The organism is Nannocystis exedens (genome assembly GCF_002343915.1).
GTDB lineage: Bacteria > Myxococcota_A > Polyangia > Nannocystales > Nannocystaceae > Nannocystis > Nannocystis exedens.
The window spans coordinates 8779633-8837303 of the sequence record NZ_NETK01000001.1 but is presented as its reverse complement, the minus strand read 5'-3'; the positions used below and the strand labels follow the sequence as shown (position 1 = coordinate 8837303).

Here is a 57671-nt window from a genome sequence, read left to right as displayed (position 1 = left end):
GCCAGATCACGAACACGAGGTCCGCCGCCGGTTCCGTGGGCAGCCGCGTCACCCTCGCCAGCATCGCCTCGTCGACCGGCCTGTCGTCGATGTACGCCGCGATATCCTCGTTGAATCGATGACCGTACGCCGCCGACGCGTCGTAGGGCTCGCCGCGCACCGCCGGGTACGCCGCCTCGGCGGAGATCGTCGAGGCCGTCGCGCTCGCCGTGCAGCGTGTGCGGCTTGCTCGCGGCGATCGGCGTACGCCGAGCCGTGACGCGGCCCCGCGACACGGCGTGTCCTGGCGAGCGCATGCAGTCGTGCCCGATCCTTCACGTTCGAGCGGCCCGGCGGGCGCTTGCGCGCCGCGACGGCATCCGCGAAGGAGGCGGGCATGCCGCAGCCGATGACGCTCTCCCAGGTGATGAAGCAGCTCGAAGCGCAGGGCGACGCCAAGGTGCGGCAGCGGTACGTGCGCGACGGCGCCGGGGACAACGTGTTCGGCGTGCTGCTGGGGAAGATCCGGGCCCTCGCCCAGGCGCTGGGCACCAACCACGCGCTGGGCCTGGAGCTGTGGGCCACCGGCAACCACGAGGCCCGTATTTTGGCCTGCATGCTGCTCGATCCGAGGGTGCTCACCGAGAAGGAGGCGCGGGCGCTCCTCGAGCCGCTCGCCAACCCCACCCTGGTGGACGAGTTGGTCGGCCGCGTGCTGGTGAGTGCGCCCGTCGCCGAGGCGCTGCAGACCCGCTGGATCGACGGGAACGAGGAGCTCCCGCGCCGGGCCGGGTGGAAGCTCCTGGCCGGTCGCATCGCCCGCGGCCTGGCCAAGGACCTCGACGTCGCGGCGACGCTCGCCCGCATCGAGCGAGAGCTGCCGGCCGCGCCGTACCGGGTGAAGGAAGGCATCAACTACTGCCTCGTGTGGATCGGCCTGCACCTGCCGGCGTACACCGGAGAGGCGATCGCCATCGGTGAGCGGCTGGGCCGGTGGGACCCGCGGCCCATTCCGAAGGGCTGCACGTCGAGCTATGCGCCGGAGTGGATCGCAGCAGCGCTCGCGCTGCGAAGTGGCGAGAAGACCGAGGCCCGCCAGGCGATGGAGGCCGCGACCGCGAAGAAGAAGGCCGCTCCGGCCAAGAAGAAGAGCGCCGCGACGAAGACCCCCGCCCCGAAGCACGCGCGCTGAGGAATGGTGACGAGGGGGCGGATCGAGCGATTCGGGACTGATCGCGTCGTACGCCGCTTCGCCGTCGAACCTCCCCCCCGGCCGCGTGCGGCCGTGACCAGACCGTGACATGTCCACAACGACATGTCCTTGAAGCCATGGCGACAACGAGCGGTGCTGCGACAGCCTGTCGCACGCCTGCTCCGCCCGCGAGCATGCGACCGACTGTCGCGGCGCCGGCAGTGGTCGCTCGAGCGGATAGGGTCACGGGTGATGGATACCACCAAGTCGCCCTACACCCTGATCTTGATCGCCGCGCTCGCGGGCGCGTGCAGCGACGACGGCAACGGCGGGACCGAAGCCAGCGGAGGCTCCACCGCCGCCACCGGGACCGCGAGCGACACCTCGACCACCGGCGCCGCGACGACGAGCGAACCGACCTCGACCGGAACGACGCACGACCACGGGACGACGCACGATCACGGCACGACGGGCACGACCCACGATCACGAGACCGACACGACGCACGACCACGAGACGACCGATCACGCGACGGACACGTCCGTCTCCACCGAGTCGGCGTCGACGACCGAGGAACCTGCGTCGGTCGCGGATTACTGCGCCTGCATGCTGATCAATTGCCACGACCTCTATCACGAGACCTGGGGCGAGGATCACCACGAGGCCGAGGAGATGTGCGCCGCCGCAGCCGGTGCCTTTTCGGCCGAGGTGCTCACCTGCCGCCTCACGCAGTGCGAAGCCGCCGCCGGCGACGAAGCGCTGTGCGAGGGCACGCTGCAAGGACCCCCGTGCGAGTGACGATCCGGCGCACGCGAGTTTGAATGGCGCTCGTCTCCATGCCGCAGAACACCCGCGACATCGCGTCGCAGAGACAGCGCCCGCGATCTTCCGTATGGTCGGAGGCCACTGTCCAAGGATCTCGAACGATGCAACCGACCCGCCGCGTCGCCCTCCTCCCGCTGCTCCTCCCCGCGTGTGAATCATCCGAGCCAGGCTTCACCGACGAGCCCGTCGAGATCGTGTTCGAGGGTCGCGTCGGCGGCGAGCCGTTCGCCTGCGGCCGCAGCTACAGCGGGCTGGGCACCGACGATGCCACCGCGACGCCGCAGGACTTCCGCTTCTACGTCCACGACGTCCGGCTCGTCACCGCCGAGGGCGAGGAGCACCCCGTCACGATCGAGGACGACGGCGTCTTCCAGGGCGGCGGCGTCGCCCTCATCGACTTCGAGGACGGCACGGGCTCCTGCGCCAACGGCACCCCGGAGCTGAACACCACGATCAAGGGCGTCGTCGCGGCGCAGCCGCGCCACGGCGGCGGCGCGCACGACTTCGTGGCGCTCCGCTTCAAGATCGGCGTGCCCGAGGAGCTGAACCACACCGACCTCACCCAGGCCCCGGCGCCGCTCAACGACACCACCATGTCGTGGAGCTGGAACTACGGCCACATCTTCTTCACCGCCTGGGGCGTCGTCGAGGGCGATGCGCCGTCCACGGTCGGCCTGCACGTCGGCAGCATCGGCTGCGAGGGCGACGCGATGGCCGGCGAGATCGTGTCCTGCGCCAACTCGAACCGGCCCGAGATCGTGCTCGACGGCTTCGTCGCCGGGACCGGCAAGGTCTCGGTCGACTGGGGCGCGGTGTTCGGCGACCTCACGCTGGCGACGCCGTCGACCGAGTGCGAGGAGATGGACGGCAAGACGGTCTGCGCCTGTCACTCGTTCGGGCCCGAGGCGCTGTGCTCGTCGATGTTCGGCCCGCTGGGCCTCGACTGGACCAACGGCGACAGCACCGCCAGCCAGGCGATCTTCCGCGTGCAGTGATGCGTGTCGCCCTCGCGCTGACGGCCTGCCTCGGGCTCGTCGCCTGTGACGACGGCGAGCCCGACCGCGGCTATGCCTGGCCGCTCGGCGTCGGTCTCCCGGTGCCGCTCGTCCCCGAAAACAACCCGATGACCGCGGAGAAGGTCGAGCTCGGGCGCCACCTGTTCTACGACCCGCGGCTGTCCGGCAACGAGACGCAGTCGTGCGCGAGCTGTCACCGCCAGGAGCTCGCCTTCACCGACGGCGAGGTGCTCTCGACCGGTTCGACCGGCGAGCGCACCCTCCGCAATTCGATGAGCCTGGCCAACGTCGCGTACTCGACGACCTACACCTGGGCCAACCCGCTGCTCCTCGACCTCGAGAAGCAGATGATGACGCCCCTGTTCGGCTTCGACCCGGTCGAGCTCGGGCTCCGCGGCATGGAAGACGTGCTCATCGAGCGGCTGCGCGAAGAGCCGCGCTACGAAGCGCTGTTCGCCGAGGCGTTCCCCGACGACGACGATCCCTTCACGCTGCCCAACGTGACCCGCGCGCTGGCCTGCTTCGAGCGCAGCCTGCTGTCGGGCAATTCGCCGTACGATCGCTACCTCGGCGGCGACCGGGACGCCATCTCCGAGTCGGCGAAGCGCGGCGCGAAGCTGTTCAATTCGGAGAAGCTCGAGTGCTTTCATTGCCACGCCGGCTTCAACTTCCAGGACAGCATCGCCTACGAGGGCAGGCCGCCGCGGAACGGCATCTTCCACAACACCGGCCTCTACAACATCGACGGCAAGGGCGGCTACCCCGCCGGCAACACCGGCCTGCACGAGTTCACCGGCGTGCCGTCCGACATGGGCCGCTTTCGCGTGCCGACGCTGCGCAACATCGCCGTGACGGCGCCGTACATGCACGACGGCAGCGTCGCGACGCTGTCCGAGGTCCTCGACCACTACGCCGCCGGCGGGCGCACGATCACGGGCGGCCCGAACGCCGGGGTCGGCAGCGCCAACCCGTTCAAGAGCAGCTTCATCCGCGGCTTCGAGCTGACCGACGAGGAGCGCGCCGACGTGCTCGCCTTCCTCGACAGCCTCACCGACGACACGTTCTTGACCGATCCGCGGCTCGCCGATCCGTGGCTGTGAGAAATTGCGTCCGAGCGGCCAGGACACGGGCCGTGGCCGAGATGACGGGCGTCTCGGCCGCGGTGCGCGGGTCTACCTCACCGGCGCTCCCACGCCCACCCCGGTCTCGCTGCTCTTCCGGACCTCGAAGATGGAGCCCTGGGCCCCGTGGCAGGCGCACCGCGTCCCCCTCAACGGCCTGGAGTTCGGGCGGCTCGGAGACGAGGGCGACCGGAGGGCCCGAGCGAGGAGCACATCCTGAGCGTGCGCAGCGAGGACGTGCGCGCCCTCTTGCAAGCGGGCCAGCCGCTCACGCGCGAGCCCGGGATGACCGACGACTTCCTACTCGCGGAGATCGCCAGCGCGGGGGCGATCTTCTTGCTCGGCTGGTGATGCTCGCCGCTCGGCGCTCGAGCCGGCGAAGTCGACCGCCGAACGCGTGCATGCGACGGAGACCGAGCCGACGTCCACCCCCGAGGGGATCCGCAAGTCGAGCTCGATCTGACCCCCATCGAGTTCGTCTGGGAGCCAGGCGACGCGCCGAGCGATCCGTTCTATCGCGCCTGCACGTCGTTCTTTCGGCCCGCGTGCGGCGATTGTCGTGCTCGACGATCTTGATGCGCGCGACACCGATCCGCAATTGACGCGTGGTCGGGCGCCGTTCGATGATGTGCCGGGATCGACAATCCCGACCTCGGCGAATTGACGGCGGATCCGGTGAATGTCGAGGTGCAGGTGGTTCGCCTTGAAGTCGAGCTGCTGGAGGAGCAGGTGTTGTTGGACCCAGCCCTGTTGTGCCGGTGGGAGCTCATGGTCGGCGAGCCGGGCCCGCGCGAGGGTCAAGAGCAGGAGGTGGTGCGCCCGGGCGTCGCCTTGATCGCGGCTGCCTGCTTGTGTTGGGCGCTCGACAACAACCTGACCCAGCGCCTGTCGCTCAAGGATCCCTTTCAGGTCGTACGCTTAAAAAAGCGGGGCGCCGGCGTGTTCAACACCGCGCTGGCGCTCGTCCTCGGGGCGAAGATCCCAGGTGCCCGCGTCGCCGCACTGGCCCTCGGTCTCGGCGTCTTGAGTTACGGCGTCAGCGTTGTCCTCGACACCCATGCTCTGCGCCTGCACGGCGCCGCGCGCGAGGCTGCATACTTCGCCACCGCGCCGTTCGTCGGGGCGCTCGCCGCGGTCCCCCTGCTCGGTGAGTCCCTGGGGGCGGCCGAGCTCGCCGCGATGGGCCTGATGGTCCTCGGCGTCGTCCTGCTGGCGAGCGAGCGCCATGCTCACGTCCACGTCCACGAGCCCATGGAGCACGAACACCTGCATTTCCACGACGAGCACCACCAACACGAGCACGGTGCGGACGACCCCCCCGGCGAACCACACTCGCACATGCATCGGCATGAGCGGTTGGTCCACGACCATCCTCACGTTCCCGACCTGCATCACCGTCACGAGCATTGACCGATCGCCGGTCCGAGCTCAAGGTGATGTCCCCGCTCGCGACCAAGACCTGCTCGCAAACCTTTTTTGTGGAGTAACCCGACCATGACCGCAGGAATTCATCACGTGGCGTTTGCATGCCGCGATGCCGAGGCGACGCATCGCTTCTACTCGAAGGTGCTCGGCTTCCCCCTCGTGCACACCGAACTCAGTCGATTCGGCAAGGGTTGGTTCCGCCACTTCTTCTACGATCTCGGCAACGGCTCCTCGATCGCGTTCTTCGAGCTCCACGACGTCGGCGAACCCACGCCACCCAAGACCGCGATCTCCACCGACCTCGGGTACCCGATCTGGGTAAACCACGTTGCAGTCCGCGTCGACCGCGAGACTCAGCAACGACTTGCGGCGAGGGTCCGGGATGCGCAGCTCAATGTCGTCTTGGAGCATGACCACGGCTGGTGTCATTCCGTCTACCTCCGGGATCCGAACGGCATCCTCGTCGAGCTCTGCGCCGACCACGAAGGCGGCATGCCCGTCGATCTCGCCGAGGCGGAGAGGCTCCGCACCGTGATCCCCGCGTGGCTCGCTTCGAGCCCATGAGGGTCCTCGCCTGTCACGACGCGAGCGGAGGCGACCTCCCGGCCGAGGGCTCCTCGGGGCGCTCCTGCTCGACGGGGGGGCTGGGTGTGCAGCGCGCGGACGATGCCGACGTGCATGATGACCGCACCAGGCTGTCCTGTCCGTCAGGGCCGCCGCCCTCCACACCGCCTACGAGGCTCATCCCGAACGCTTGGCCCGCGGCGGCGGGCCCACAGCTCTCGCGATCGTCTCGCGGCCCAAGGCCGGCGGTCTGTGGCAACATGCCGCGCCGTGACCCGACGCCCCCGACGCGCGACGCCGACGTGGCTTCGCCGGCGCGCCGGGGCCGGAAGCCACACCGGACGTGGCGGGCCCGCAGACGCTGCACGGACGCTACACGCTGGTGCGGCAGATCGGCCAGGGCGGCATGGGCGTCGTGTACACCGCGTTCGACGAGCTGCTCGGGCGCGCCGTGGCGATCAAGACCATCCGCGCCGATCGGGCCGGGCCATCGGCGACCGCCCGGATCCTGCACGAGGCGCTGGCGCTGGCCCGGCTGTCGCATCCCAACGTGGTGCAGATCCACGACGCGAGCGTCCGCGACGGGCAGATCTTCCTGGCGATGGAGTACGTCAAGGGCTGCTCGCTGCGGGCGTGGCTGACGGCGGCGCCGAGGCCCGAGCCGGCGGCGCTGCTCGACCTGTTCATCCAGGCCGGCCGCGGGCTGGCGGCCACCCACGCCGAGGGCCTGGTGCACCGCGACTTCAAGCCCGACAACGTGCTCGTCGGCGACGACGGCCGCGTTCGGGTGGTCGACTTCGGGCTGGTCGCCTCCACGCGAGGCGACGCCAGGGCGAGCGCCCTGGACGAGCCGGCGCCGTCCGATTCCGCCGACCGAGCGCTGACGCGACGACCGCGAACCCGAGCAACACCGCGGCCGCGACCACCAGCGCCGACAGCCCGGCGACCCGCAACCATCGGCGACGGGCCGTCTGCGGGTCGTGCAGCAGCGCGGCCAGCAGCGCCGGCATGTCGGGAAAGCGCCGGGCCGGGTCGACGTGCAGGCCGCGGCCGAGCACGTCACGCAACCAGCGAGGCAGCGCGCGGAGCTCGTCCAGCGCGCGCAGGCCGGCGGCGCGCAGCAGATCGGTGCGCGTCGGGGGCTCGGCGAGCCCGAGCTCGTCCGCGGGCCGATCCGCGCGCGCCTGCAGCACCTCTTCAAGATCCTCGTCGAGGCGGGTAACCGGGCGCACTTCCTGCTCGTCGCCGCCGAGCTGTTCGATGATCCCGAGCTGACGCGCGCCACGGAAGAGGTCGACGCCCGCGTCGCCCCGCTGCTCGACGAGGCGATCCGCGAGGGCGTCATCCGCAGCGACGTCCCGGGCGAGTTCCTCGGGGACGTCCTCGAAGCGATGGTGTACGGCGCCTGGACCTCCGTCGCCCGGCAGCGCATCACCGCCGCGGACGCACAGACGTGGCTGCTCGAGACGTTCCTGCACGGCTTCGGGTCGAAGGGACGTACCGAGGCGCCGCGGCCCGCTGCGCGCGCGCGCAAGGCCGCGGCTCGCGGACCTGAGCGCGGCGCCGGGCCGCGAGACAGAACTCGGCGGTCGCGCCTTCGACCGGGAGCGAGCCGTGGAGCGCTTTCCAGGGGCACCTCGTCCTGGAGAGGCGGCGCCGCGGGCCACACGACCGCCACCGGCGGGTGCGGACGGCCGTGGTGCCCCTGCGGGAAGACGGACGCGCTCGACGTGCCGGGCGGCGCGATCAGGCGGGGTTGGGCTTGCCCGAAATCAGGTCGTTCGTCAGCGCCGATGCGATCGCGCTCTGGAGGGTCCCCTTGGTGATGACGCTGCCGAGGTCGAGCCCGAGACCGACGAGCGTCTGCGCCAGAGAGGGTCGGATTCCGGTCAGGATCGTCTTCGCACCGAGCAGCTGCAGCGCCTTGGCCGTGTCGAGCAGCGCGCGCGCGACGCGGGTGTCGAGGTCGCGCAGCCCCGTCACATCGAGGATGACCACCTGAACGTGGGTCGACTGGACGCCTTCGAGCGCGACGGTCATCACCTGGTGGATCCGGTCCGTGTCCATCTGGCCCACGAGCGGCATGACCACGATCCGCTCGGTGATCGGGATGAACGGCGTCGACATCGCCTCCATCGTGTCGCGGAGCCGGGCGAGCGTCCGCTCGAACTCGCCCAGCAGCTCCTTGTACGACGTGACGTCATGGGCCGTGCCGTACACGAGCCGGGTCGACTCGTCCTCGCTCGGGTCCATGTACGCGGTCCAGGCGAGCCACTTGTAGGTGCCGTCCTTGCACTGATAGCGGTTGTCGAACCGGATCGTCATCTTGCCCTCGAACAGGGCCGCGGCCTCGGCGGCCGTCGCCGGGCGGTCGTCGGGGTGGACGAACTCGATGAACGGCCTCGCCGTCATCTCCTCGGGGCTCCAGCCGAGGAGCCGCCCCCACGCCGGGTTGGCGTGGCGGAAATACCCGTTCGAGTCCAGGGTGACGAGGAGGCCCACCGAGACCCGGAACAACTTCTCGTAGACCTTGGCGTCCTGCAGCGTGGGCTCGAGCTGCGACTGCCGCTCCCGGTCGCTCGTCACGTCGATCGCCGTCGCATAGATGATCTGCTCCGACGGCTCGTCCCCCGTGTCCACCCGCGCGGCCCAGCCGAGCCACCTGTACGAGCCGTCCTTGCACAGGTAGCGGTTGTCGAACCGGTCGACCGTGTTGCCCTGAAGGAGGTTGGCCACCTCGACGAGCGTGACCTCGCGGTCGCTCGGGTGGACGAATTCGATGAACGGCTTGCTCCTCAGCTCGTCGAGGGACCAGCCGAGGATCCGCTCCCATGTCGGGTTCAGGGCGCGGAAGTGGCCGTTCGCGTCCACGGTGGCCAGAAGTCCTGCCGAGGCCTGAAACATCTTCTCGTAACTCAGCACCTAGTCCTCCCTTGCGCGACCGCGACTGCGAACTCTCGCTGCGGGGGGGTCGCCTGGCGACGAATCCCCGTACTCCGATGCGGAAGACCCTCCCACGCCACGGCGCAGGAGCGAACAGCGCCCCCCTCATAGCAAGGTCGGCCTCCGATCATCGGAGGCACTTGTCTACGAGACACGCTTGTATGTCAAGATCATCCGACGCGGCGCTGCCGCCGCCCCGTGTACGTGTTCGCCGCCGATCGGAACCACCGTCGGCCCACTGTTGCCAGTCCGCGATGATGCGAGCAGGTTCGCGCCCGAGCGCGGCCCCCGTCGTCGTCGAGCGGCATCGACATTCACGAGCCGGACGCCGTCGATTGGATCGTCGCACCGCTCGGCGGCGCCACGCATGAGCGCCGAGGTGACCTCGCAGGTGCCCCGCGCAATCGGCCTGCTTCGCTCAGATCACCCACAATCACGAACCTCCGTACAATGCGTATCAGGCCTCGCACCGCGGTACAGCTCCAAGATCGACGGCTCGTGCGCCCTGACCCGGGTCGCGCCACCGGTCCCGATCGCTCGCCACGGACACCTCGCCGCGCTCAAAGCGTTACGCGTATCATGGCCGCCGGAGACCGGCGTGCCCTCTGCGATCATCGACATCGGCGTCAACCTCACCCACCGCTCGTTCGCCTCGGACCTGCCAGCCGTGCTCAGCCGCGCGCGTGCGGCGGGGGTGGCCCACATGGTGGTCACGGGCACGAGCCTGTCCGGGAGCACCCGCGCCGTGGAGCTCGCGACGGCGCACCCGGGGCTCCTGTCGGCCACGGCGGGGGTGCATCCGCACGACGCCAAACACTGGGAGGGCGATGCGCCCGCGCGGCTGGCGAAGCTCGCGGAACGGCCGCAGGTCTTGGCGATCGGCGAGTGCGGCCTCGACTTCGACCGCGACTTCTCGCCGCGCCCCGTGCAGGAGCGGTGCTTCGCCGCGCAGCTCGAGCTCGCAGCCATGACCGGCCTGCCGGTGTTCCTGCACGAGCGCTCGGCGCACGCGCGCTTCGTGGAGATCCTGGCCGAGCACCGCTCGCGGCTGTGCGACGCGGTGGTGCACTGCTTCACCGGCACCAAGGCCGAGCTGCATCGCTACCTCGACATGGACTGTCACATCGGCATCACCGGGTGGATCTGCGACGAGCGCCGCGGGCTGCACCTGCGCGAGCTCGTGCGATCGATCCCCGCGAGCCGCCTGATGATCGAGACCGACGCGCCGTTCCTCGCCCCGCGCGACATCAAGCCCACCCCCAAACGCAACGAGCCGGCCTTGCTGGCGCACGTGGCCGCCGCCGTGGCCAAGGCCCGCGGCGAGACGGTCGAGGCGCTGGCGGCCAGCAGCACCGCCACGGCGTGCGCGTTCTTCGGGCTGAAGCTCGCGGCGGGCTAGTCACCGGGCCCCTCCCGCGCATTCCCCGTCGCGTCCCGCCACCCGGCCGCTCACCGTCCGCCACGCAATCACCGTGGCGCGGGAACCCTCATTCGCGACGAGGGCCAGCGCGGCCGATACCTGCCCCGAAGGACATGTCCAAACCTCCGGCCCTCAATCCCCGCCGACGAGCTCGGGTCCCTGCGCTGCCAGCTCGGCCCTCAGCGCGGCCGACACGCCCGTCCCGCGCAGCTCGAGCCGCCGCAGCCGCCGCAGCCACGACGCCGACAGCAGGCGCGCGACCCCGTCGTCCTCCAGCCCCGGCGAGTGCGTGATCGTCAGCGACTCCAGCCCGAGCTCGTGCGCGACCAGCCCGTCGAGCAGCGTCGGCGACTCGAGCCCGCGCAGGCCGAGCTCGCGCAGGCCGGGGAACCGCCCGCTCGCCAGCGCCGCCCCGAACGCCTCCTCCTCGTGCTCCTCCGCGACCTCCGGCCCGAGCCACACGTCGAGCCGCGCCAGCGCCGGGAACGGCGCCGCGACCAGGGCCGCCAGCGGGTCGTCCGCGGCCTCGGCCACGTGCATCACCAGCGTGCGCAGCCGCGGGTGCCCGGCCGTTGGCACCAGCTCCCATCCCTGCGCGCCGTGCAGGTCGAGGCGCTGCAGCGCCGGCAGCTTCGCCAGCGCCGGCCCGATGCCCTGGCACACCCCGCGTGCCGGCGGCAGCTCGGCCGGGCACGGGCCGATGTGCAGCCGCTCGAGCCGCGCCAGCCGGTGCGCGTGGCGCTTCATCAGCGGCAGCGGGTCGCCGTCCTCGTAGGCCACGTCGCACGGGTCGAGCGCGTGCTCGGTCCAGTCGTCGAGGATCAGCGTACGCAGCCGCGCCGCCCCCGGGTCGCGCAGCAGCGCGGTGAGCAGCCGCAGCCACGCCGCGCCCGCGTCCTCGTCGTCGTCGCCGCCGTCGTCGGGCCGCCGCACCACCGACACTGCCCACGCGATCTGCTCGGGCAGCGTCAGGGCGAGCGCGGGGTCGTAGCAATCGACGACCTGGTCGTCGAGCACGCGCAGCGCCGCGAGCGGGGGACGGGCCATCCTCCCGAGGATACCGCGCGCCGCCGCCGCGCCGCAACGCCCCGCCGCGCGCACGAGCGCGGCGCTGTCCCACGCGTCCCGAGGCCCGGCGCCCCGCCGCCAGCTCACGCCGGGCCCTCGGCGAGCGTTCCCGCGATCGCGACCGACTCCATCGATTCGGCCGCCGCGGCGACTGCCATGAATGGCGCGGGCGCTGCCGCCGATCGATCCGTCGTCCCCGCGCCTCCCGCCCCGGCGCTCGCCCGGCCTCCTCGAATCGCGCATGCACCCCGCGTCACGCGCGCTCGCGCCGTGCACATGGGGCCGCGGCCGATGGTCCCCGCGCCCCCGCTTCGCTACGTTTCGCCGCCCGACGATACGACCATGAAGCGCGCTTTACCCACGATCTCCATCCTCGCCCTGCTCGCAGCGTGCAACGGCGGCGACCCCGGCGAATCATCGGCCACCACGAGCGGCACCGGTGACCCCGGCACCGGCGACGGATCGACGAGCAGCACGAGCGCCGAACCTGGCACCACCGTCGTCCCGACGTCGACCGACGGCACCACGACCGCCGCGACCACCACCACCGGCGACGACACGACCACCACCACCGCGCCCACCACGGACGACGCCACCACCGCCCCCGCCGATCCGTGCGAGCCCGACCCCTGCGTCGCCCCGCAGAACTGCGTCGAGGGCGCCTGCGTCGACCCGGCGCACCCGGGCGTCGGCGAGGTCGTGCTCGTCGAATTGATGATCGTCCCGCGCGAGCTCTCCGACTTCGAGGCCGAGTGGTTCGAGCTCAAGAACGTCGGCGAGCGCCACCTCGACCTCGACGGCTGCACGCTCGCGCGCAACAACGGCAACCCGGTCCCGATCGACGCCGGCGGCCCCCTTTTGCTCGCCCCGGGCGAGCTGCTGCTGTTCGGCCGGACCACCGACAAGGCGCTCAACGGCGGCCTCGAGCTCGACTACGTCTACGGCACCGACGCCCTCACGCTCAACAACACCAACGGCGTCCTCACCCTCGCCTGCGACGACCTCGTCATCGACAGCGTCGAGTACGCCGCCGGCCTGTGGCCCTACGGCACCGGCGACGCCCTCGCGCTCGACCCCGGCCACGAGGACGCGGTCGCCAACGACAGCCCCGACGTCTGGTGCCGGGCCCTCGTCGAGTACGCCCCGCCGATGAACTACGGCTCGCCCGGCCAGCAGAACCCGCCCTGCCGTTGACATTCCCTCGAAGACATGTCCTCTCGGACATCTACGATCATTGCCGCGAATGACGGCATTCAGGGCTTCCGCTCGAGCGCGCGCAGCCCGACCCCGACCCCGAGCACCGGCGCCAGCAGCACGCCCTGCGCCACGCGCCGCGGCAGCGGGCCGAGCTCCTCGGTGCGCTGCAGGGCGTCGAGCCAGCCCTGCGCCAGCCCGCGCAGCGGCCCCCGGCTCGCGCGCATGAACACCTCGAGGAACAGGTCCGACGCCCAGCGCGCCGTCGGCGACGCCTCCGCGTGCGGCAGCGCCTCGAGCCAGGCGCAGTACTCGGGGCACAGCGCGCTGAGGCGGGCGCCCTCGCGGATCAGCTCGAGGTACCGCCGCGACGGCGTCCCCTCGCGCTGGAGCCGTCGCCCGGGGGCCGCGACGAACACCTCGGCGATCACCCCGCGGCCGTCATAGGCGATCACCTCGACCTGCTCGCGCACGTAGAAGCGATCGCCGCCCTCGCTGCCGACCAGCGCCGCGAACTCCTGCGCTCGCAGGCGCAGGAGCAGCCCGTGGACCTCGCCCGTCGCGTCGCGGCGGATGCTCGCCATCGCCGGCTCCGCGGGCGGCACGCCGGGCATGTCGAACACCAAACGCCAGCCGCACAACGTCCCGGGCGCGCTGTCCACCGGCGACAACCCGGCCCTCGTCGCGCGCCTCTGCGGGTGCAGGTTGGAGCCGTAGGCGAAGTACCAGACATCTCCCGAGGATCGCGAGGTCGTGTCGACCACTACCGGCTTCACCACCGCCCCGATGCTATCAGCTTTGGCTGCAGCCCGGCCCGCGCGCGTCAGCGCGATAGTGCCCCCGCCGCGCGCTGCTCCGCGATCGCGGCGCGTGTATCATGTTTCAGGTGTCGCTCCACGGCTACATCACCGTCGAGGTCCTCCACGAGGGGATGAAGTCGGAGGTGCGCCGGGCGTCGCGGGCCAGTGACGGTCGCCTCGTGATCCTCAAGGTCCCGCGGGCCGAAGCGGTGACGCACCAGCGGCTCGCCGAGCTGCGCCACGAGTACGACATCGCCGCGCGGCTCAAGCTGAGCGGCGTCGTCCAGGCGCTCGCGCTCGAGGAGCGCGGCCTGCCGTTCCTCGTGTTCGAGGACTTCGGCGGGCTGTCGCTGACGCAGTGCTTCCCGTCGAAGGTCGGCGTCGGCAGCTTCCTCAACATCGCCCTCCAGCTGACCGAGACGCTGGCGGCGATCCACGAGCGCGGCGTCATCCACAAGGACATCAAGCCGGCCAACATCATCATCAACCCGCGCACCGGCGAGGTGAAGCTGACCGACTTCGCCATCGCCTCCGCGCTCGCCACCGAGTCGGTCGCGCTCGCGGCCCCCGACCGCCTGGTCGGCACGCTCGCCTACATGGCGCCCGAGCAGACCGGCCGGGTCGGCCGCGGCATCGACCAGCGCGCCGACCTCTACGCCCTCGGCGTCACCTTCTTCGAGCTGCTCACCGGCCGGCGCCCGTTCGCCCAGAGCGACGCGATGGAGCTGGTCCACGCCCACCTCGCCCGCAGCCCGCCCGACCCCGCCGTCCTCGAGCCGAGCATCGGCCGCGAGCTGTCCGCCATCGTGCTCAAGCTGATGGCCAAGAACGTCGACGAGCGCTACCGCAGCGCCCACGCCCTGCGGGCCGACCTCGAGTACCTGCGCCAGAGCCTCGGCGGCGACGCCCCCAGCGCCCCGCGCCCGCGTCGCAGCGCCGAGTTCCGCCTGCCGCAGCGGCTCTACGGCCGCGCCGGCGAGCGCACCCGCCTGCTCGCCGCCTTCGAGCACGCCGCCGCGGGCGAGCGCGCGCTGGCCCTCATCTCCGGCTTCTCGGGCACCGGCAAGTCGGCGCTGGTCCACGAGCTCCACCAGCCGATCGTCGCCCGCCGCGGCAACTTCATCGCCGGCAAGTTCGACCAGTACAACCGCCACGTCCCGTTCGCCTCGCTGCTGCAGACCCTGCGCCAGCTCGTCGAGCTGGTCCTCGCCAGCCCGCTCGGCGAGGTCGAGCGCTGGCGCCGGCGGCTCGCCGACGCCCTCGGCGCGCAGACGGCCGTGCTCGTCGACACCCTCCCCGACCTCGCGCACGTCGTCGGCGAGCAGCCCCCGCCGCCGCCGGTGTCCGCCGCCGAGGCGCAGAACCGCCTGCACCTGGCCGTCCTCCGCTTCATCGGCGTGTTCGCCGACAAGGACCACCCCCTCGTCGTCTTCCTCGACGACCTGCAGTGGGCCGACGGCGCCACCTTGCGCCTGCTCGGCGCCCTGCTCGGCGACCACGACCTCCGCCACGTCCTCGTCATCGGCGCCTATCGCGACCACGAGGTCGACGCCTATCACCCGCTGCGCAAGACGGTCGCCGAGCTCGAGCAGGCCGGCGCCACCATCGAGCGCATCGAACTGACCCCGCTCGGCCGCGCCGACGTCGCCGCCATCGTCGCCGACGCCCTCGCCGAGACCCCCGCCGCGGTCGCCGACCTGGCCGCCGAGGTCCACCAGCGCACCGAGGGCAACCCGCTGTTCGTGCGCGAGTTCCTGCGGGTGATCCACGGCGAGGAGCTGATCCGCTTCTCGCCCGAGCTCGGCCGCTGGACCTGGGACCTCGCGGCCCTGCGCGCCGCCAGCATCCCCGACGACGTCGCCGACCTGCTGCTCGAGCGGATCCGCCGGCTCGGCCCCCAAGTCCGCGCGCTGCTCACCTGCGCCGCCTGCATCGGCGCGCAGTTCGACCTCGACACCCTCGGCGCCGCCGCGGGCCGGTCGGGCAGCGAGATCGGCCCCGCGCTGTGGGAGGCGATCGGCCGCGGCCTCGTCGTCCCGATCGACCCCGAGTATCGCCTCCTGCCGTACGGCCACGGCGGCCAGCTGCCCAACGTCCGCCTGCGCTTCCTCCACGACCGCGTGCGCCAGGCCGCCTACACCCTCGTCGCCGCCGACGAGCGGCCGCGGATCCACCTGGCGATCGGCCGCCACCTGCTGGCCACCCTGGCCTCGCGCGACCGCTCCGAGCTGCTCGAGGCCGTCTCGCACCTCAACCTCGGGCGCGGCGGCCTCGGCACCGCCGCCGAGCGGACCGAGCTCGCCGCCCTCGACCTCGAGGCCGGCCGGCGGGCCAAGGCCGCCACCGCCTATGACGCCGCCGTCGGCTTCCTCCGCGTCGGCGCCGAGCTGCTCGGCCCCGACCACTGGCACAGCCACTACCGCCTGATCCACGCCCTCTACCTCGAGCTCGCCGAGTGCGAGTATTTGAGCGGCGACTTCGACCGCGCCGAGCAGGCCTTCGACGTCCTGCTCGCCCACGCCGCCTCGGGGCGCGACGCCCTCGCCGCGCGCTCGCTGCGGGTCGTCCTCTACGTCACGATCGGCCGCTCGAGCCACGCCCTCGTCACCGGCGTCGACGCCCTGCGCCTCGCCGGCCTCGACGTCCCCGAAGGCGACGACGCGCTGCGCGAGGCCGCCGCCCGCGAGCGCGCCGACCTGCAGCGCCGCCTCGCCGGCGCCTCGATCGCCGCCCTCGCCGATCGCCCGCGCGCCACCGATCCCGAGTTCTGCTCGACGATCAAGCTGATCACCGACCTGCTCGCTCCGGCCCAGCTCACCCGCCAGCCGCTGTTCGAGTACCTCTGCCTCAAGCAGATCAACCTCAGCCTCGAGCACGGCCACGCCGACGCCTCGCCGTACGGCTACCTCGTCTACGCCTTCTACCTCACCACCTCGCGCGGGGCCGTGCGCGAGGCTTACGAATTCGGCGAGGCCGCCCTCGTCGTCAACGAGCGGCTCGGCAACCTCGATCAGGTCCCGCGCCTGAACTTCGTGTTCGGCTCGATCCTGCATTATTACCGCCCGCTGCCCGAGGTGCTCGAGTACCTCGAGCGCGCGCGCTACCACGGGCTCGAGACCGGCGACTACATCTTCGTCTCCTACGCCTGCTCGCACTCGGCGATCGTGCAGTTCGGCGCCGGCACCCCGCTGCGCTCGGTCGCCGCCCAGACCGACGAGTACCTGCACCTCATGCAGCGGACCCGCGTCGCCTCCTCGACCGCCGCGCTGCGGGTGGTCCGGCGCCTCGTCACCTGCCTGCAGGGCGAGACCGCCGGGCCGACCAGCCTGGGCGGCGACGGCTTCGACGAGGACGCCTTCTTCGCCGCCGCCGAGCGCGACCGCCTGACCTTCGCCACCCTCTGGTACTGCATCGCCAAGCTCTACCTGTGCCTCTTGCACGGCGAGCTCGACGCGGCCCAGCGGTGGATGCGGGCCGCCGAGCAGCGCCTGCTCAACTCCTCGTGGTTCCTCACCACCGAGCTCGCCTTCTACGCCGCGCTCGTCCACGCCGCCCTGCTGCGCCGCGGCGCCGGCGACCGCGACGGCTCGCGCGCTCGTCTCGAGGAATTGCGCGAGCGCTACGCCCTGTGGGCCGCCTCGTGCCCCGAGAACTTCGCCCACAAGCTCGCGCTCATCGACGCCGAGCGGGCCGCGCTCGCCGGCGACGGTCTGGCGGCGATCACCGCCTACGACGCCGCCATCGCCGGCTCGCACCGCGGCGGCGCCATCGCCACCGAGGCCCTGGCCGCCGAGCTGGCCGGCGCGTACCACCTGCAGGCCGGGCGCGACAGCATGGCCGCCGCCGCGCTCGCCGACGCCGAGGCCGTCTACCGCCGCTGGGGCGCCGCCCCGCGGGCCGACGCGCTGCTGGCCGTCCACGGCAACTTGTTCCGCACCTGCTTGCCGCGGGCCGTCGCCCGCCCGCCGCTCGCCGGCGAGTCGCTCGAGGCCTCGATCGTCACCGCCACCTCGGTCGACCCGCGCCTCGACCTCTCGAGCGCGATCAAGGCCGCCGAGACCTTCGCCGTCGAGGTCGACCGCAACGCCCTCCTGCGCAAGTTCATGGCGATCCTCGTCGAGAACGCCGGCGCCGACCGGGGCGCCCTCGCCCTGGCGAGCAGCGGCGGCCTCGTCGTCGTCGCCAGCTACGCCGCCGACCAGGGCGTCGTCCTCCACGACGACCTGCCGATCAGCGAGGCCGACGTCCCGGCGGGCCTTCTGCGCGTGTGCCAGCGCAGCGGCCGGGTCCTCCTGCCCGACGACGTCGACAACAACCCCAGCCTGCTCGGCGCCTACCTGCTGCGCGTGCGCCCGCTGTCGCTGGCCTGTTTCCCGCTGCTCAGCCGCGGCCAGCGGATCGGCGCGCTCTACCTCGAGAACCGCGCGATCTGGGGCGCCTTCACCCCGCACCGCCTCGAGATCCTGCGCCTCTTGACCACGCAGCTCGCGATCGCCATCGAGAACGCGCGCATGTTCACCGCGCTCGACGAGGCCCGGCGCTCGGCCGAGGAGGCCAGCGTCGCCAAGAGCCGCTTCATGCTCAACATGAGCCACGAGCTGCGGACCCCGCTCAACTGGATCATCGGCGCCGCCGAGATGCTCCACGAGGAGGCCGCCGACGACGGCCTCGACGCCATCGCCCGCGACCTCGACAAGATCTCGCGGGCCGGCCGCGGCCTGCTCGGCATCATCTCCGACGTCCTCGACATCACCCAGCTCGAGTCCGGCCGCCTCGTCCTCGCCGCCGCCAGCTTCCCGATCGCCGACGTCGTCCGCGAGGTCGTCGAGGCGCACCTGCCCGAGGTCGAGCGCAACCACTCGACCCTGCGCGTCCACGTCGACCCGCCGCCGTTCGAGGTCGTCAACGACCGGGGCAAGCTCGTCCAGGTGATCGGCAGCGTCGTGCGCAACGCCGCCCGCTTCACCGAGCGCGGCACCATCGACCTCCGCGTCGTCCGCCGCGGCGACCGCCTCGTCGTCGAGGTCGCCGACACCGGCATCGGCATGAGCAAGCAGCAGCGCACCAAGATCTTCGACGCCTTCAGCCAGGTCGACGACTCGCCGACCCGCAAGGTCGGCGGCATGGGCCTCGGCCTCGCCATCTGTCGCAAGCTGTGCGAGCGCATGGGCGGCACGATCTCGGTCGTCAGCGAGCTCGGCACCGGCTCGACCTTCACCATCGACCTGCCCCTCGTCGTCGGTCCGACCCGCTGACGCGGCGCGCCCGATCGAGCGTCGCGCGACGGTCGTCAGCGCCTCGGCTTGCGCCGCCGACTACGAGCGCGTGATCTTCACCGCCGATGGACCCCCCGATGGGCCGTGATCGCCACGCGGCCCGCTGCGCTTCCCGAACCGCCCCGACGCCTGTCCTCAAGACCAGGTTGATTCGCGAACCGACCTGCCCGACGTCGTCGTCGCCCGCGAGGCCGTCGAGGCCCACCTGCCCGAGGTCGAGCGCAACCACTCGACCTCGCGCGTCCACGTCGACCCGCCCCCGTTCGACGTCGTGGGCCACCGGACCTGGCTCGCCCAGGTGCTCGCGCCGACCCGCCAGGGCGCCTCGCGGCCCGCAGGTGCGGGCGCGCGGCCTCTCGACCCCTGCGTCGTCGTTCGCGGCTACGGACGCGCCGGATGGTCTCCTCCTCACCCGCTCGCTAGCCTCGTCGCGTTCGCGTAGGAGGTTGTGCATGACCGCTGTCTCGCCCAAGGCCACCGGGATCCACCACGTCTCGATCACCGTCAATGACTACGAGCGCTCGCGGGCGTTCTACACCCGGCTGTTCGAGCTGCTCGGCGGCCAGGTCGTCATGGACGTCGTCGGCGCCCCGCACAAGCACGAGGGTTGCCGCATGATGTTGCTCGCGGCCGGCCAGTTCATGCTCGGCGTGTGGGAGGCCGCCCCGGAGCACCGCGGCCGCGCCTTCGATCGCTACAGCGTCGGCCTGCACCACTTCGCCATCGCCCTCGACTCGCGGGCCGCGATCGACGAGGTCCACCGGCGGCTCGTCGAGGCCGGCGTCGAGATCCTCGACGCTCCCGCCGAGTACCCCTACGCGCCCGGCTACTACGCCGTCTTCTTCACCGACCCCGACGGCATCAAGCTCGAGCTCGTGCACATGTAGCGAGCCCGAACCTCCGCCCGAGCTCGTCCAACCACTCGGCCTCGCTGCGGCTGGCGTCGATCACCAGCGCCGGGCTCGGCGGGGCCGCCCCGGCGAGCTCGCGCACCCCGCCGGTCAGCATCAGCAGCGCCCGCTCGCCCGCCGTCACCCGGCCCTCGTCGATCGCCTTGAGCACGCCGATGCCGGTCAGCAGACCTGTCTTTTCGACCACCTCGTCCGTGCCCGGCAGGCGCGAGAATTCGAACCCCGCCGCCTGCATCCGCGCCAGCAGCGGCGCCTGGTGGCGCGCCTGGTCGGCCTCGGTCAGCGCCAGCATCTCCCCGCCGACCTCGCGCAGCAGCGCGGCCAGGCGCGCGTACTCGCGGGCGGGATCGGTGTTGTAAAGCCCCGGCTCGAGGTAGCGGTCGGGTTCGGGTCGCACGTGCTCGCGCGCCAGCGCCGGCTCGCCCGCCTGCCACGCGCGCACGATCGGCGCGTTGGCCTCCTGCTGGAACCCGAGGAACCGCGGCACGTCGCTGCGGCGCAACAGCCCGTGGCGGCGCAGCGCCGCGAAGCACTGGTAGATCCCCGCCGGCCCGAAGCCCGCGCACACCGTCTGCGCCAGGCAGTCGACGCGCCCCAGCTCGGCCGCGCTCTCGAGCACGAACATCGCCCGCACCGCCGACGCCGCCAGCCGCCAGCGGACGTCGGGCACGTGCGCCAGCCCGAACCGCTCGGCGAAGCCGCGCGCCAACCGCTTGACCTCGGGCTCCGGCAGGTCGACCGCGATCAGGTGGACGGTTGCGCCGAAGTGATCGCCGCGCTGCTTGTACAGCGTGCGACGCGGCTGAAACAAGAACGCCTCGAGCCCCGCGCGCCCCGCATAAGTCGCCAGCGCCGCGCTCAGGTTGCCGCCCGACGACGCCACCACCTGCCGCACGTTCGCGCGTCGCAGCAGCGCCACCGTCACGCACGCGTCGAGCGCCTTGTACGTGCCCGTGCACATCCGGCTCGACTCGTCGCAGACGATCACCTCGCGGTCGCCGGACCCCGCCAGCGCGAACGTCGTCGCGCCTTCGCCGTGCGAGCACGGCTCGAGGTCTTCGAGCGCCAGATCGACCGCCAGGCCCGGGACCGCCAGCACCTTGTGATAGCGCAGCAGCAGGCTCTGCGACGCCGGAAATCGCCGATCGATCAAGGATCGCCAGTCCTCTGCCATCCCGCACCCACCGCCACCTCGATCCTCCGCGTCGCCGGACGTGCTGTCAAACACGGTCCTCGCGCGAGCGACTCCGCGACGGCGACCTCGGGCGCGAGGAGTCCTCTCAGGTCGCGGAGGATGACGCGAGCGACCGCTCGCGCATGGCGAAGCGTCGCGCGCTCGGATAGGATGCGAGCGTCGGTGGTGGGATGGTCGCGCTGCTCAAGGTCGAATACCGCGATCCGATCGAGCCGGTGACCGGCGTCCTGGTGATCGATCGCCTCGTCGACGGCGTGTGCGCCGGCGGCCTGCGGATCGCCCCCGACGTCGACGCCGACGAGATCGCGGCGCTCGCCCGCAACATGACGCGCAAGCAGGCCGCGTACGCGCTGCCGGTCGGCGGCGCCAAGGCGGGCCTGCGCATCGCCCCCGATCACCCCGCGCGCGGCGACGTCCTGCGCCGCTTCCTCGCCGCCCTCGCGCCGCTGATCGAGCGCAGCTGGTCGGTCGGCCCCGACCTCAACACCACCATGGCCGAGCTGCAGCGGGCCGCGGGCGACGTCGGCCTGCCCTGCCTCAAGCTCGCCGTCGGCCGCAGCCGCGGCCTCGCAGACGCCGAGTTCTTGCGCCGCTACGCCCTCCTCGACGCCGCGGTCGACGGCTGGTCCGTGCACGCCCTGCGCGCGCCGGCGGCCGTGCGGGCCGCGACCCTCGCGCTCGGCCGCGCCCTGGCCCGCCCGTCCGGCCTGCGCGTCGCCATCCAGGGCGCGGGCGCCATGGGAGGCGGCGCCGCCTGGCTCCTCGATCGCGTCGGCTGCCGCGTCGTCGCCTGGGCCGACGACCTCCGCTGCCTCGTCGCCGACGACGGCCTCGACGTCGCCGCCTTGCTGGCCGGCCGACGCGACGGGCGCCTCCCCGAGCTCGCCGCCGAAGTCCGCCCCTCCGCCGCCGTCCTGCAGGCAGACTGCGACGTCCTGATCCTCGCCGCCGTCTCGCGCGCCTTCGCCGAGGGCCTCGTCCCGCGGCTGCGCTGCGCCGGCGTCGTCGAGGCCGCCAACCTCGCGCTCGCCCCCGAGGTCGAGGACGCCCTCCACGCCGCCGGCGTCCTCGTGATCCCCGACCTGCTCGCCAGCGCCGGCGGCTCTCTGGCCGTCGAGGCGCTCTACGCCGGCGCCCCCGAGCGCCCCGCCGACGTCCTCGCCCACGTCGAGCGCCGCGTCGCCGCCCGCGTCGAACATGTCCTCACGGACAGCCGCGCCGTCGGCCGCTCGCCGCGGGCGCTCCTCACGGAGGCGATCGATGCGCGCTGAGGCCGCCTGTCCCGAGGGACACATCCCGTGTCCCTTGAAGCACCCCGCGCGCGGCCCCTCGGCGCGCTGCTCGATCTGCCGCTCGGGACATCTCGCCTGTCCCATGCGCCACATCGACCGCCCCGCCTCGACCTGTCCCTCCGGACACCTCACCCACCCCGCGGCCCCCGCGTCTTCACCTGTCCTCGAGGCCATCCTCGATCCGAACGGAGCCCGGCCGTGACGGACCTCGTCTGGCTCGACGGACAGCTCGTCCCCGCCGAGGCCGCGCGCTTCGGCCTCCTCACCCACTCCCTGCACTACGGCACCGCCGTGTTCGACGGCGGTCGGCACTACCGGCTCGCCGACGGCGGCGTCGGCGTGTTCCGCCTCGGCGATCACGTGCGCCGCTTCCTCGCCAGCGCCGAGACCCTGTGGATGTCGCTGCCCTACGGCGCCGAGCAGCTGTGCGCGGCCACCCTCGCGGTCGTGCGCGCCAGCGGCCGCGGCGACGGCTACGTCCGCCAGCTCGCCTTCTACGGCGACGAGCGGATCGGCCTCGGCGCGCGCAACCCCGTCCGCGTCGCCGTCGTCGCCTGGGAGCCCGGCGGCCCGCCCGGCGCCCACGTCAAGCTGCGGATCGCCTCGCTCGGCCACGGCGGCGGGTGGGTCCCCACCGCCAAGCACGCCGGCCACTACGGCCGCGCCTTTTTGGCCCTGCGCGAGGCCCAGGCGTCCGGCCACGACGACGCCCTGTTCCTCGGCGACGACGGCACCGTCGTCGAGGCCACCGGCGCCAACCTCTTCATCGTCCGCGACGGTCGCCTCGTCACCCCGCCCGACCACGAGCCGCTGCTGCCCGGCATCACCCGCGCCACCGTGCTCGCGCTCGCGGCCGACCTCGGGATCCCCACGCTCGAGGCCCCGATCCCGCGCCACCACCTCGTCGGCGCCGACGAGGTGTTCCTCGCCAACAGCGCCGCCGAGCTGCGGCCCGTCGTCCTCGTCGAGGGCCGGCGCCTGCCCGCCCCCGGCCCCGTCACCGCCCGGCTCGTCGCCCGCTACCGGGCCGTCGTGCGCGGCGAGGACCCGCGTCACCGCGCCTGGATCGCCCGCGTGGAGGACCCCGCGTGATCGCCATCCTCGAGGCCAACGTCCGCGCCGCCCTGCGCGACCGCTCGCCGGCCGTCGCCGCCGACGCCGCCCAGGCCCTCGCGCGCCTCGCCGGCCGCGCCTTCGCCGGCGACGACTACGCCGCCGCCGTCTACCACGGCCTCGTCTGGGATCTGCACGCGGGCCCCGACCCGCGCACCTACGCCGTCCGCCGCTTCGTCGTCGAGGCCGGCTACGCCGTCGAGGAGGCCCACGTCCCGCCCGTCGCCGTCGAACCGCTGCTCGCCCCCGAGGACCTGCTCGCGCGCCTGCAGGCCGAGCAGGATCAGCGCACCGGCCTGCGCCACCCGCTGTCGGCGCACCTGTTCCACGGCGACCCCAGCCTCGCCGACCTCAAGATCTACCTGCGCCACCACTGGCACCGCTCGCGCCTGTTCTACCGCGAGCTGACCGAGCTCGCGTTGAGCTGTCCCTTGGGCCATGCGAGCATCCTCCACCGCAACCTCTACGACGAGACCGGCGGCGAGGACCCGGCCCGGGCCCACCCGGTCCTGCTGCAGCGCCTCTTGCAACACTTCGACCTCCCGCACGGCTTCGACGATCGCCCCGAGCTGCCCGAGGCGCAGGCCTACCTCAACAACCGGATCCGCTGCGCCCGCCACCCCAACCTCGCGTGGGGCCTCGCCGTGCTGTTCTCGCTCGAGGCCGGCACCCCCGCCACGCACGGCCACATCCACGCGCTGCTGCAGCGGTTCGGCGTCCCCGAGCACGCGCGCGAGTTCCACCGGATCCACATGAGCGCCGACGTCGAGCACGCGCGCGAGACCGCCGAGCTGATCGGCGCCGTCATCCGGAGCCCCGCGGATCAGGCGATCCTGTTCGCCTCGCTCCGCTACCACCGCGCCCTGGGGCAGCGCTACTTCGACGCCATCTGGCGCGAGATGCAGGCGACGCATGACCACCGCGACCGGTGAGAAGCTCCTCCTCGAACTGCTCGACGGCTTCCTCGGCAGCAAGCTGCTGATGACCGCCTACAAGCTCGACCTCTTCACCGCCGCCCGCGAGCCGATCGCCCGCGACGCCCTGCGGGCCGCCCTCGACCTGCCCGAGCGCTCGTTCAAGATCGTCGTCGACGCCTGCGTCGCCCTCGGCCTGCTGCACGAGGACGAGCGCGGCGTCGCCACCCCGGCCGCGCTCGCGCCGTTCCTCGTGCGCGCCCCCGGCAAGCCGTTCTCGACCACCACCTACTTGCTCGAGTACTACGACGAGGTCTACCGCGCCCTCGCCGACATGGACGCGCTCGTGCGCAGCGACGGCGCCGCCTCGCCGTTCAAGCTGCGCGACTACTTCAAGGACGACGTCGACGCCATCGACCCGCAGGTCGCCGCCGAGTACTCGCGCTACATGGACGCCACGATCGCCAGGATCGTCGAGGTCGTGCTCGCCACCTATCCTTTCGGACAGCACCGGCGCCTCCTCGACCTGTGCGGCAACACCGGCAGCTTCTGCGCCGCGATCGTCGCCGCCACCCCCGGCCTCCACGGCGCGTTCCTCGACGTCCCCGCCTGCGTCGCCATCGGCCGCCGCCAGCTCGAGGCGCGCCCCGAGCTTCAGGGCCGCGTCGAGGCGATCGCCGGCGACGTGTTCCGCACCCCGCTGCCGCCCGGCTACGACGTCATCACCATGTGCCGCTCGGCCATGGACTGGGGCGACGACAAGATCGGCGCCGTCTACCGCCGCGTCCACGAGGCCCTGCCGCCCGGCGGCCGCCTCCTCGTCATCGAGCGCATGCTGCCCGAGCGCGTCCTCCCCGAGGCCCTGCCGATGTACCTGCGCGGCGTCTACTTCCTCGCCAAGTCGGAGAGCACCCGCTACCGCTCGCCGCGCGAGCACTTCGCCCTGCTGCAGGCCGCCGGCTTCGCCGCCACCGAGGCGCTCGAGCCCCCGCGCGCCCCCTACGAGTTCTTCCAGTCGATGCGGATCCTCGTCGCCACCAAGTGATGCCGTCCGCCTTGCCCAGCCTCGCCGCGATCGCCCGGGTCCCCGACGACCTGGTCGCCGCCGCCGTCGCCCTGTGCCTCGACGCCGCCGCGCTGCCGGTCCTGCTCCGCGCCCTCGACCTCGACCTGCCGGCTCGCCTCGCCCGCGGCCCCGCGACCCTCGACGGGCTCGCCGCCGAAGAGGCCGATCGCGCCACCTCGGTCGCGCTCGAGATGGTCCTCGAGCTCGGCTGCGGCTTCGGCCTGTTCGCACGCCGCGACCGCCGCTACGAGCTCACCGTCCTCGCCCGCACCTGCTTCCTCGCCGACTCGCCGCTGCGCCTGCTCGGCCTGGTCGAGCGACACCGCCGTTACGTCGCCGCGATCGCGGCCCTGCCCGCCGCCCTGCGCGAGACGAAGCGGGCCGACCGGCGCGTGTGGTCGAGCGAGGCCGACGCCGGCGCCCAGGCCGACTACTTCCGCGCCCGCGCCGCCTTCAACGAGGCCAGCCGCGACTACTTCCGCGACACCGCATCCCTGCTGGCGCGCGCCCACTGCCGGCGCGACCTCGCGGCGCATCGCGTCGTCTGCGACGTCGGGGCCGGGCCCGCCGCCTTCGCCGCGATCCTCAAGGCAGCAGCGCCCCACCTGCAGGTCCACGCCGTCGAGATCACCTACGAGGATCCCGCCTACCTCGCGACCACCGCCGAGGACCTGCGCGCGGCAGGCCTCGACGTCGCCCTGCACGCGCTCAACGTCCTCCACGAGCCGCTCCCGCCGGCCATCGATCTGTTGACCGCCAACCGCCTGTTCTCCGGCCTCGATCGCGACGGCGCCGACGGCTGGGCCGAGCGCCTCTACGCCGCGCTCGCGCCCGGCGGCACGCTCGCGCTGGTCGACTTCTTCGCCACCGGCGAGCCCGCCCACGACCGCTCGGTCGCCGCCCTCGTCGCCCTGTGGATGGCCTGGAACCGCCACGAGCTGCAGCGCGCGCCCCTCACCGATCCCAGCGACGATCGCCACGCTTGGGGCTGGAACCCGCCGTGGCGCTGCGACGAGCTGGCCCGCGTGCTCGCGCGCGCCGGCTTCCACGACATCCGCGCCCGCAGCGTCGTCCCCCCGTTCGCCCTGATCGAGGCCCGCAAGTGACGCGACCCGGAGCCGCGATCCCGGCCGGGCTCGTCGGCGCTTCACCAGCGACCCGGCCTCGCCTCGCGCGACCCCGAACCTCCTGCCCCCATTCTCCCGCGCGCCGCCTCGCGCGACCGCGAACCTGCTGCCCCCATTCGCCCGCGCGCCGCCTCGCCCGCCGCGATCCTGCTGCCCCCATTCGCCCGCGCGCCGCCTCGCCCGCCCGCGCCCCTCCTGCCCCCATTCGCTTGCGCACCGCCTCGCCCGCCTGCTCCTGCCCCCATTCGCCTGCACCCCCGGGTTCCGCCCTTCCACGGCCTGCAGGCCGTCGCTCCCCAGGCCCGCAGTGATCGCCGCCGATCCCACGCCCGTCCGCTGCTGCGACGTCGTCTGCCGCGACCTCGCCCTCGACAACGTCCTCGTCTACGGCGTCCACAGCCGGGAGGCCCGCGTCGTCGCGCGCGCGGCCGCCGAGGCCTTGCTGGCCGCGCGGCGGTTCAGGCCGCTCGCCGAGCACATCGACCTCGCCGCCCGCGGCTGCCCCGCCGAGCAGGCCGCCAGCATCCGAAGCGGCCTGCTCGCGCTCGCCGGGGCCGGCATGTTCGTCTCCCTCGCCGACCTCCGGCGCGTATGCGTGCCCGACGACGACCCGCCGCCGATCGATCTCGTCGCGATCCCCAGCGCCGATCGCCCCGCCGCGGCCGAGCGCGCCGTCGCCTCCCTGATCGCCGACGGCCGGCGGTTCGCCCGCGACCGCGAGCTCGTCGTCGCCGACGGCTCCGCCGATCCCGCCGTGCGCGCCGACTACCGCGCCCGCCTCGCCGGCCTCGCGCGCGCCCACGCGGCCCGCCTCGTCTACATCGGCGAGGACGAGCGCCGCGAATTCATCGCCCGCCTCGCCGCCCGCGGCCACGACCCCGCGCTCGTCGCCTTCGCCCTCGCCGACCCCGAGCGCACCGGCATGGCCTATGGGACAGGTCGCAACGCCCTCCTCCTGCGCGCCGTCGGCCGCCGGTTCGTCTGCCTCGACGACGACGTGATCGCCCGCCCGGTGCGCCCGCCCGACCCCTTGCCCGGCCTCGACCTGTTCACCGGCGAGGGCGAGGGCTACGACAACTACCAGCCGCAGGACATCTGGTTTTACCCCGACCGCGCCGCCGCCCACGCCGCCGCCTGCTGGTCCGACGACGAGGCCCTCGCCGGCCACGCCGACATGCTCGGCCGCTCCTTGCCCGCCCTCCTCGCCGCCGTGCCTGCGGGCGCGCCGATCGAGCTCGACGACTGCCTCGACCGCGCGATCCTCCGCCGCCTGCGGGCCGGCCAGGGCCGCGTGCGCGTCACCTTCCAGGGCCTGCTCGGCGACCTCGGCTGGTACGCCCCGACCTGGTGCCTGCTGTTCGACCGCGCCAACCGCGAGCGCCTCCTCGCCTCCGAGGACACCTACCGGCGCGCGCTCACCTCCACCCGCCAGGCCCTCCGCCTGGTCCGCCGCGCCACCGTCGGCGACGGCCGCTACTGCCAGGGCGCGATCCTCGGCCTCGACCACCGCGACCTCCTGCCCCCCTTCTTCCCGGTGGGTCGCTACGAGGACGGCGTGTTCCGCACCACCCTGCGCGCCCTCGACGAGACCGCGCTCTTCGGACATGTCCCTTCGGCCCTGGTCCATGAGCCAGTCCAGGAGCGGGCCTGGCTCCCCGGCGACGTGTGGCGCCCGGGCGGCTGGGCCCGCCTCGGCGAGATCGTCGTCCAGTGCGTGCGCGCGGCCGCCTCGCCGACCACCACCGCCGCGCTCGGCGCTCACCTGCGCGAGCTCGGCCGGCTCGCCCCCGCCGAATTCCGCGCCTTCGTCGCCCTGCGGCTGTGGCGGCAGAAGGAGCTCTACGCCCGCCACCTCGAGCGCCTGCTCGCGCGCCACGGCGGCGGCCCGCCGTATTGGGCCGACGACGTCCGGCGCCACCTCGGCGCCCTGGCCGAGCGCGCCGCCACCCGCGAATACCCGGCCCCGCGCGACCTCATGGGCGAGCGAGGCGATCCCGACCTCGCCCTCGCGCGCGCCCAGCGGCTCATCGCCCGCTTCGGCGAGCTGCTCGTCGCCTGGCCCGACCTCCTGCGGACCGCCGCCGAGCTCGCCGACGCGGGCCACCCGCTCGGCGCCCCGCTCGCGTGAATCGTCGTTTCGCCGGCCGCAGGGGCGCGGGCGCCTCGCCGAGCGGCAGCCGCCGACCGAGCGGCACCAACCCGCGAATCGCAGCAGCACGGGCCGATCGCCCGCGCGGAGGCGCCCGGCGATTCCGCGCACCGAGCCCGACCGCGGCCTCGACGCCCCTGGCTGCGGCTCGCAAATCACCGCCGGCGGTCGGCCCAACGCCCGCATGCCCGGCGATGCCGCGCGCCCCCAAATCATCGGAGTGAATGCTCACAGCAGCGTCCGCCAGCCCGCGCGCAGCGGCCTCGCCTCGATGTGGGCCCTCTCGGCACCCGCCCCCCTTGGGCAGCGTCGCCGCCGGCGAAATTGTGGGGAGCGCCCGGGGAACGCACACATGGACCGCCCGCTCGGCGGACTCGACGGTGTTCACAACACCACGCGATCGGGGCATCGACGCCCCGGGTGGGGCCGGCGTGAACGATCGCGACCCGCGGATCGAACCAATCGCCCGGCGCTTGCGAGTCGGAGACGACCTCGCCGCGAATCATCGTTCTGTTGCGATTGCGCGGCGGCCGGCGCCCGCCTGGCGGCGATCGATCGCCGGCGCCTCTGCCTGCAATCGCGCGTCGCGACCAGGCGCGGATCCGCAGCCGAAGCCGACTTCGCCGGCGCCCCCAATGCGGCGACAGCCGCCCCCAGGCCGCGTTCACGCCGGTTTCGCAGCGAGCCGCTGGCGCGCCGCGAGTTCTGCCGTAAGGTCACCGGGGTCCTCACAATCACCTGTGTGTTTCACTCGCCGAGCGGACACCTGTTCTCTTTTTGGTTGCCTTCGCCGTCGCTTGTTGCGATGATGACAGGGTCGAATCGATAGCGATCGCGCCGGGCTCGCTCACGCCGAGCGGCCCCGCAAAGGAGTTTTGTCATGGGCAATACAGGGAATCAGATCAAGAAGGCGATGGAGATTGATGGGGCGATCGCGGCGGCGATTGTCGATAGTGAGAGCGGCATGACGCTCGCGACCGCGGGCGGAGGCGCCGCGTTCGACATCGAGGTGGCGGCGGCCGCCAACACGAACGTCGTCCAGGCCAAGCTCAAGGCGATGAACAGCCTGCGGCTCAACGACGAGCTCGAGGACATCCTCATCACGCTCGGCAAGCAGTACCACATCATCCGTCCGCTGCGGCGCACGCCGGCGGTCTTCTATTACCTCGCCTGCGAGCGCACCCGGACCAATCTGGCGATGGCGCGCCGCAGCCTGGCCGAGATCGAGCAGGCGACGACGCTGTAGTTCGGCCGGCACACACGCGTCGGCGCACCAGGCTCGTGCGCCGGCGCTGCGCATTGGAGGCGTGTATCTTGGCATCGGTGTTCATCGTCGACGACGATTCGCAGATCCGCAGCGCGCTGACGCGCGAGCTCGAGGGTCGCGGCTTCGAGGTCGCCTCGGCGGGTTCGGTCCACTCCGCTCTGGCGGCGCTGGCGAAGCACCCGACCGACGTCGTGCTGACCGACCTGCGGCTCGGCGGACCCGACGGGCTCGACCTGCTCAAGCTGCTGCCGAGCGTGTCGCGACGGACGCGCACGATCCTCATGAGCGCCCACGCCACCGCCCGCGACCATCAGCTCGCGACCGAGCTCGGCGCGGTCGACATCCTCCTCAAGCCGTTCTCGTCGGCCGAGCTGCTGCGATCGATCCAGAAGGCGATCGACTGCGAGACCGGGTTTCAGGGCAGCGTCCACGGCCTGTCGCTCGTCGACATGGCGCAGATGTTCCACCTCTCGCAGCGCTCGGTCACGATCGTCATCACCCACGCCGACCAGCCGCCGAGCAAGATCCACTTCCGCCACGGCGAGATCATCGACGCCGAGCACGGCTCGGCCTCCGGCTGCAGCGCCTTGCGGGCGATCCTCGCCAGCTCGTCCGGCACGCTGCACACGACCAGCCTCGAGGAGGGCGTCGTCCCCACCATCGACGCCCCGTTCGACCAGCTGCTCCTGGCCAGCCTCACCCAGCTCGACGAGGAGCTGCACGAGAGCCGCCGCGCGGAGGCGGCCCAGACCGTGTTCGAGCTCGACGCCGTCGTCGACGACGAGCCCTCCTCGCCGCCGCCGGCCGCCCCCGACGCCGCCCGCGTGCCCGCCGTCGACGCCGCGTGTCGGCGCTTCAGCGAGTCGGTCGACGGCGCGCTCGCCTGCGCCGTCGTCGACCTCGCCCGCGGCGTCCTGCTCGGCCATCATCAGCGCCGCCACGGCCCGGTGCCGCTGACCGAGGCCGCCCTGGCCGCGGCGGGCGTCGACCTGTTCGGCGGTCGGCTCGCGCTCGGCCGGCTGCAGGAGGTCCAGCTGACCGCCGGCGAGCACTACATCTTCGCCAAGCGCCTCGCCGGCCGCGACTGGGCGCTGATCCTCTGCACCGACCGGTCGATCAGCATCGGCCTCGGGTGGGCGCAGCTGCGCGCGCAGATCGGGCTCGTCGAGGCGCTCGCGCCGTGACGCAGGAGGCACCCGGGCATGGCAGTCTTCGAACCAGACCGCGCGCGGATCGTCCTGCGCATCGTGTACGACGGGCCGGGCCGCGCCGGCAAGACCACCAACGTCGAGCAGCTCGCGCGCATCTTCGGCACCCGCCCCGGCGACGAGCTGCAGGTGCACCCCGCCGCCACCGGCCGCACGATCTTCTTCGACTGGTTCAGCTTCGACGGCGGCGTGCTCGACGGCCACCAGCTGCAGGTCCAGGTCGTCACCGTGCCCGGCCACAAGAGCCTCGAGGCGCGGCGCGCCCACATCCTCCGCGGCGCCGACGTCGTCGTCCTGGTGTGCGACAGCGCCGTCTCCGGCCAGGACTCGGCGCGCGAGATGCTCGACAGCCTGCGCGAGCACCTCGGCAAGAGCGCCGTCCACGTGCCGCTGCTGGTCCAGGCCAACAAGCAGGACCTCCCGAGCGCCATGTTGCCGCACGAGCTCGGGGCCGCGCTCCGCCTCGGGCCCGAGGTGCCGGTGATCGGCGCCCAGGCCTCGGCGGGCATCGGCGTGCGCGAGACCGCGGTCGGCGCGATCCGGGCGGCCGTGCGGCAGATGAAGCAGCGCACCGCCCGCGAGGGCCTCGAGGCGCTCGCCGGCCGGGCCGGCACCGCCGAGCAGCTGCGCGTCGCGCTGCAGGCGATCGAGAGCCTCGGCGCCCACCGCATCGCCCACGACGAGGTCCGCCGCGCCCTGTCGCGCCCGCACGCGGACGAGGGCCGCGTCGTCTACATCCGCTCGGCCAAGCTCGTGACCCAGCTCGCCGGCGACGGCGACGCCTCGAGCCGCCCGCGCACCCCGGCGCCTGTCCCTGAGAACATGTCCGAACGGCCCGCTGCCGCCGAGCGCCCCGCGCGGCCGAAGATCCCGGTGTCGGCGATGTTCATCGAACCGACCCCGGTCCTCGAACCGCCCGACATCCCCTCGCCGCCGGCGGCGACCGTCCGCGTCCCGCCCCCGCCCGTGCTCGCGCACGCCGAAGCGCCCGTCGCGGCCGGCGAGCCGTTCGATCCGGAGGAGGCGCGCCTCGACCCCGCCGCGTCGGACGACGCTGCCGCCGACGACGCGCTCGCGGCCCTCGCCGGCCTGCGCCATCCGCCGCGGATCGAAGCGCTCGTCCCGCGCGAGCAGCCGCCGAGCTCGGCAGCGAGCCCGCAGGACGCCGACGAGCACGAGCCCGCGGATCGCGACCCCGCTCCTCTGGACCACGAGCCCGAGCCTGCGGCGGCCGGGACGCCCGCGCTCGCGGCCGACGGCGCCCTGCCGTCCGCGCCCGCGCCGCCCGACGAGCGCGCCCGGCACGAGGTCCCCGCCGGACTCGCGCCGGATGAAGCTGTCCCGGAGGACAGCCCGCCCGCGACCGCGCCGGCCTCCGCGCCTGTCCAAGAGGACGGCTCGCCCGTCCCGCCGCGATCCGGACATGTCCCGGAGGACAGCCTCCTGCCCGCCGCAGGCTCGCCCGGACCTGTCCCCGAGGACAGCCATCCGCCCGCCGCCGGCTCGCCCGAACCTGTCCCCGAGGACAGCCATCCACGCACCGCCCCTGCCGCGGACGCCCCCGTCCCGCAGGGCATCTCGCCCTCGGCCGCGCGCGCGCCCGCCCGACCTGTCCCCGAGGACGGCGACCTCGCACCTCCCGGCCCCCTCTCGGCCGCCTCCGCCTCGCCACCCGTCCCGGAAGACAGCTCCGCCGCCTCCGACCCGCAGGACGAAGCCTCCGCCGCCCCGGAGCCCGCGGGCGACCTCCCCCGGCCGCGCCCGGACCTCCCGCCCGGACACGTCTGGCCGGTGCCGGCCGGCCGCCACGTCCTGGAGCGGCTCGCCGGGGCCCCGCTCGTCCCCGCCCGTCCCCTGGGACATGCCCCATCGGCCATGCTCTACAAGACAGGCGGATTCTGCCTGCGCACCCGCCCTGAGTGGCGCTTCGACGACGACGAGCGCGGCCGGGCCAGCCTCCGCGAGCACGTCCGGCGGACCGCGCGTCTCGGCCCGCTGCTGCCCGCGGACACGACCGTCGCGCTGGCGCTCGGCGACGGCGACGGCGACCACGTCTTGTGGCACATCGTGCCCGATCTGCCCGCCCTCGGCGCCGAGCTGCGCCGCGCTCCCGGGGCCGAGCGCCCGCGCCACCTCGTGCGGCTCGCCTCCGCGTACGCCGCCGCCTTGCGCCTCGCCGCCCGCGAGGGCCTCGGACTCGAGCTCGACGCCCACGCCTTCGCCGAGCAGGACGGCCCGGTCTACCTCGGCGACCGCCTCGGCGAACCCGAGCCCGCCCCGGCGCTGCTGAGCGCCCTCCTGCGCCCGCTCGCGGGGTCGTCGTCCGCCTGGCTCGACGCACTCGAGCAGGCCCTGCCCGCCGCCCTCACGCGCGCCGACGTCGCCGCCCTCGGCCTGGACCGCGCGCTCGTCGACGCCGGGGCCGCTCCCGAGGCCCGCCTGCGCGCCATCCTCGATCGCTGCCCCTGAACCCTGGCCTCACTCCTCGATCGCCACCCATCCCGCCGCGGTCAGCCGCAGCAGCGCCACCGCGTCGAAGATCACCGGCCGTCGCGGGTCTTTGCGCGGGCTCACCCGCATCAGCGGGCTGCGCCAGCGCCCGTCCAGCCCGTCGAGCGCCGCCAGCAGCCGCGCGCGCGTCGGACACGGACCGGCGCGGCGGAGCAGCTCGACCGTGAGCTCCGCCAGCGCTTGCCCGCCCACGCTCGTCCCCGTGACCTCGACCTCCGGCGCGCGCCGGGCCATCAGCTCGCGGTGCGCCGCGATCGCCGGCGAACCTGCCCCTTCGGCCATATGTAGCCAGTGCGATCCGATCACGCCCTCGCCCGCCGCGCCGAGCATCGCCGTCAGCCCGTCGACGAACCCCACCAGCCAGCGCGGCCGGAACCCGCGGCGCTGCCCGTGCAGGATCGCCGCGGCCTCCTGCTCCGGCCGCACCACGGCCAACACGGCCTCCATCCCGTCCGCCTGCATCGCCTCGACCGCCGGCTCGATCGCCTCGTCCGGGCCCAGCCAGCGCGACCGCGTCGGCGCCCGGCCCAGGCCCGCCGTGAAGCCCGCCACCCAGTCGCGGCCGAACGCCGTGTCGTACGTGATCGTCCCGACCCGCGCGAGCGCGCGGACGTGCTGCCCGAGCGCGCGGCCGTTGCTGTGATACGGCACGTTGGCGACGCACATGTTCGGCCGCGGCGCGTCGGCCATCGACGACGCGCCGGTGACCACCGCGAGGTCGGGGATGTTCTCCGCCGTCAGGCGATCGATCACCGTCAGGTGCGGCGGCGTCCCGACGCACATCAAGAACCCGAACACGTCGTACCCGACCAGCAGGCGCTCGACCACCGCCGGCGTCTCGGCCGGATCGTAGCCGTCGTCGCCGATGATCAGCACGATCCGGTGGCCATGGACCCCGCCGGCCGCGTTGACCTCGGCGAACAGCGCCTGGGCGGCCACGGCGATCTCGCCGAACCTCGCCATGTTCCCGTGGAGCGGCGCGTGGCAGCCGAAGCAGATCGGCTCCCCCGGCGGCACTGCGACCTCCGAATTCATCGGCATCCTCCTCGCCGAATGGTTGCACCCGTCGACATCGTCAACCGTCCTCCCCGAGCAGCGACTCCCCGCGCAGCAATCGCTCGACCAGCGTCACCCCGCGATCGCCGGCCTCGACCGTCCGCAGCTGGGCCTGGATCCGCCCCAGCCCCGCCGCATACCGCCCCGCGAGCGCCCGATCGAGCGCCGCCTCGATCCCCCCGTGCAAAAATTCCGCCGCCGTCAGCACCTCGCCGAGCCCGTGGTGCTGCACGCGCGCCGCGTTGCCCTGCGCGTCGTACGGGTTGAATTGCGGCACCAGCACCAGCGGCACCGCGTGCCACAGGCACTCCTTGATCGTCCCCAACCCGCCGACCGAGATCATCGCCGACGCCGCGCGCAGCACCGCGTGTTGCGGCGCCCAGGCCACCACCTTCGCGTTGCCCGGCGCCGCCGCGGCCAGGGCCCCCGCCGAATGGGCGTCGCCCGCGATCACGAACGCCAGCTCCGGCCGCCGCCGCGCCAACGTCGACACCTGCGCCAGCAGATCGTGGTGTTGCGGCCGCCACAGCCCCTGCGATCCGAGCGCGCAATACACCAGCGGCCGCCGCAGCAGGAGCTCCGCCAGCTCCGGCTCCACCGGCGAATCGACCACCGTCAGGCTGGCGATGTCGTCGTGACAGCGCGCCGGCAGCTCGCGCGGGAATTCGAACGCACGCGGGCACAGGATCAATTGCGGCAGCCGGGGAAAGTCCGGCGCGATCGCCCCCTCCCACGAAAACTCGTCGCGGGGGAATGCATACACCCGCAACAGCGCCTCGACGTAGCGCGGATACCACGCGTCCGCCGCCAGCCGGCGGGCCTCGGCCAGGCGGGCCCACTCGGCCTCCGCGGCCGCCCGCGCCCGCGCGTCCGTCCCCCAGGCCACCGCGCTCGACAGCGGCGGCACCCCCGGCTCGCGCCCCTGGAAGCACGACGGTGACAGCGACGCCACCCGGATCCCGCTCGCCCGCGCCACGATCGGGATCGACACGTCATAGGCATCGCCGAGGATCAGGTCCGGCGCCGCCGCGCGGTAGACCTCGCCCAGCCCGCCCGCCAACAACCACCGCACCCGCGCGTCGCGGCGCTGCTCCGCGTCGGCCTCCCGCGTCGCCTGGTCCATCCGCGCCCACGCCGACTCTGCCGCCGCCGGAAAGATGTCTTCGAGGTACGACCGGAAACCCAGCCCCTGCGCCTCGCAGAACGCGCGCCACCACGGCGTCAGCAGGTACTCGACCCGGTGTCCGGCCGCCGTCAGCGCGCGCGCCAGCTTCAGCGTCGGCAGCACGTGCCCGTGTTCACGCAACATGTGGATCAGGATCCGAGCCATCTACGACCCCTCGTTCCTCGGCGCCATCCAGCGCGACAGCGGCAATGCGAGCACCGCCGCGAGCCCCGCACAGCCGGCGGCCGTCCAGTACAGCGCCGCGTAGCCCGCCCGTGACGCCACGCCGCCGAGGCCGAGCTCCGCCAGGAAGCCGGCCGCCGCCAGCGCCGCGCTCAGGGCCGCGCTGACCATCCCGCGGCCGCGGACCTTGTCGTAAAACGTCGAGTACAGCGCCGGCCACAGCAGCAGGTGACCGAGCCCCGTGGCGACCCCGAGCGCGATCATCCCCGCCTGCGTGCGCACCTCCGCCAGCCCGGCCCCGACGCCGACCAGCAGCAGCGCGCTGGCCACCACCACCGGCCCGCGGCCCAGGCGATCGACGAGGTGCCCCGCCGCCGCGCGACCGAGGGCGATCACCGCGAAGTAGGCGGTGAACAGCGGCGTCACGCCGCCGAGCGCGCGGTGGGTCGCCAGCGCGGTGATGAACGACTCCTGGGCGACGAAGTGGATCGACAGCAGCGTGAACACCAGCACCAGCACCAGCACCCGCGGCCGCGCGAAGTCCCGCAGGAACTCGCGGTACGGCGGCGCCGGCTCCTCGGCCGCCGGCGTCGGCGCCTGGGCGATCGCCCGCACGATCACGTGCACCGCCGCCAGCGCGGCCAGCACCCGGCACATCGACGCGAAGCCCCAGCGCCCCAGCAGCCCCTCCGCCAGCCCCGAGCCGATCACGTTGCGGGCCAGGCTGACGAACGCGAAGTAATACGCCAGCACCTGCGGCCGGCGCTCCGCCGTCACCGAGGCCACCACCGCCGCCACCACCCCGACATCGAGGTGCGCCGTGCCGAGGCTCATCAGCGCCACGCTGGCCGCCAGCCCGGCCACGCTGTCGGCGCTCGCGCCGGCGCACGCGAGCCCGAGCGCCTGCACCAGCGCCCCGCCGACCAGCATCGCCCGCAGCCGGCGCTGCGCCAGCCAGCCCGCCAGCGGCAGCGCCACCACCCCGCCGAGGGTCGACGCCGCCATCACCTCGCCGATGATCGCCGGCGAGTGGCCCGCGCCCTCGAGGTGGCCCGGCACGAAGCGCAGCGCCATCGAGGCGATCGGCCCCAGCGCGGCGGCGGCGAAGAAGCCGACGAATCGCCGGTCGCGCCACGGCAGCGCCGGCGTCCTGGCGACATTCGCGAATTCGTCCGCTCCCACCCCGCTCGGGCCCTCTCGGGCCAATCTCGCACGACCCCGGCGCCGGCGCGAGCCGGGGCGGGATCGCCCGCCAGGGCGCCGGCGAGCACCACCAGCGCGGGGTCGGGCGCCCGCGGAGTCTCCGGACGCGAGCCGCCGGCGCCTCGCGCTGTCGCTATTCCGCGGCCTCGCTGCCGACCCGGGTCACGCCCGTCCAGGTGTACAGCTCGGTCGACGGCGGGCGGAGCGGCGCCTTGTTCGGATCGCTGCCCGTCAGCGCGTGCACCGTCGATTTGAACCACACCTCGAACTCGTCCGAGCTCGCCGCGTACGCCTCGATGTCGGCGCAATCGTCGACCCGCGTGACCACCAGCACCCACGGCCCGAATGGCGTGTGTTGAATGTGCCATGTGTCCAGCAGCACCCCGTAGCGTCGATACGCCGCCTCGGCCTCGGCGCGCCGGGAGCCCCGCAGGGCCGCCGCGAATGCCATCAGTTCGCCGACCGGACGGCGCAACGGGAATGCACGTACCGCGTAGGACATGCTCGCGAACGTAGCACCGGCGCCAATTCCCGCGAACGCACCGGCCGCTCCGTTGCGATCCACGTCGCAACGCCCGGCCTCGTGGCACCAGCGGCGCGCCGCGCCTGTGCGCCACGTCGCCGCGGCCTCGCGTCCGCGCCCGTCCGCGGATCCGCGCCCCGGGCCCGGCGCGTGCCTCGCTGCCCCGCTGCGCCGCGCTCGTGTCGCTGCGTCCGCGCCCGCCGCTTGTGTCGCGGCCGCGCGCCGGGCATCGTGACCGCAATGGCTTCCCGCGCGTCGTCCCTCCTCCTCCTCGCCCTCCTGCCCGCCTGCAACGGCGGCGAGAAGACCACCGCCGATGTCACCGCGACGATGGCCACCACCGACGCGACGACCACCGCGCCCGCCACCACCGAGCCGACCCCCGGCGGCGAGACTTCGACGACCACCGGCACCGCGACCACGGACACCCCGATCCCGACCACGGACGTCACCACCGCGGCCGACACCACCACGACGCCGACCACCGACGCCACGACCACCACCACCGGCGTCATGCCCGGCCCCTGCGAGGGCGAGGCGCCGCGGATCCGGCTCTCCACCACCATGGGCGACCTCGTCGTCCAGCTCGACGCCGTCAACGCCCCGCTCACCACCGCCAACTTCCTGCATTACGTCGAGTCGGGCTTCTACGACGGCACGATCTTCCACCGCACCATCGACGACTTCGTCATCCAGGGCGGCGGCCTCTTGCCCGACCTGTCGACCAAGCCGACCGACCCGCCGATCCCGCTCGAGACGAGCCCCGCGCTCACCCACGTCGACGGCGCGATCTCGATGGCCCGCACCAACGACCCGAACAGCGCCACCTCGCAGTTCTTCCTCTGCGACGGCCCCCAGCACTTCCTCGACGGCGACTACGCGGCCTTCGGCGTGCTGGTCGAGGGCTTCGACGTCCTCGCCGCCATCGCCGCCGTCCCGACCGCCAGCGAGAACGGCTACGACGACGTCCCTGTCACCGACGTGATCGTCAACTCCGCCGCCTGCGAGTGACTCCTCTCTCCCCGAAGTGAACGAAGGGACATGCCTGAGCGGTCATGTCCCTTCGGTCACCCGTCACCCCGGCCTCCGTGACGGCGATCCGGCTGCCACGCGGCGACCGGCCCTCGCGCAGCCCGCGGACTCGCGGCGCTGCGCCCGCCCCGGCGTCCGCGCCGGCTGCTCGCCGCCCTCTGTGACGACCCGGTCGGTTCGACCGCGTTGATGCAACTTTTAGCTGACAGCCGGAGGCGGCCGACTACCTTCAGAAGTCCTGGCCTCCTCTGCCGGGAGTCCCCTTCCTCGCCGTCCGGAGCCGCCGTCCGGAGCCCTCGCCACGCCCCGAAGGAATCCATCGTCATGTCGTTCCGGTCCCCTCGTCCCAGCGTCCGCGGATTCTCGGGCGGCGCCCTCCTCGCCGCCCTCGGCCTCTTCCTCGCCCTCTACGGCACCATCGTCAACATCGCCGAGGCGAGCCGCGCGCTGGCGGCCAGCAAGGAGTCGCTGGCGAAGAGCATACGGACGCCGGTGGCCTCCCTCGAGGCGCGACGCACCATCGACGTCCATCGCCGCCCCCGCGCCCCGCAATCGGTCGACTGCGCCGACGTCCGCGCCGCCGGGCTCGCGCCGTCTCCCCGGAACCCCGCGGACCCCGCGACCACGCGCGAGTCGACCCGTGACGCCGCCGTCACCGCGACCGCCGTGCGCCCCGGCGCAGCGCGTCGGTAGACGGCGACCGCCCGTCACGACATGTCCTCCAGGACATGTCCGCGCACCTCACGGATCCACCGGCGGATCGGGCGCGGTCCACCGGCGATACGCCTCCGTCGCGCGCAGCGGCAGGGCGTCCGCGTCGGCTACGACCTCGGCGATCGGGAACCCCCGCTGCAGCGCCTGCAGCAGCGTCGCGTCGGCCCGCGCCGCCTCCCCGCGGTGAGCCAGCACCCGCGCCAGCTTGTAGAAGTCCCCCGCATCGGGGTACTCGCGGCCGATCGCGCGTTCGAACCGCGCCTGCAGCCGATCGAGCGCCCCGAGCGCGAACAGCAGGTCCTCGCCGCGATGTTCGGGCTCCACGGCCTCGAGCTTCGCCCGCGCCTCTTCCCGGCGGCCGAGCGCGAGCAGGCAGCGACACACGAATTGGAGGCCCGGTCGCTGCGAACCAGTGGCCGACTCGGCCATCGTCAGCGCCTCGCCCGCCCGCCCCACGCCGAGCAGCGCGACCGCCAGCAGGCCCCGCGCGAACCCTCGCAGCGCGGCGTCAAGAACATGCGGATTTCAGCCCGGCGGCTCGAACGTCTGGCAGGCGGTGTCGATCACGCTGACCGCCGCGTCGAAGAACGGCGCGTAGTCGGGCGAGCAGATCGAGCCCCAGCTCCCGTAGGTGAACGACTCGGCGAACTCGCGCAGGCGCGGCGAGGCCTCGGCCTGGCCGGTGCATACGGGGTTCGGCTGGTCGGGATCGCCGATCAGGCCGAGGACCACGATGTTCTTTTCGAGCCCGTACTTCGCGGCCACCAGCGCCGCGTTCCAGCCGACCGGGTTGCCGTTCGACTCCTCGTCGTCCTCCTCGTCGGTGATGAAGGTGACGACCAGCAGCGCGTCCTTGCGCAAGAACCCGTCGTTGCACGCGCCGGCGTTGTTGAGCGGCCCGACCGCCGCGACCATCGCCTCCATCGGCCGCTCGCTGCCGTCGCCGTTGGTGCCGACCTTGGCCAGGCACTCGAACGTGCTGGCGAGGTTCGGCTGCCCGTCGATCATGTAGCGGTTGCCGCCGACCACCCCGCACTCGCTGTCGCTCGGGTCCTTGGTGAGGCCGACCCCCAGCGTCGCGTCGCAGCCCTCCGGCTGCGGCAGGTTGTTGCACGGGTAGCCCTCGCACTCGGGGAAGAACGTGCAGAGGACCACGCACTCCTGCAAGAACGCGTTGCCCGCGTCGGTGTCGATCACCATGATGTGGTAGTCCTCCGCCATCACGGTGTTCTGGATCGACGAGATGAAGCCGTCGAAGCTGACCGCCAGCGCCTCCTGCTCCTCCGACATCGAGCCCGAGTTGTCGACCACGAACAGGAAGTCGATCTTCTGACAGCCGCCCATCGGCTCGCCGGTGTCATGGGTCGGATCGATCGGCCCGGTGTCGTCGCCGACGTCGAACTTGACCCCCTCGGTCGCCCCGCTGCCGGTCGGGTTGGCCGTCGACGCCTCGCCGGTCTCGCTCCCGCCCGCGGTCTCGCTCCCGCCCGGATCCGTCGTCATCTCGCCCCCGGTCCCCGGCGTGGACGCCGTGACCTGCGGCAGCGTCCCGATCGACGACACCGAGGTCTGTTGCGTGTCCCGGCTCTCGTCGGTCTCGCCGCACGCCGGCAGCAAGGCGGTGCAGATGCAAGCAGTAAAGAAGTGGCGCATGGTCCCCCGCACCATATCCACGAGTCACGCCGGATGTCGAGCGCGACGTGTTTGCAGGACCTGCCGGCGACGACCGCTGAAGCCCGCCCTGCGGCGTTTCGCTGCCATGCCCCAGCCAAGCTCACAACGCCCTCACGGCGGCCCGGACGCGAGCGATTCCGCACGGCTCGCCGGCCGGCGTCGTCATCCCGGGCGCATGACGAGGCCGTCACCTTCCCCGCCGACCACCCATTCGCGCCCGCCGTTTTGTGGCCACTGCACCTCACCAATCCAGCGATCATCACTCACGACAATGGACGCCGGGGCCGTCCGCGGTGCATACAATCGGGGCAGAACCCGAGGAGCACCGTGAACACGCGGGGCGGAGCGACGCGGATCGCCCCTCTCATCGCCGCCGTCTCCTCGCGCCGGCCCGAGTCCGGTTCGATCCCGCTCCCGTCGGTCTGCACACCGGCCCCGTGAGTCGCGCCGGCTGCCATCAAGGCTGGATGCGGGCGCTGCTTCGTCGCCGACGCCCCGCCGATCCCGTCGCTCGGGGGCCGTCGATGCGCGGGGCGCCCCTCCGGTACGCGTTCTCCGCCGCGTGAGCGTCCTCTTCAAAGATTTCCCCGTCATTTGCAGCCGGAGCGCCCGGGCGCAGGCGCTCGGCCTCGTCGCCGAACGCGGCTACGCTCCCGCCCGCGATGTCTCGGCCCGACGACCCCGCCCCCTCCGCCATGCGCTGCGTCCGTGTACGCGGCGCCCGCGAGCACAACCTCAAGAACGTCGACGTCGACGTCCCGCGCGACGCCTTCGTCGTGTTCTCCGGCGTCTCGGGCTCCGGCAAGTCCTCGCTCGCCTTCGGCACCCTCTACGCCGAGGCCCAGCGGCGCTACTTCGAATCGGTCGCGCCCTACGCCCGCCGCCTCATCGATCAGGTCGGCGTCCCCGACGTCGACCGCATCGACGGCCTCCCGCCCGCCGTGGCCCTGCAGCAGCAACGCGGCGCCCCGAGCGTGCGCTCCTCGGTCGGCAGCGTCACCACCATCTCGAGCCAGGTGCGCCTCTTGTACTCGCGCGCCGGCAGCTACCCGCCGAAGCAGCCGATGCTGTACGCCGAGGACTTCTCGCCCAACACCAGCCAGGGCGCCTGTCCGCACTGTCACGGCCTCGGCCACGTCTACGACGTCACCGAGAAGGCCATGGTGCCCGACGACAGCAAGTCGATCCGCGAGCGTGCGATCGCCTCGTGGCCGCCGGCCTGGCACGGCCAGAACCTGCGCGACATCCTCGTGACTCTCGGCTACGACGTCGACCGCCCCTGGCGCGACCTGCCGAAGAAGGACCGCGACTGGATCCTCTACACCGAGGAGCAGCCGACCGTCCCGGTCTACGCCGGCTTCACGCCCGCCGAGACGCGCGCCGCCCTGCGCAAGAAGGCAGAGCCGAGCTACATGGGCACCTTCACCGGCGCGCGCCGCTACGTGCTCCACACCTTCGCCACCACCCAGAGCGCGCTGATGAAGAAGCGCGTCGCCCGCTTCATGACCGGCACCGTCTGCCCCGTGTGTCACGGCAAGCGCCTCAAGCCCGAGGCATTGGCCGTCACCTTCGCCGGGCTCGACATCGGCGAGCTGTCTCGGTTGTCGCTCGATCGCCTCGCCGAGGTGCTCACCCCGGCCGCCCAGGGCCGCTTCGACGAGCCCGCCGCCGGCAAGAAGACCACGCTGAGCCGGGCCGCCGCGCGCCGCGACACCGCCCGTCGCGTCGCCGCCGGCGGCTCCGCCCACGCCGGCGCGCCCGACGTGCGCCGCACCCCCGACCTCTCGCTCGAGAAGCGGCTCGCCGCCCAGCGGATCGCCCACGACCTGCTCGGGCGGATCGCCACCTTGCAGGAGCTCGGCCTCGGCTACCTGGCCCTCGATCGCAGCACCCCCACGTTATCCTCCGGCGAGCTGCAGCGGCTGCGGCTCGCGACCCAGCTCCACTCCAACCTCTTCGGCGTCGTCTACGTCCTCGACGAACCGACCGCCGGCCTGCACCCGGCCGACAACGAGGCGCTGCTGCGGGCCCTCGATCAATTGCGGCGCGCCGGCAATTCGCTGTTCGTCGTCGAGCACGACCTCGACACCATGCGCCGCGCCGACTGGCTGATCGACGTCGGGCCCGGCGCCGGCCAGCACGGCGGCGAGGTGCTCTACAGCGGCCCCCCCGCGGGCCTCGCCGGCGTCGCCGCCTCGCAGACCGCCCGCTATTTGTTCGCGCCGGCTCGGCCGGAGACGCGGACCCCGCGAACCCCGACCGGCTGGCTCGAGCTGCGCGGGATCCACCGCAACAACCTGCGCGGCCTCGACGTCCGCTTCCCGCTCGGTACCTTGACGGCGGTGACCGGCGTGTCCGGCTCGGGCAAGTCGAGCCTCGTCAGCCAGGCCCTGGTCGAGCTGGTCGGCGAGCGCCTCGGCCAGGCCGTGAGCGCCGAGGAGGAGGACGACGACACCGCCGGCCCGCGCGTCGCCACCACCACGACCGGGCGGATCCACGGCGGCATCGAGCACCTGCGGCGGCTCGTGCGGGTCGATCAAAGACCGATCGGCCGCACCCCGCGGTCCAACCTCGCCACCTACACCGGCCTGTTCGACGCCGTGCGCAAGCTGTTCGCCGCCACGCCGACCGCCCGCGCGCGCCGCTACGACGCCGGCCGCTTCTCGTTCAACGTCGCCGGCGGCCGCTGCGACACCTGCGAGGGCGAGGGCTTCGTCAGCGTCGAGCTGCTGTTCATGCCCAGCGTGTACGCGCCGTGCCCGACCTGTCACGGCGCGCGCTACAACGACAAGACCTTGCAGGTCACCTGGGGCGGCAAGAACATCGCCGAGGTCCTGCGCATGACCGTCGACGAGGCGCGCGGCTTCTTCGCCGACGAGCCGTCGGTGCACAGGCCGCTCGCCCTGCTGCACGACATCGGCCTCGGCTACCTCCGGCTCGGTCAGCCGGCGACCGAGCTGTCGGGCGGCGAGGCCCAGCGGATCAAGCTGGCGACCGAGCTCCAGCGAGCGCAGCGCGGCGACACCCTCTACGTCCTCGACGAGCCGAGCACCGGCCTCCACCCCGCCGACGTCGACAAGCTGATGGCGCGCCTGCAGGGCCTGGTCGACGCCGGCAACACCGTGGTGCTCGTCGAGCACGACCTGCGGATCGTCGCCGCCAGCGACTGGGTCATCGACGTCGGCCCCGGCGCCGGCGAGGCCGGCGGCCGCGTGGTCGCCAGCGGACCCCCCCGAGCCGTGTGCCAGGTGGAGGACAGCCGCACTGCCCCTTATCTGCGGCGTCAGTTCGCCGACGACGCCGATGGCGAATGAGCCCTCGCGTCGCCCCCAGGCCCGCAGGAGGCTGCGCCTCGCGCGAGCCGACCCCGCCCGACCTCGGTGCGCCGCCCCGGAGCGGCAGCTGACCCGACGAATCGCTCGAGTCGAGCGGTCCGTCCGCGACCCCGGGATCGGCCTCACCAGGCGATCCGCCCATTCGCGCCGCGACCCACCGCGACCGCCGAAATCCGCTTCACCGTCGCCTCCGCCCGACGAGCAGGCGATCGCCGGCGACCTCGACCTCGAATACGCGCAGAGCGCTCGCGCGCGAGGCCTCGCGGCATCGGTCGATTCCCGGTGCGCTCGCCGCAATGCCTGCTCGTCGAGCCCGGCCCGCCCGCGGTATCGTCCGCCGATGATTCGCCGAAGCATGACCCTTGCGATCGCGCTGACGGCCGCCTGCGGCCCGGGCAAGTCCGACGAGACCGAGACAGGCGAGCCCACCACCGCGGCCTCCACCGAGACCGACCCGCCGGCCACCGGCACCACCACCGGCGACCCGCCGACCGGCACCACCGATACGACCACCACCGGCACCACCGCCGTCACCGACTCGAGCACCACCGTCGAGCCGACCACCACCGTCGGGACCACCGGCGACTCCGAGGACTTCGACGAGCTGGGCGCCTGCGCCGTGCCGATGGTGTGCGAGGAGTTCTTCCACGACGACGGCGAGATCCAGGGCCACTGGGACGGCCCCGAGGGCTTCCTCGACGTCGAGCGCTGCATCCTCACCGGCCTGCGCGACGGCACCCCCGGCCGCTACGTCTACGGCGTGAACACCGTCGTCGCCAACGGCAGCTCCCTGGAGACCAACCGCATCATCGTCCACGCCGATCGCACCGTCACCTTCGCCAGGCACTTCAAGGGCGGCTTCTTCGACAGCGACACCGACAGCAGCTCCGAGGTGTTCGAGCCGGCCCAGACCTGCACGATCGTCGAGGCCGCGTTTTTTGACGATTGCTTCGAGAACCACGACGACTGGACCCACTACTCCGAATGCATGAAGACCGAGAAGTGGTGGACCGACTGCGTCGCCATGGGCCCCCGCTGCGAATAGCGGGCACGAGGGAGCGGTCCCCGGAGCGCTCACTCGCCCACGCCGCCCCCCCACGCGGAAGTGCGTCACCCCGCCGTAGATGAGGAAGATCCGCGCCTGATCGACGATCGTCGACAGCAGCACCGTCGGTGAGCCCCTGGCGCACGGTCGCGGCGACGATCACGATCATGCAGGTCTGGATCAGGCACGCGCGGGCGCCGTCGACGATGCGCCCGCCGCGGATCACCGCCGGCCGGGCGCGCGCAGGGTCTCGGGCGCGGCTTGCTGCCGCGGAGGCGCACCCCGGCCATGCGCGCGCCCTCGTCGACTGCGTCGCCCAGCGAGCCGCGCGCGGCCGAGCCGAGCACCGCCCGTCGACGAGCTCGCAGGGCCGACCTGGTTACCCGGAGCAGGCGTCGCCGACCTCGCGTCGAGCCGCACCGCGTCACGCGACGAGCCCGAGCGCGACGCGTCGACGGGCTCGCCAGGGCCGACCTGGATGCCCGGGGCACGCCCTCGTGTCCAGCCGCTGCCCCCACCATCCACGCGCGGCAACACCGAGCACCGCACGTCGACGGGACCGCCCGGGCGACGCCCTCCGCGACGGCCCGAACTCGCGCGTCCTTCGCCGCCGCGCCCGGCCGCTCCCCACCACCGCGCTCCGGCCTCGCCCCACGCAGCCTTCGCCGCCTCCGCGACCCACGCCTCGCCGCGCGCATCACCTTTCCGTCATGCCGAGCGAACGCGAGAAGATGCTGGCCGGCGAGCTCTACCTGGCAGCCGACCCGGAACTCGTGACCCTGCGCCGGGCGGCCCGACGCCTCACGCGCCGGTTCAACGCGACCACCGAGGACGAGGTCGAGACGCGCCTCGAGATCTTGCGGACGCTGCTCGGCCGCAGCGGCCCGCGCCTCGAGATCGAGCCGCCGTTCCGCTGCGACTACGGCTTCAACATCGCCGTCGGCGACGGCTTCTACATGAACTTCGACGGCGTGATCCTCGACTGCGCCCCGGTCACCATCGGCGACGACGTGCTGTGCGGCCCGGGCGTCCACATCTACGCCGCCACCCACCCGCTCGATCCGGCGGTGCGGATCACCGGACTCGAGGCCGCCAAGCCGGTGCGGATCGGCGACCGCGTGTGGCTCGGCGGCGGCGTGATCGTCTGCCCCGGCGTCACGATCGGCGACGACACCACGATCGCCGCCGGCAGCGTCGTCACCCGCGACATCCCGGCCGGCGTGCTCGCCGGCGGCAACCCGTGCCGCGTGATCCGCCCGCTCGAGAACCGCGCATGACCCGTCGGAGACGAGGCCTGCCGCTGCACGCGGCGCGCCCGGCCTCGCGGGCCGTGCCAGGGTCGGGAGCAGCGGTCGGGGTGGCCGTCCCGCGATGAACTCGCGGCGTGCAGGTGCCTGTCACGTCGGGGGCACAGGCGTCTGGCCCAGCGGGTCGAACGGCGCGATGGCGACGGGGAGGATGAGGTGCTCCGGCGGATCGCCGGGACCCGTGCTGCACGGGAGGCTGCTACATTCGGAACCGGACACCCATTCACACTCCCCCAGGTTCGTGGGCACGCAGGTGTCGTAATCCGACAATTCACAATTGTGTCCCGCGAAAGCGATGCACGCGTAACCGTCGCACATGTGGTTGACGCAGCCGTAAATGGCTGGACTGTTGTTCGTCAGCTCGACGATGTCGATGTCGATCTCGGCGGACAACACGCCGTTGTTGTCCCAGAAAATGATGCTCATGGCGCCGTCGACCACCGTGAGGGGCAACCCCGCCTGGTCGGGGAGTTCGACCCACGACAGCTCGAGATGGTGATCGACGTCGTCGTACTGGTATTCGACCAGGGTATCTGCGCCGCGCGCCGATGCATTCCACACCGTCGCGGAAGCGACGGACGGGAGGGACATGACGACAGCGACGACGAGAGACGAGAGACGAGGAGCGCGAGACATGGAACGCATGATCATCCTTGTGCCCTTTGCTCGGGGTGCATCGGCGAGTCCGGGGCACGCGGCTCGTCGATGCGTGAGTCGACGAGCGGAGTCATGAGCAACCCACGTGCCACGAATTTTTTCATGAAGTTCCGTGAGCGGCGACGACGTGCCGGTCCTCGGCCGCATGGGGCAGCCCCCGGGGCGTCCCCTGCGGCCGCGGGCGCGCACGAAGGTGCTCGAGTCCTCGCCCACCCCCTGTCGGCGCGCGGCCGGGACTGTGGACTCTCGGGAAACAATGCCTGTCCGCGCAGGCGGCTACTCCTCCGCGGCGACGGGCCTCATCGTCACGGCATGCAGCGTCGTCGTTTCTCGCCCGTCCTCCTCGCCCTCCTCGTCGCCGGTTGCGGCGCCGCCCCCGAGGCGACCCAGACCTTCCGCGCCTGTGACGGCGCGCCGACCTTCGTCGAGCCCAACCCCGCCTACGCCTGGACCCCCAACGCGATCCGGCTCGTCTCCGAGGAGCTCGCGCCCGGCGTGTTCGCCATCTACGACCGCGACGCCGCCGAGCACGGCCCGGCCGGCATCCCGCTGGCCACCAGCGGCGGCTTCGTCGTCGGCGACGACGGCGTGCTGATGGTCGAGAGCATGATCAACCGCCAGCTCTTCTGTCAGGCGGTCGCGCTGGTCCAGGCCGAGACCGACCGGCCGATCCGCTACGTCGTCAACACCAGCAGCCACGGCGATCACACCTTCGGCAACGTCTTCCTCCCCGACGACGTCGAGGTCGTGCAGCACGAGCAGACCGCCGAGTACATCTCCGCGCACTTCGACGAGGACGTCGCGTTCATGGAGGCCAACTTCGGCGCCGACCAGGGCATCGACGAGATCGAGCCGGTCGCCGCCGACATCCGCGTCGGCGACGACGGCTGGTCGGTCGACCTCGGCGGCGTCACCGTCGAGGCCCGCCACTACGGCTTCGCGCAGACGCCGGGCGACCTGTTCGTCTACGTCCCCGACGCCAAGGTCCTGTGGACCGGCAACGCCCTCGTCAACGAGGAGCCCGCCATCCCCTGGCTGCTCGCCGGCAACGGCAGCGCCGCCGAGGTCACGCTCACCGCCGTCCGCGACTCGCTGCCGGCCGACGCGATCGTCGTCCCCGGCCACGGCCGCCCGCTCGCGCCCGCGGCCATGGACTTCTCGATCGGCTACCTGCGGGCCATGCTCATGGGGGTCGAGGAGGCGGTCGCCGACGGCCTCGACCTCGAGGCCACCGTCGCTGCGGTCGAGCTGCCCGACTATCAGGGCTACCGCCTGTGGGACTGGATCCACGATCAGGTCAACGTCCCCAACACCTACGCCGAGCTCAACCAGTGAGCCCGGCCCACGGCGGCTCGCGCATGCGCTCGACCAGGAAGTCGACCAGCGCCCGCGTCTTCGCCGGCACCCGCGGCGTCGGCGGGTACACGGCGAACAACCCCAGCGGCCAGTGCCACGCCGGCAACACCCGGCGCAGCCGACCCGCGCGCAGCTCGGCCGTCGCCAGCAGCACCGGCAAGAACACCAGCCCGAGCCCCTGCGTGGCCGCCTCGATCAGCATCGACCCGTGATTGGCCACCATGTGGCCCGTCACGTCGATTTCGACCACGCCGCGCGGCCCTTGCACCTTCCACCGCCCCGGCGCCGCGTGGTGGGCGTAACGCAGGCACTCGTGCTGCGCCAGCTCCTCCGGCTCGCGCGGCGTCCCGGCCCGCTCGAGGTAGCGCGGGCTCGCCAGCAAGACCCGGTCGGTGCTCGCCAGCCGGCGCGCGATCAGCCGCGCGTCGCCGAGCTCGCCGATCCGCAGCGCCACGTCGAAGCCCTCGCCGATCAGGTCGACCTGGCGATCGAGGAACACCAGCTCGAGCGCGAGCTCGGGGAAGCGCGCCTTGAACTCCGCCAGCACGCCCATCGCGTACAGCGAGCCGAACGCGTTGGGCACCGTCACGCGCAGCGTCCCGCGCGGCGCCTGCTGCAGGTCCGCCGCGATCTGCTCGGCCTCCTCGAGCCCGCGGATCGCCTCGGTGCAGCGCTCGTAATAGGCCCTCCCCGTCTCCGTCAGCGACAGCTTGCGCGTGGTCCGGACCAACAGGCGCGCGCCCAGCCGCTCCTCCAGCCGCGTCACCAGCTTGCTCGCGTACGAGGTCGTCATCCCCAGCCGCCGCGCCGCCGCCGTGAGGCTGCCGTCCTCGATGACTCGCACGAACACCTCGGCCTCGAACAGGCGATTCATATGCCGAGGGTATCAGCGCGCCACCGCTCGCGCGAGCGACGTCGGCGTCCGGAGGCCCGCCGGCCACGCGGCAGCACGACCGCGCGCCGTCATCGCCCCCGCGGCCGACTCCGCCTCACTTCTTGCCCTTCGCCGGCGGCGCGACCTTGTCGCCCTTGAGGAACGTGTAGTCCGTGCGCGGCGCCGCGGCCCCGTCGCGCGTCACCGTCGCCTCGGCGAACACCGCCTCGATGCCCCAGCTCTTCTCGAACCGCGGCCCGTCCTGCAGCTGCACGTGCAGGTGCGGCTCGCTCGAGTTGCCGCTGTTGCCGCACGCGCCGAGCACCTGCCCGCGGCGGACCTTGGCCCCGGGCTTCACCTTGATGCTGCCGGGGAGCAAATGCGCATAGACCGAGTGGACCTCGCCCTCGTGGCGGAGCACCACCATGTTGCCGGGCGCGATGTAGGGATTGAGCTCGCCGATCGGGCTGTCGTGTACGCCGTCGACGACGGACACCACCACCCCGTCGGCCATCGCCAGGATGTCCTGGCCGTAGGCATAATAATCGGTGAGCGCGCGGCCGTCGCCCTTGTGCGACTTGCCGCTCGCGTCGACGATCACCAGATCGGCGGCGCGCCGCTGCGACGGGTGATCGACGTGGTGATTGAGCTCCTTGCGGTCGCCGCCCCAGAACACCAGCCACTCGCCGCGGAACGGCAGCCCCATCGGCGCGCTGCGGGCCACCGGCGGCGCCGGAGACTCGGGCTCCTGGACGAGCAGCCCGGCGATCCGCCCCTCGTCGTCGATCGTCACCTGCAGCGCCCACTCGCCGCGCTCGGCCACCAGCCGGAAGCGGCCGCTGCGCTCGCCGGCCTCGATCGGCGTGACCCCGGTGATGCGCCCGCGCGCCGCCACCAGCCCATCGAACGTCGGCTGCAATGCCGCGACCGGCACCGCCTGTTGCATGGCCGGGGAGAAGCGGGCGAACAGGCCCTCGGCGTCGCCGGCGTTGATCCGCTGCGCCACATCGGCCGCGGCCGTCGCGGCGCTGAGGAAGCCCGCGGGCTTCTCCGTGGCCGCGGGGGCGCTCGCCGCCGGCGCGGGCGCCGGCGCCGGCTCGGGGCACTGGGGGGCCGGGGCGCGAGCGCAGCCGATCGTGGTCGCGAGGAGCAACGTGGGGAGCAGGCACGCGAGCGAGCGCATGGCCGCGATGAAACACCGTCGCGCGCGCGCGAGCAAGCGAGTTTCACCGACCCCGGAGGGTGGGCGGGCGACCGCGCACCCTCGGGCGAGCCACGAGCGACGGACCTTCCTCCGTCCCAGCGGCCGGGCCGCGGCCGCGCCCAGCGATAGCGAGGTCCGCCCGCCGCCGCGAATCAGCCCGGCGGGATCACCAGGTCGGTCAGCGCGATCGCGTTGCCGCCGGCCGGGTACGCGTACGACGAATAGCTGTCGAGGCCCCACACCACCAGGCCGAACTTGCCCTCGCTCTCGGCGGTGTGCTGGCCGTTGGTGCAGCCATTGACGCCGACGTCGGCGCGGACGAGATCGACCGTCGTCACCTCGAAGCGACCGTCGCCGCCGACCGGCTGCCAGCCGCCGATCGTCCCCAGGCAATCGACGGTGACCTCCTTGAAACCGTCGCCGTCGTCGACGCGCGTGACCACCAGGTTGGTGGTCGCGAACGACGGGTCGGTGAAGAAGATGTATTCCTGCAGGAACTGCGCCGGCGGCAGCAGGACCACCCATTCCTCGTCGCCGAGCAATTGCATGAAGCCCATCGCCGTCGCCCCCGGGCGGGTGCCGCCGGGGATGTTGCAGGTGTCCATGATCTGCGACAGCACGAACGGGTGCCCTTCGTCCTGGCTGCGGATCTGGAACGACCCGGTGGCCGTGAAGTCGACCACCTGGCCCTGCGCCAGCGTCGCCGGGGCGCCCGGCACCGGCGGGTCGTAAATCAGCGTCGTGCCGTCGACCGCGCCGACCACCCGGTACTCGATCTCCTCCGCCGCCAGGTCGGCGCGGCGGGTCTCGTACGCGCCCGCCACGTACTCGTAGCCGAGCGCGGTGACGGCGTGGTTCTGCTGGTGCGTCGCCTCGCCGCCCGGGGCCGGCATCGGCTGCAGGCGCAGGAAGCGGTTGCCGGTGTGCAGCGCGACCGGCTTGTCGCTGAGGATCAGCGTCCCCGAGGCGTCGCCGGCCCCGGCCGCGACCTCCCATTGCACGTACTCGCCGGCGTCGACGGTGAACGTCTTGACCACGTCCTTCGTCGCGCCCTCGAGGTCGGGCCCCGGCTCGAGGTCGGCGGTCGGGCGGATCTCGACGGTCGTCCCGTCCTGCGCGCCGACCACCTGCAGCCACAGCGGCCCGGGCGGCTCGAAGGTGCCCGCCGGCGGCATCACGGCCACGTAGTTGGTGCCCCACGCGCTGGTCGGGAACAGCAGCTCCGCGCTCGGAATATAGGAAAAGGCGCCGCCGAACGGGGCGATGTCGTAGGCGGTCAGCGGGATGTCGGAGGTCACGTGAAAGTTGAGGCCGCGGCCCGACGCGTCGACCTGGGTGGCCGCGCCCGCGGCGTCGGGCACCGGGCAATTGAGCGATTGCATGGTCTCGGGGTGGATCGAATTGGGGTGACTCGACAAAAACAGCACCGCGACCTCGCCGGGGCCGAGGCCGGTGGGCGCGACCGGCGACCAGTCCTCCGGCGCCTGTCCGGGCGTGACGACGCGGGCGAAGCTCCCGAGGTCGAACGCGACGCCGTCGCGCGACACCTCGATCTTCGCGGGGTGGCCCCAGCTGTTGGTGAGGAACGCGGCGAAGCACGGCGGCGTCGGCAAGAACGGCGACGTCGGCGGCGTGGGGATCTGGAACTCGCAGCCGAAGTTGGCCTTGCTGGCGCCCGCCGCCTCGCACGCCGGCACGCACGTGGCGTCGGCGCAGCCCTGATCGGCCGCGCACGCCTCGACGACCTGGCCGGCGCCGTCGACCACCGCGTGCAGGTCGGGGCTGCACTGAAGCGTCGCCGGCACGTCGGGCGCGCCGCCGAGGTCGAAGATCGGGCCGGAGTCGGTGGTCGCGCCGGAGGTGGTCGGCGTCGAGGCGGTGCCGCTGCCGGTCGGCCCCGTGGTGCCGCTGCCGTCGCTGGCCTCGCTGGTGCCGGTCGGCATCGTCGCGGTCATGGTCGCGGTGGCGGTCGCGCTGCCGGCGTCGCTGTCGGCCGGCCGACCGTCGTCGCCGCACGCGACGAGCGCAGGGACCATCAAGATTGCAGCGGTCAGGCGATTCATCGCATTGCGAGTACATCGCCGGCGCGCGAGCGGTCAAGGGGCCGGCATCGGCGGGCCGGTGAGCGTCACGAGCGCGGCGAAGCTGCGCGCGCGACGGCTGTACGGCCGCGCTCGCACGCGCGCCTCCGCGGTTCGCGGCGCGCAGCAGGCCGCGCATCGCGTGGCCCCCGACGCGGGCCCGCGAGCGCGATCGTCCGGGCGCCGCGGACGGACCGACGCCGCGCCGCATCGGCGACGCGCAGCGCGTGCAGGACGGCGAATGCGTCGGGACGCCGGCGGCGAGGCAACGCCGGCACGCCGATGCACGCAAACACGGGGGTTTCCCGTCGACCCAAGTCGCGCATGGGTCGTCGCGGCGCGCGTCACTCGCGAAGACGCGGCGCGGGCAGGCTTGCCGGTCGCGCATGGGTCGTCGCGGCGCGCGTCACTCGCGAAGACGCGGCGCGTGCAGGCTGCCTGTCGCGACGCGAGTCACTCGCGCAGGCGGGCGACGATCGCCGCGACCAGGCGCGCCAGCGCCGGCGGGTGCTCGGCCAGGAACAGCGAGGGCTCGATCAACTCGAGCTCCATGATCCGCGGCGCGCCGGCCTCGCCGCGGACCGTATCGACCCGCGCGTACAGCAAGCTGTCGGCGATCGGCGCCAGGGCGGCTTCGGCGAGCGCGCGCTCGTCGTCGGCGATCGGCAGCGCGGCCGAGACGCGCTCGTGCTCGCCGGCGAAGCGGGCGGTCTTGCGGATCGCGTGGGTCAGCGCGCCGTCGATCCAGATCAGCGCGCGTTCGCCGGGCTCCTCGACCGCGCGCATGTACGGCTGCACCATCGTGTCGCGCAGGGCCACGTCGGCGATGAGGCGCTGCTGGCTGGCCGCCGCGGCGGAGCGATCGACCCGCCAGGTGCCCATCGAGGCGGCCGAGATCGCCGGCTTGACGACCGCCCGGTCCCACCCGCGCTCGTCGAGCAGCGCCGCCAGGTCGGGCGCCGCCCCGCGGGCGAGGTGCACCGTGTCGACCACCGCGACCCCGCGGGCCGCCAGCCGGGCCAGGTAGCTCTTGTGATGGTTGTCCTCGAGGACAGGCAGCGGATTGTACATTCGCGTGACCGCGGCGACCCGCCGGGCCCACGCGAGGAAGTCGTCCGGGCGGTGCGGGTAATTCCAGGTCGAGCGCAGCACGCACAGCGAGGCCTCGTGCCAGGCCGCCTCGGGGTCGTCCCAGGCGAGCACCCGCGCCTCCACGCCCGCGCCCGCGAGGGCGGCGACGAGCAGCTCCTCGTCGGGGTCGGGCTCGGGCTTTTGGAGGCAGGTGGCGAGGGCGACGCGCATGGCCGGCGGAGGATAGCCGAAATCGCGCCCGCCCGGCGCCGGCGTTCACGACGTGCGCACGGCCCTGCGCGCCCGTCGCCGCGCGGGCCTCGCGGATCGTGCGGCACGAACACCGTACGCGCGGGCAATGCATGGACATGTCCCCGAGGACACCCGCTCGCGCCGCGCTCGTCCCTGTTCACCCCGCGCGGCCGCGCCCGCGCTCGCCTCGGCCTTGCGTGCGCCAGGAGCTGCAAGGCGTCATCGTCGCGCTCAACGCGACGTGGAGCGACCCCTGGGTCGGCGGCGTCGAATCGTTCGTCAGCGAGACCGGCTCGTGGGCGGCGTTCGCCATGACCGCCCTGGCCGCCGCCGCCCGCTTCTTCGCCAAGCAGGGCCCGTGGGCGGCCCTGGTCCTGCTCGGCGTGGCCGGGTGGATCCTCCAGCTCAGCCACGCCGCGCTGCACGGGCCGTTCGCGTTCATGCTGCTGGCAGCGGCGGCGATCTGGCTGGCGTGGTGGGAGCGCCACGCGAACGCGACGCCGTGACGGCTCGCGGCGAGCATCGCGTGGCGGACAGCGCCGTGGAGACGCGTCATGCGACGAAGGTAGCCGGGTGAGATCTGGACGCGGATCATCTCCGCGGCGCGGATGCTCTCATCGACGTCCCGGCGATGAACGACGAGTCGACGACGGCGACGGGTCGTTCGGGTTCGCCGGCGATCACTGCGCGCATTCCCACGAGGCGGACTTGCCGTTCTTGACGGTCAGGGTCCAGTTCCCGGTCTGGGTGGCAGGGAACGTCATCACGGCACCATCCGCCCAGTCATCGACATTGAGCGCGCCGGAGATCCCGGTCAGCGCGCAAGCCTTGACGGCCGAGCCCGAGGTGAGAACCTCACTGTTCGTCGCGCCCACGCCGGCCGTCAGCGTATTCGAGGTGAACGACGTCGTCGACGGAAAGGTGATGCATTGCGCGTGCACCCGGGCGCGATCGCCATTCGCGGTGGCAGGGAGGTTGGCTTCGATGTACCACCCGGTCGTCGGATGGCTGGCGTCGGTCGTGGTCCGCCGGACGACGCGCGCGTAGCGAGTGCTGCTGTTCCACGCGCCGCCGACGCCCTCGATTCCGCTGAGGTAGCAGTGCCGGGGACCGACCACCGTACTGCTGTTCAGATCGGCGATCTTGACCGGCCCGTCGCCGCTCTCCCAGAAGTCGTACTGGCGGTCGCTGGTCGTGTAGAGGCAGGTCGCCTGGGCGTTGACCGGATTGTTCTGCCATACCAGATCGTTGGTCTGATTGCGGTAGGCGCCTCCGTGCGCGACCAGGTAGTAGTGGTCGTCGTTGTGGTGAGGTACGCCCGGGAAGTCGTAGACCCACGCCACCGAGGGCCTGCCGCCGGCGAAGCCGTCCCGGGCGCCGACGTTGAGGTTGCCGGCCACGCCGCTGAGGAAGCAAGTGCGCGTGCTCTGGCTGCCCATGTCGAGGCCGAGGGTGTCGCTCGTGGTCCCCCACGAACCCCACACGAAACCGCCGCCGACGAGCGGTAGCGGGGGGGCGCCGACGGCCCTGAGATCCTCGACCGGTCCGTCGAGCTCGCCCGCGGCCCCCGTTTCGGCCTCCGCCGGGGCGGCGAGCTCCAGGTCGTCGTCGAGCATCAGTTCTTCGCCGCCGTCCTGGTCGTCGACGCCGTCGCAAGCCGTCACGAACGCAGCCAGCGGGAGCACGAGCGCGGTCGTGCGGAGGAGGATGGTGATCGATGGAAAGAGAGAGAAATGAGTACGCATTGGATGCCTTCCCTGAATATCGGCAGGATTGTTTTTCGAGCCCGGAGAGCTCCAGGCCCTGCGAGCGCGCCTTGCAGCGCCCTTCGTCGTTCAGCAAGCGACGTGCCACTCGATATCCGTGGCGTAGCGCGGCGCGAGGCCAGGAGGGGACGCTCGCGGGCATGGGACTGTCCCATGCGCTGTCCCAGCCTTCGCGGGTGGTCAGGCGAAGACCGGGGCCGCCCGACGCCCATTTCCCTGGCCACCCGCCTCAGCCGCTCACGGTCCCTCAAGCACCTTGATGCGATCGAACCTGCGGCGGACGAACACGATTTGCTGCCCCGCCGCGCGGGTCCCTGCCGCTCACCTGCCGCACCGACCGAGCACGCGTCGCCCTGCTGGGGCATCGGCCGATGCGGCCGAGCGAGCGGGTGGCCGAGCGCGGGCGGAGGCCAAGCCATGCGCACCGCGACGGAGGCGACCGAGCGCAAGTGGGTCGACGGCTGGATCGCTCGCGGTCCAACCTGCAAGGAGTACGCGGCGCTCGTCCGCAGATCGCCGGCGCTTCCCCTCGCCCGAGGTCGACCTCGACCGCTGGGATTCGCGCGGAGCCGCGCTCCGCCGGCGAATCGCGCTCGCTCACCGCCCTGCGAGCCCGAGCTGGGCCAGCAGGAAGGCCGCCTCGAAGGCGCGGCTCTGCAGCCATTCGCGGCGGCCGCTGGGGCCGCCGTGGCCGGCGTGGGTCTCGGTGCGCAGCAGCGTGGGGCCGCCGCCGCTGGCCAGGCGGCGCAGGCGGGCGACGTAGCGGGCCTGCTCGTGGTAGGCGACGCGGGCGTCGGCCAGCGAGGATTCGACCAGCAGGGCCGGATAGGCGCGCGGGCCGAGGTTCGAATAGGGGCACCAGCCGCGGATGACGTCGTAGTCGGCGCGCACGGCGGGGTCGCCCCACTCCTCGTATTCGAGGGTGGTGAGCGGCGCGGTCGGGTCGGCCATGGTGCCGACGGCGTCGAGGAACGGCACGCGCAGGACGGCGGCGCGGAACAGCTCGGGGCGCTGATTGAGGGCCGAGGCGACCAAAGCCCCGCCGGCGCTGTCGCCCGCGACTGCCAACATTTCGCGGGTGGTGTAGCCGCGCGCGACGAGGTGGGCCGCGACGGCGAGCAGATCGTGGACGGCGTTCATGCGCCCGCGCCGGCGGCCCGCCTCGTGCCACGGCTCGCCGAGCTCGCCGCCGCCGCGCACCCAGGCGATCACGAAGTCGACGCCGCGGTTCATCAGCGCGCAGCGGGCGGCGTTGAAGTCGGGGTCCCAGGCGAAGCCGTACGAGCCGTAGGCCTCGAGCAAGATCGGCCGCGGACCGGCGTGCGGGCCGGCGCCGGCGAAGTACATGTAGAGCAGCTCGGTGCCGTCGCCCGCGCGCGTCGAGGCGAACGCGCCGGTGTTGCTGCCGCAGGCGGCCGGCGCGGGGCGGCGGTGGACCAGGGTCTCGCCGCCGTCGGCGAACGCGAGGTCGACCGTGTCGTCGGGCGCGTGGACGGCGGTGAGGTGGACGCGGTAATGGGTGGCGGAGGGATCGGGGTTGTCGCCGGGGCTGATATCGACGATCTCGCCTGTCCTCGGAGACAGGCCGCGGCTGCGC

Annotated in this window: 46 protein-coding genes (2 of these 46 only partly in view); 28 read left to right on the top strand and 18 right to left on the bottom strand. The window is 73.0% G+C overall.

Going from position 1 to position 57671, the window contains the following annotated elements; translation table 11 throughout:
• Nucleotides 1-160, bottom strand: the beginning of a protein-coding gene (locus NAEX_RS34655) for a DUF6892 domain-containing protein (RefSeq protein WP_096331758.1). 467 nt of this gene lie to the left of the window's left edge; 160 of the gene's 627 nt are visible here — the first part of the coding sequence; the start codon lies at nt 158-160; its stop codon lies beyond the left edge, outside the window.
• Nucleotides 161-376: 216 nt separating this feature from the next.
• Here NAEX_RS34655 and NAEX_RS34650 point away from each other — a divergent pair, with 216 nt between their 5' ends.
• From NAEX_RS34650 to NAEX_RS54755, 8 genes are all read left to right on the top strand, one after another.
• The gene (locus NAEX_RS34650) at nt 377-1171 is read left to right on the top strand and encodes a DNA alkylation repair protein (protein WP_096333823.1); all 795 of its coding nucleotides are present in this window, start codon (nt 377-379) and stop codon (nt 1169-1171) included.
• Nucleotides 1172-1423: 252 nt separating this feature from the next.
• A complete protein-coding gene (locus tag NAEX_RS34645; RefSeq protein WP_096331757.1) occupies nt 1424-1969 on the top strand; it encodes a hypothetical protein in 546 nt (181 codons plus the stop codon).
• 128 nt (nt 1970-2097) lie between these two features.
• Nucleotides 2098-2991, top strand: a complete 894-nt coding sequence (locus NAEX_RS34640; RefSeq protein ID WP_170136243.1) for an MbnP family copper-binding protein — start codon at nt 2098-2100, stop codon at nt 2989-2991.
• Entirely contained in the window at nt 2991-4112 is a 1122-nt protein-coding gene (locus NAEX_RS34635) for a methanobactin export MATE transporter MbnM (RefSeq protein ID WP_096331755.1), read from the top strand. The genes NAEX_RS34640 and NAEX_RS34635 overlap by 1 nt, the downstream gene beginning before the upstream one ends.
• A gap of 243 nt (nt 4113-4355) precedes the next feature.
• Nucleotides 4356-4484, top strand: coding sequence for a hypothetical protein (locus tag NAEX_RS54040; protein ID WP_256254094.1), 129 nt, complete (start codon nt 4356-4358; stop codon nt 4482-4484).
• A gap of 309 nt (nt 4485-4793) precedes the next feature.
• Entirely contained in the window at nt 4794-5543 is a 750-nt protein-coding gene (locus NAEX_RS34625) for a DMT family transporter (RefSeq protein ID WP_245913862.1), read from the top strand.
• An 84-nt stretch (nt 5544-5627) separates the two neighbouring features.
• Nucleotides 5628-6122 (top strand): VOC family protein, encoded by a 495-nt coding sequence (locus NAEX_RS34620; protein WP_096331753.1) that lies wholly within the window; start codon nt 5628-5630, stop codon nt 6120-6122.
• Between the two features lie 406 nt (nt 6123-6528).
• Nucleotides 6529-7344, top strand: coding sequence for a serine/threonine-protein kinase (locus NAEX_RS54755; RefSeq protein ID WP_420814173.1), 816 nt, complete (start codon nt 6529-6531; stop codon nt 7342-7344).
• 524 nt (nt 7345-7868) lie between these two features.
• Here the strand turns inward: NAEX_RS54755 and NAEX_RS34610 are convergent.
• Nucleotides 7869-9044: a PAS domain S-box protein gene (locus NAEX_RS34610; protein ID WP_245913859.1), complete on the bottom strand. Its 1176-nt coding sequence runs from the start codon at nt 9042-9044 to the stop codon at nt 7869-7871.
• Nucleotides 9045-9663: 619 nt separating this feature from the next.
• Here NAEX_RS34610 and NAEX_RS34605 point away from each other — a divergent pair.
• Entirely contained in the window at nt 9664-10464 is an 801-nt protein-coding gene (locus tag NAEX_RS34605) for a TatD family hydrolase (protein ID WP_211302526.1), read from the top strand.
• A gap of 153 nt (nt 10465-10617) precedes the next feature.
• Here NAEX_RS34605 and NAEX_RS34600 read toward each other — a convergent pair whose 3' ends face one another.
• Nucleotides 10618-11532, bottom strand: a complete 915-nt coding sequence (locus tag NAEX_RS34600; RefSeq protein ID WP_096331750.1) for a hypothetical protein — start codon at nt 11530-11532, stop codon at nt 10618-10620.
• 363 nt (nt 11533-11895) lie between these two features.
• Between NAEX_RS34600 and NAEX_RS51155 the strand changes: the two genes are divergently transcribed.
• Nucleotides 11896-12747, top strand: a complete 852-nt coding sequence (locus tag NAEX_RS51155; protein ID WP_170136242.1) for a hypothetical protein — start codon at nt 11896-11898, stop codon at nt 12745-12747.
• A 59-nt stretch (nt 12748-12806) separates the two neighbouring features.
• On the opposite strand, the gene NAEX_RS34590 is transcribed toward NAEX_RS51155, so the two are convergent.
• On the bottom strand, nt 12807-13526 hold the full coding sequence (locus tag NAEX_RS34590; RefSeq protein ID WP_096331749.1) for a gamma-glutamylcyclotransferase family protein: 720 nt from the start codon (nt 13524-13526) through the stop codon (nt 12807-12809).
• A 107-nt stretch (nt 13527-13633) separates the two neighbouring features.
• Between NAEX_RS34590 and NAEX_RS34585 the strand changes: the two genes are divergently transcribed.
• Together NAEX_RS34585 and NAEX_RS48745 are read left to right on the top strand one after the other, a co-directional pair.
• Nucleotides 13634-18802 carry an AAA family ATPase gene (locus NAEX_RS34585; RefSeq protein WP_170136241.1) on the top strand — a complete coding sequence of 1723 codons (5169 nt, stop codon included), beginning with the start codon at nt 13634-13636 and terminating at the stop codon, nt 18800-18802.
• 473 nt (nt 18803-19275) lie between these two features.
• Entirely contained in the window at nt 19276-19710 is a 435-nt protein-coding gene (locus NAEX_RS48745) for a VOC family protein (RefSeq protein WP_100793287.1), read from the top strand.
• Here NAEX_RS48745 and NAEX_RS34575 read toward each other — a convergent pair.
• Nucleotides 19685-20908, bottom strand: coding sequence for a pyridoxal-phosphate dependent enzyme (locus NAEX_RS34575; RefSeq protein ID WP_096331746.1), 1224 nt, complete (start codon nt 20906-20908; stop codon nt 19685-19687). The genes NAEX_RS48745 and NAEX_RS34575 overlap by 26 nt on opposite strands.
• Before the next feature lie 191 nt (nt 20909-21099).
• Here NAEX_RS34575 and NAEX_RS34570 point away from each other — a divergent pair, with 191 nt between their 5' ends.
• From NAEX_RS34570 to NAEX_RS34530, 9 genes are all read left to right on the top strand, one after another.
• Complete coding sequence (locus NAEX_RS34570; protein ID WP_096331745.1) at nt 21100-22200, top strand: Glu/Leu/Phe/Val dehydrogenase dimerization domain-containing protein; 1101 nt, start codon at nt 21100-21102, stop codon at nt 22198-22200.
• A gap of 219 nt (nt 22201-22419) precedes the next feature.
• Nucleotides 22420-23313 (top strand): aminotransferase class IV, encoded by an 894-nt coding sequence (locus tag NAEX_RS34565; protein ID WP_170136240.1) that lies wholly within the window; start codon nt 22420-22422, stop codon nt 23311-23313.
• Nucleotides 23310-24266, top strand: coding sequence for an iron-containing redox enzyme family protein (locus NAEX_RS34560; protein ID WP_096331743.1), 957 nt, complete (start codon nt 23310-23312; stop codon nt 24264-24266). The genes NAEX_RS34565 and NAEX_RS34560 overlap by 4 nt, the downstream gene beginning before the upstream one ends.
• Complete coding sequence (locus NAEX_RS34555; protein WP_096331742.1) at nt 24247-25293, top strand: methyltransferase; 1047 nt, start codon at nt 24247-24249, stop codon at nt 25291-25293. The genes NAEX_RS34560 and NAEX_RS34555 overlap by 20 nt, the downstream gene beginning before the upstream one ends.
• 11 nt (nt 25294-25304) lie before the next feature.
• A complete protein-coding gene (locus NAEX_RS34550; RefSeq protein WP_143141022.1) occupies nt 25305-26420 on the top strand; it encodes a class I SAM-dependent methyltransferase in 1116 nt (371 codons plus the stop codon).
• A gap of 328 nt (nt 26421-26748) precedes the next feature.
• Nucleotides 26749-28569, top strand: a complete 1821-nt coding sequence (locus tag NAEX_RS34545; RefSeq protein WP_096331740.1) for a hypothetical protein — start codon at nt 26749-26751, stop codon at nt 28567-28569.
• A gap of 901 nt (nt 28570-29470) precedes the next feature.
• Nucleotides 29471-29836, top strand: a complete 366-nt coding sequence (locus tag NAEX_RS34540) for a hypothetical protein (protein ID WP_096331739.1) — start codon at nt 29471-29473, stop codon at nt 29834-29836.
• A 77-nt stretch (nt 29837-29913) separates the two neighbouring features.
• The gene (locus NAEX_RS34535) at nt 29914-31041 is read left to right on the top strand and encodes a DUF4388 domain-containing protein (RefSeq protein ID WP_143141023.1); all 1128 of its coding nucleotides are present in this window, start codon (nt 29914-29916) and stop codon (nt 31039-31041) included.
• Between the two features lie 18 nt (nt 31042-31059).
• Entirely contained in the window at nt 31060-33534 is a 2475-nt protein-coding gene (locus NAEX_RS34530) for a GTP-binding protein (RefSeq protein WP_096331737.1), read from the top strand.
• A 9-nt stretch (nt 33535-33543) separates the two neighbouring features.
• On the opposite strand, the gene NAEX_RS34525 is transcribed toward NAEX_RS34530, so the two are convergent.
• The 4 genes from NAEX_RS34525 to NAEX_RS34510 form a co-directional block, all read right to left on the bottom strand.
• The gene (locus NAEX_RS34525) at nt 33544-34611 is read right to left on the bottom strand and encodes an ABC transporter substrate-binding protein (RefSeq protein WP_170136239.1); all 1068 of its coding nucleotides are present in this window, start codon (nt 34609-34611) and stop codon (nt 33544-33546) included.
• Between the two features lie 40 nt (nt 34612-34651).
• On the bottom strand, nt 34652-35941 hold the full coding sequence (locus NAEX_RS34520; protein ID WP_170136238.1) for a glycosyltransferase: 1290 nt from the start codon (nt 35939-35941) through the stop codon (nt 34652-34654).
• A 21-nt stretch (nt 35942-35962) separates the two neighbouring features.
• Complete coding sequence (locus tag NAEX_RS34515; RefSeq protein WP_096331734.1) at nt 35963-37162, bottom strand: MFS transporter; 1200 nt, start codon at nt 37160-37162, stop codon at nt 35963-35965.
• A gap of 154 nt (nt 37163-37316) precedes the next feature.
• The gene (locus NAEX_RS34510) at nt 37317-37685 is read right to left on the bottom strand and encodes a hypothetical protein (protein WP_143141024.1); all 369 of its coding nucleotides are present in this window, start codon (nt 37683-37685) and stop codon (nt 37317-37319) included.
• 261 nt (nt 37686-37946) lie between these two features.
• Between NAEX_RS34510 and NAEX_RS52420 the strand changes: the two genes are divergently transcribed.
• Both NAEX_RS52420 and NAEX_RS34500 read left to right on the top strand, forming a co-directional pair.
• Nucleotides 37947-38717, top strand: a complete 771-nt coding sequence (locus tag NAEX_RS52420) for a peptidylprolyl isomerase (protein WP_211302525.1) — start codon at nt 37947-37949, stop codon at nt 38715-38717.
• A gap of 345 nt (nt 38718-39062) precedes the next feature.
• A complete protein-coding gene (locus tag NAEX_RS34500) occupies nt 39063-39431 on the top strand; it encodes a hypothetical protein (RefSeq protein WP_096331732.1) in 369 nt (122 codons plus the stop codon).
• A 48-nt stretch (nt 39432-39479) separates the two neighbouring features.
• Here NAEX_RS34500 and NAEX_RS34495 read toward each other — a convergent pair whose 3' ends face one another.
• Nucleotides 39480-39953, bottom strand: a complete 474-nt coding sequence (locus NAEX_RS34495) for a hypothetical protein (RefSeq protein ID WP_420814172.1) — start codon at nt 39951-39953, stop codon at nt 39480-39482.
• Nucleotides 39954-39977: 24 nt separating this feature from the next.
• Nucleotides 39978-41105: a hypothetical protein gene (locus tag NAEX_RS34490; RefSeq protein ID WP_143141026.1), complete on the bottom strand. Its 1128-nt coding sequence runs from the start codon at nt 41103-41105 to the stop codon at nt 39978-39980.
• A gap of 683 nt (nt 41106-41788) precedes the next feature.
• Here NAEX_RS34490 and uvrA point away from each other — a divergent pair.
• The 3 genes from uvrA to NAEX_RS34475 all read left to right on the top strand — a co-directional run bounded on the left by uvrA (nt 41789) and on the right by NAEX_RS34475 (nt 46783).
• Nucleotides 41789-44440 (top strand): excinuclease ABC subunit UvrA, encoded by a 2652-nt coding sequence (gene uvrA, locus NAEX_RS34485; protein ID WP_096331729.1) that lies wholly within the window; start codon nt 41789-41791, stop codon nt 44438-44440.
• Nucleotides 44441-44816: 376 nt separating this feature from the next.
• Entirely contained in the window at nt 44817-45506 is a 690-nt protein-coding gene (locus tag NAEX_RS34480) for a hypothetical protein (RefSeq protein ID WP_096331728.1), read from the top strand.
• A gap of 710 nt (nt 45507-46216) precedes the next feature.
• Nucleotides 46217-46783 (top strand): sugar O-acetyltransferase, encoded by a 567-nt coding sequence (locus tag NAEX_RS34475; RefSeq protein WP_096331727.1) that lies wholly within the window; start codon nt 46217-46219, stop codon nt 46781-46783.
• Nucleotides 46784-46903: 120 nt separating this feature from the next.
• Here the strand turns inward: NAEX_RS34475 and NAEX_RS34470 are convergent, their stop codons facing one another.
• Entirely contained in the window at nt 46904-47404 is a 501-nt protein-coding gene (locus NAEX_RS34470; protein ID WP_170136237.1) for a hypothetical protein, read from the bottom strand.
• A 378-nt stretch (nt 47405-47782) separates the two neighbouring features.
• Here NAEX_RS34470 and NAEX_RS34465 point away from each other — a divergent pair, with 378 nt between their 5' ends.
• Nucleotides 47783-48805 carry an MBL fold metallo-hydrolase gene (locus NAEX_RS34465; protein WP_100793290.1) on the top strand — a complete coding sequence of 341 codons (1023 nt, stop codon included), beginning with the start codon at nt 47783-47785 and terminating at the stop codon, nt 48803-48805.
• Here the strand turns inward: NAEX_RS34465 and NAEX_RS34460 are convergent.
• The 4 genes from NAEX_RS34460 to NAEX_RS34450 all read right to left on the bottom strand — a co-directional run bounded on the left by NAEX_RS34460 (nt 48795) and on the right by NAEX_RS34450 (nt 54287).
• On the bottom strand, nt 48795-49700 hold the full coding sequence (locus tag NAEX_RS34460) for a LysR family transcriptional regulator (RefSeq protein WP_096331724.1): 906 nt from the start codon (nt 49698-49700) through the stop codon (nt 48795-48797). The genes NAEX_RS34465 and NAEX_RS34460 overlap by 11 nt on opposite strands.
• 115 nt (nt 49701-49815) lie before the next feature.
• Nucleotides 49816-50883 carry a peptidoglycan DD-metalloendopeptidase family protein gene (locus tag NAEX_RS48740; RefSeq protein WP_100793291.1) on the bottom strand — a complete coding sequence of 356 codons (1068 nt, stop codon included), beginning with the start codon at nt 50881-50883 and terminating at the stop codon, nt 49816-49818.
• Nucleotides 50884-51056: 173 nt separating this feature from the next.
• On the bottom strand, nt 51057-52967 hold the full coding sequence (locus NAEX_RS48735) for an IgGFc-binding protein (protein ID WP_143141028.1): 1911 nt from the start codon (nt 52965-52967) through the stop codon (nt 51057-51059).
• Between the two features lie 471 nt (nt 52968-53438).
• Entirely contained in the window at nt 53439-54287 is an 849-nt protein-coding gene (locus NAEX_RS34450; RefSeq protein WP_096331723.1) for an ATP-grasp domain-containing protein, read from the bottom strand.
• A gap of 218 nt (nt 54288-54505) precedes the next feature.
• Here NAEX_RS34450 and NAEX_RS34445 point away from each other — a divergent pair, with 218 nt between their 5' ends.
• Nucleotides 54506-54814: a hypothetical protein gene (locus tag NAEX_RS34445; protein WP_096331722.1), complete on the top strand. Its 309-nt coding sequence runs from the start codon at nt 54506-54508 to the stop codon at nt 54812-54814.
• 174 nt (nt 54815-54988) lie between these two features.
• Here the strand turns inward: NAEX_RS34445 and NAEX_RS34440 are convergent, their stop codons facing one another.
• Both NAEX_RS34440 and NAEX_RS34435 read right to left on the bottom strand, forming a co-directional pair.
• Entirely contained in the window at nt 54989-55993 is a 1005-nt protein-coding gene (locus NAEX_RS34440) for a hypothetical protein (RefSeq protein ID WP_096331721.1), read from the bottom strand.
• Between the two features lie 678 nt (nt 55994-56671).
• Nucleotides 56672-57671: the final stretch of a prolyl oligopeptidase family serine peptidase gene (locus NAEX_RS34435; protein ID WP_096331720.1), read on the bottom strand. 1103 nt of this gene lie beyond the right edge of the window; the window shows 1000 of its 2103 coding nt (coding positions 1104-2103); the start codon falls outside the window, past its right edge — the gene reads right to left on this strand; the stop codon is at nt 56672-56674.

What these genes read in the sequence shown, in the direction of transcription:
- NAEX_RS34650 (WP_096333823.1), top strand. Translation starts at nt 377, where the DNA reads ATGCCGCAGCCGATGACGCTCTCCCAGGTGATGAAGCAGCTCGAAGCG.
- NAEX_RS34645 (WP_096331757.1), top strand. Translation starts at nt 1,424, where the DNA reads ATGGATACCACCAAGTCGCCCTACACCCTGATCTTGATCGCCGCGCTC.
- NAEX_RS34640 (WP_170136243.1), top strand. Translation starts at nt 2,098, where the DNA reads ATGCAACCGACCCGCCGCGTCGCCCTCCTCCCGCTGCTCCTCCCCGCG.
- NAEX_RS34635 (WP_096331755.1), top strand. Translation starts at nt 2,991, where the DNA reads ATGCGTGTCGCCCTCGCGCTGACGGCCTGCCTCGGGCTCGTCGCCTGT.
- NAEX_RS34620 (WP_096331753.1), top strand. Translation starts at nt 5,628, where the DNA reads ATGACCGCAGGAATTCATCACGTGGCGTTTGCATGCCGCGATGCCGAG.
- NAEX_RS54755 (WP_420814173.1), top strand. Translation starts at nt 6,529, where the DNA reads ATGGGCGTCGTGTACACCGCGTTCGACGAGCTGCTCGGGCGCGCCGTG.
- NAEX_RS34600 (WP_096331750.1), bottom strand. Translation starts at nt 11,532, where the DNA reads ATGGCCCGTCCCCCGCTCGCGGCGCTGCGCGTGCTCGACGACCAGGTC.
- NAEX_RS51155 (WP_170136242.1), top strand. Translation starts at nt 11,896, where the DNA reads ATGAAGCGCGCTTTACCCACGATCTCCATCCTCGCCCTGCTCGCAGCG.
- NAEX_RS48745 (WP_100793287.1), top strand. Translation starts at nt 19,276, where the DNA reads ATGACCGCTGTCTCGCCCAAGGCCACCGGGATCCACCACGTCTCGATC.
- NAEX_RS34575 (WP_096331746.1), bottom strand. Translation starts at nt 20,908, where the DNA reads ATGGCAGAGGACTGGCGATCCTTGATCGATCGGCGATTTCCGGCGTCG.
- NAEX_RS34570 (WP_096331745.1), top strand. Translation starts at nt 21,100, where the DNA reads ATGGTCGCGCTGCTCAAGGTCGAATACCGCGATCCGATCGAGCCGGTG.
- NAEX_RS34555 (WP_096331742.1), top strand. Translation starts at nt 24,247, where the DNA reads ATGACCACCGCGACCGGTGAGAAGCTCCTCCTCGAACTGCTCGACGGC.
- NAEX_RS34540 (WP_096331739.1), top strand. Translation starts at nt 29,471, where the DNA reads ATGGGCAATACAGGGAATCAGATCAAGAAGGCGATGGAGATTGATGGG.
- NAEX_RS34530 (WP_096331737.1), top strand. Translation starts at nt 31,060, where the DNA reads ATGGCAGTCTTCGAACCAGACCGCGCGCGGATCGTCCTGCGCATCGTG.
- NAEX_RS34525 (WP_170136239.1), bottom strand. Translation starts at nt 34,611, where the DNA reads ATGAATTCGGAGGTCGCAGTGCCGCCGGGGGAGCCGATCTGCTTCGGC.
- NAEX_RS34520 (WP_170136238.1), bottom strand. Translation starts at nt 35,941, where the DNA reads ATGTTGCGTGAACACGGGCACGTGCTGCCGACGCTGAAGCTGGCGCGC.
- NAEX_RS34510 (WP_143141024.1), bottom strand. Translation starts at nt 37,685, where the DNA reads ATGTCCTACGCGGTACGTGCATTCCCGTTGCGCCGTCCGGTCGGCGAA.
- NAEX_RS52420 (WP_211302525.1), top strand. Translation starts at nt 37,947, where the DNA reads ATGGCTTCCCGCGCGTCGTCCCTCCTCCTCCTCGCCCTCCTGCCCGCC.
- NAEX_RS34500 (WP_096331732.1), top strand. Translation starts at nt 39,063, where the DNA reads ATGTCGTTCCGGTCCCCTCGTCCCAGCGTCCGCGGATTCTCGGGCGGC.
- NAEX_RS34490 (WP_143141026.1), bottom strand. Translation starts at nt 41,105, where the DNA reads ATGCGCCACTTCTTTACTGCTTGCATCTGCACCGCCTTGCTGCCGGCG.
- uvrA (WP_096331729.1), top strand. Translation starts at nt 41,789, where the DNA reads ATGTCTCGGCCCGACGACCCCGCCCCCTCCGCCATGCGCTGCGTCCGT.
- NAEX_RS34480 (WP_096331728.1), top strand. Translation starts at nt 44,817, where the DNA reads ATGACCCTTGCGATCGCGCTGACGGCCGCCTGCGGCCCGGGCAAGTCC.
- NAEX_RS34475 (WP_096331727.1), top strand. Translation starts at nt 46,217, where the DNA reads ATGCCGAGCGAACGCGAGAAGATGCTGGCCGGCGAGCTCTACCTGGCA.
- NAEX_RS34470 (WP_170136237.1), bottom strand. Translation starts at nt 47,404, where the DNA reads ATGTCCCTCCCGTCCGTCGCTTCCGCGACGGTGTGGAATGCATCGGCG.
- NAEX_RS34465 (WP_100793290.1), top strand. Translation starts at nt 47,783, where the DNA reads ATGCAGCGTCGTCGTTTCTCGCCCGTCCTCCTCGCCCTCCTCGTCGCC.
- NAEX_RS34460 (WP_096331724.1), bottom strand. Translation starts at nt 49,700, where the DNA reads ATGAATCGCCTGTTCGAGGCCGAGGTGTTCGTGCGAGTCATCGAGGAC.
- NAEX_RS48740 (WP_100793291.1), bottom strand. Translation starts at nt 50,883, where the DNA reads ATGCGCTCGCTCGCGTGCCTGCTCCCCACGTTGCTCCTCGCGACCACG.
- NAEX_RS48735 (WP_143141028.1), bottom strand. Translation starts at nt 52,967, where the DNA reads ATGAATCGCCTGACCGCTGCAATCTTGATGGTCCCTGCGCTCGTCGCG.
- NAEX_RS34450 (WP_096331723.1), bottom strand. Translation starts at nt 54,287, where the DNA reads ATGCGCGTCGCCCTCGCCACCTGCCTCCAAAAGCCCGAGCCCGACCCC.